Origin of the sequence: Devosia litorisediminis (assembly GCF_018334155.1) — a bacterium.
Classification (GTDB): domain Bacteria; phylum Pseudomonadota; class Alphaproteobacteria; order Rhizobiales; family Devosiaceae; genus Devosia; species Devosia litorisediminis.
Genome location: NZ_JAGXTP010000003.1, coordinates 1 through 56,158, shown reverse-complemented (window position 1 = coordinate 56,158; position 56,158 = coordinate 1). Strand labels below are relative to the sequence as shown.

56 protein-coding genes and 1 tRNA gene are annotated in these 56,158 nt (G+C 62.3%); 37 read left to right on the top strand and 20 right to left on the bottom strand.

What is annotated here, in order from left to right; all coding sequences use genetic code 11:
* The first annotated feature begins 205 nt into the window (after positions 1-205).
* The 4 genes from KD146_RS15320 (at position 206) to KD146_RS15305 (ending at position 3,855) form a co-directional block, all read left to right on the top strand.
* A complete protein-coding gene (locus KD146_RS15320) occupies positions 206-1,564 on the top strand; it encodes an MATE family efflux transporter (protein ID WP_212659712.1) in 1,359 nt (452 codons plus the stop codon).
* Positions 1,565-1,672: 108 nt separating this feature from the next.
* Positions 1,673-2,257: a TetR/AcrR family transcriptional regulator gene (locus tag KD146_RS15315; protein WP_212659711.1), complete on the top strand. Its 585-nt coding sequence runs from the start codon at positions 1,673-1,675 to the stop codon at positions 2,255-2,257.
* Entirely contained in the window at positions 2,250-3,263 is a 1,014-nt protein-coding gene (locus KD146_RS15310) for an NAD-dependent epimerase/dehydratase family protein (protein ID WP_212659710.1), read from the top strand. Before KD146_RS15315 ends, KD146_RS15310 begins: the two co-directional genes overlap by 8 nt.
* 28 nt (positions 3,264-3,291) lie before the next feature.
* Complete coding sequence (locus tag KD146_RS15305) at positions 3,292-3,855, top strand: peroxiredoxin family protein (RefSeq protein ID WP_212659709.1); 564 nt, start codon at positions 3,292-3,294, stop codon at positions 3,853-3,855.
* Positions 3,856-3,947: 92 nt separating this feature from the next.
* Here the strand turns inward: KD146_RS15305 and secA are convergent, their stop codons facing one another.
* Positions 3,948-6,692 carry a preprotein translocase subunit SecA gene (gene secA / locus KD146_RS15300; protein ID WP_212659708.1) on the bottom strand — a complete coding sequence of 915 codons (2,745 nt, stop codon included), beginning with the start codon at positions 6,690-6,692 and terminating at the stop codon, positions 3,948-3,950.
* Positions 6,693-7,070: 378 nt separating this feature from the next.
* Here secA and KD146_RS15295 point away from each other — a divergent pair, with 378 nt between their 5' ends.
* Positions 7,071-7,964, top strand: coding sequence for a peptidylprolyl isomerase (locus KD146_RS15295; protein ID WP_212659707.1), 894 nt, complete (start codon positions 7,071-7,073; stop codon positions 7,962-7,964).
* An 8-nt stretch (positions 7,965-7,972) separates the two neighbouring features.
* Here KD146_RS15295 and KD146_RS15290 read toward each other — a convergent pair whose 3' ends face one another.
* On the bottom strand, positions 7,973-8,584 hold the full coding sequence (locus tag KD146_RS15290; protein WP_212659706.1) for a TetR/AcrR family transcriptional regulator: 612 nt from the start codon (positions 8,582-8,584) through the stop codon (positions 7,973-7,975).
* A 101-nt stretch (positions 8,585-8,685) separates the two neighbouring features.
* Between KD146_RS15290 and KD146_RS15285 the strand changes: the two genes are divergently transcribed.
* From KD146_RS15285 to KD146_RS15265, 5 genes are all read left to right on the top strand, one after another.
* Positions 8,686-8,913, top strand: a complete 228-nt coding sequence (locus KD146_RS15285) for a putative antibiotic biosynthesis monooxygenase (protein ID WP_212659705.1) — start codon at positions 8,686-8,688, stop codon at positions 8,911-8,913.
* A gap of 130 nt (positions 8,914-9,043) precedes the next feature.
* The gene (argJ, locus tag KD146_RS15280; protein ID WP_212659704.1) at positions 9,044-10,276 is read left to right on the top strand and encodes a bifunctional glutamate N-acetyltransferase/amino-acid acetyltransferase ArgJ; all 1,233 of its coding nucleotides are present in this window, start codon (positions 9,044-9,046) and stop codon (positions 10,274-10,276) included.
* Positions 10,277-10,278: 2 nt separating this feature from the next.
* Positions 10,279-11,028, top strand: a complete 750-nt coding sequence (locus KD146_RS15275) for a GNAT family N-acetyltransferase (RefSeq protein WP_212659703.1) — start codon at positions 10,279-10,281, stop codon at positions 11,026-11,028.
* Positions 11,025-11,429 carry a (deoxy)nucleoside triphosphate pyrophosphohydrolase gene (locus KD146_RS15270; RefSeq protein WP_212659702.1) on the top strand — a complete coding sequence of 135 codons (405 nt, stop codon included), beginning with the start codon at positions 11,025-11,027 and terminating at the stop codon, positions 11,427-11,429. Before KD146_RS15275 ends, KD146_RS15270 begins: the two co-directional genes overlap by 4 nt.
* Before the next feature lie 34 nt (positions 11,430-11,463).
* Entirely contained in the window at positions 11,464-11,655 is a 192-nt protein-coding gene (locus tag KD146_RS15265; protein WP_212659701.1) for a Flp family type IVb pilin, read from the top strand.
* 16 nt (positions 11,656-11,671) lie between these two features.
* Here KD146_RS15265 and KD146_RS15260 read toward each other — a convergent pair whose 3' ends face one another.
* Positions 11,672-13,150 (bottom strand): M48 family metalloprotease, encoded by a 1,479-nt coding sequence (locus KD146_RS15260; RefSeq protein WP_212659700.1) that lies wholly within the window; start codon positions 13,148-13,150, stop codon positions 11,672-11,674.
* Complete coding sequence (locus tag KD146_RS15255; RefSeq protein WP_212659699.1) at positions 13,150-13,989, bottom strand: thermonuclease family protein; 840 nt, start codon at positions 13,987-13,989, stop codon at positions 13,150-13,152. The genes KD146_RS15260 and KD146_RS15255 overlap by 1 nt, the downstream gene beginning before the upstream one ends.
* Before the next feature lie 144 nt (positions 13,990-14,133).
* Between KD146_RS15255 and KD146_RS15250 the strand changes: the two genes are divergently transcribed.
* On the top strand, positions 14,134-15,288 hold the full coding sequence (locus KD146_RS15250) for a D-alanyl-D-alanine carboxypeptidase family protein (protein WP_212659698.1): 1,155 nt from the start codon (positions 14,134-14,136) through the stop codon (positions 15,286-15,288).
* 3 nt (positions 15,289-15,291) lie between these two features.
* Here the strand turns inward: KD146_RS15250 and KD146_RS15245 are convergent, their stop codons facing one another.
* The 6 genes from KD146_RS15245 to KD146_RS15220 all read right to left on the bottom strand — a co-directional run bounded on the left by KD146_RS15245 (position 15,292) and on the right by KD146_RS15220 (position 19,965).
* Positions 15,292-15,456, bottom strand: a complete 165-nt coding sequence (locus KD146_RS15245) for a sulfurtransferase TusA family protein (RefSeq protein ID WP_427857119.1) — start codon at positions 15,454-15,456, stop codon at positions 15,292-15,294.
* A gap of 46 nt (positions 15,457-15,502) precedes the next feature.
* Positions 15,503-15,997: a CAP domain-containing protein gene (locus KD146_RS15240; protein WP_212659696.1), complete on the bottom strand. Its 495-nt coding sequence runs from the start codon at positions 15,995-15,997 to the stop codon at positions 15,503-15,505.
* A 128-nt stretch (positions 15,998-16,125) separates the two neighbouring features.
* Positions 16,126-16,638 carry a GNAT family N-acetyltransferase gene (locus KD146_RS15235; protein WP_212659695.1) on the bottom strand — a complete coding sequence of 171 codons (513 nt, stop codon included), beginning with the start codon at positions 16,636-16,638 and terminating at the stop codon, positions 16,126-16,128.
* Positions 16,639-16,775: 137 nt separating this feature from the next.
* Positions 16,776-16,852 (bottom strand) — tRNA-Arg (locus KD146_RS15230).
* A gap of 143 nt (positions 16,853-16,995) precedes the next feature.
* Positions 16,996-19,452, bottom strand: coding sequence for a beta-glucosidase (locus KD146_RS15225; protein ID WP_212659694.1), 2,457 nt, complete (start codon positions 19,450-19,452; stop codon positions 16,996-16,998).
* A gap of 90 nt (positions 19,453-19,542) precedes the next feature.
* Complete coding sequence (locus KD146_RS15220) at positions 19,543-19,965, bottom strand: DoxX family protein (RefSeq protein ID WP_212659693.1); 423 nt, start codon at positions 19,963-19,965, stop codon at positions 19,543-19,545.
* A gap of 95 nt (positions 19,966-20,060) precedes the next feature.
* Between KD146_RS15220 and KD146_RS15215 the strand changes: the two genes are divergently transcribed.
* The 4 genes from KD146_RS15215 (at position 20,061) to KD146_RS15200 (ending at position 22,495) form a co-directional block, all read left to right on the top strand.
* Positions 20,061-20,498, top strand: a complete 438-nt coding sequence (locus tag KD146_RS15215; RefSeq protein WP_212659692.1) for a winged helix-turn-helix transcriptional regulator — start codon at positions 20,061-20,063, stop codon at positions 20,496-20,498.
* Positions 20,499-20,611: 113 nt separating this feature from the next.
* Positions 20,612-20,926, top strand: a complete 315-nt coding sequence (locus KD146_RS15210) for a YrhK family protein (RefSeq protein ID WP_212659691.1) — start codon at positions 20,612-20,614, stop codon at positions 20,924-20,926.
* The gene (aac(3), locus tag KD146_RS15205; RefSeq protein WP_212659690.1) at positions 20,926-21,705 is read left to right on the top strand and encodes an aminoglycoside 3-N-acetyltransferase; all 780 of its coding nucleotides are present in this window, start codon (positions 20,926-20,928) and stop codon (positions 21,703-21,705) included. The genes KD146_RS15210 and aac(3) overlap by 1 nt, the downstream gene beginning before the upstream one ends.
* Before the next feature lie 226 nt (positions 21,706-21,931).
* Positions 21,932-22,495 carry a hypothetical protein gene (locus tag KD146_RS15200; RefSeq protein ID WP_212659689.1) on the top strand — a complete coding sequence of 188 codons (564 nt, stop codon included), beginning with the start codon at positions 21,932-21,934 and terminating at the stop codon, positions 22,493-22,495.
* 10 nt (positions 22,496-22,505) lie between these two features.
* Here KD146_RS15200 and KD146_RS15195 read toward each other — a convergent pair whose 3' ends face one another.
* The 4 genes from KD146_RS15195 to KD146_RS18520 form a co-directional block, all read right to left on the bottom strand.
* Positions 22,506-23,528 carry a L,D-transpeptidase family protein gene (locus tag KD146_RS15195; RefSeq protein WP_212659688.1) on the bottom strand — a complete coding sequence of 341 codons (1,023 nt, stop codon included), beginning with the start codon at positions 23,526-23,528 and terminating at the stop codon, positions 22,506-22,508.
* A 184-nt stretch (positions 23,529-23,712) separates the two neighbouring features.
* Positions 23,713-24,666 carry an acetyl-CoA carboxylase carboxyltransferase subunit alpha gene (locus tag KD146_RS15190; protein ID WP_212659687.1) on the bottom strand — a complete coding sequence of 318 codons (954 nt, stop codon included), beginning with the start codon at positions 24,664-24,666 and terminating at the stop codon, positions 23,713-23,715.
* Between the two features lie 174 nt (positions 24,667-24,840).
* Complete coding sequence (gene xerD, locus KD146_RS15185; RefSeq protein WP_212659686.1) at positions 24,841-25,749, bottom strand: site-specific tyrosine recombinase XerD; 909 nt, start codon at positions 25,747-25,749, stop codon at positions 24,841-24,843.
* The gene (locus tag KD146_RS18520) at positions 25,746-25,964 is read right to left on the bottom strand and encodes a hypothetical protein (protein ID WP_331284421.1); all 219 of its coding nucleotides are present in this window, start codon (positions 25,962-25,964) and stop codon (positions 25,746-25,748) included. The genes xerD and KD146_RS18520 overlap by 4 nt, the downstream gene beginning before the upstream one ends.
* A gap of 138 nt (positions 25,965-26,102) precedes the next feature.
* Here KD146_RS18520 and KD146_RS15175 point away from each other — a divergent pair, with 138 nt between their 5' ends.
* Positions 26,103-26,690: a shikimate kinase gene (locus tag KD146_RS15175; RefSeq protein ID WP_212659685.1), complete on the top strand. Its 588-nt coding sequence runs from the start codon at positions 26,103-26,105 to the stop codon at positions 26,688-26,690.
* Positions 26,690-27,802 (top strand): 3-dehydroquinate synthase, encoded by a 1,113-nt coding sequence (gene aroB / locus KD146_RS15170; protein ID WP_212659684.1) that lies wholly within the window; start codon positions 26,690-26,692, stop codon positions 27,800-27,802. Before KD146_RS15175 ends, aroB begins: the two co-directional genes overlap by 1 nt.
* Here aroB and KD146_RS15165 read toward each other — a convergent pair.
* The gene (locus KD146_RS15165; RefSeq protein WP_212659683.1) at positions 27,799-28,089 is read right to left on the bottom strand and encodes a BolA family protein; all 291 of its coding nucleotides are present in this window, start codon (positions 28,087-28,089) and stop codon (positions 27,799-27,801) included. The genes aroB and KD146_RS15165 overlap by 4 nt on opposite strands.
* 45 nt (positions 28,090-28,134) lie before the next feature.
* On the opposite strand from KD146_RS15165, the gene KD146_RS15160 reads away from it, so the two are divergent.
* From KD146_RS15160 to KD146_RS15140, 5 genes are all read left to right on the top strand, one after another.
* Entirely contained in the window at positions 28,135-28,776 is a 642-nt protein-coding gene (locus KD146_RS15160) for a J domain-containing protein (protein ID WP_212659682.1), read from the top strand.
* A 98-nt stretch (positions 28,777-28,874) separates the two neighbouring features.
* Positions 28,875-29,858, top strand: a complete 984-nt coding sequence (gene cobS, locus KD146_RS15155) for a cobaltochelatase subunit CobS (RefSeq protein WP_212659681.1) — start codon at positions 28,875-28,877, stop codon at positions 29,856-29,858.
* 154 nt (positions 29,859-30,012) lie between these two features.
* Positions 30,013-31,899 (top strand): cobaltochelatase subunit CobT, encoded by a 1,887-nt coding sequence (gene cobT / locus KD146_RS15150; RefSeq protein ID WP_212659680.1) that lies wholly within the window; start codon positions 30,013-30,015, stop codon positions 31,897-31,899.
* Complete coding sequence (locus tag KD146_RS15145; protein ID WP_212659679.1) at positions 31,899-32,891, top strand: esterase-like activity of phytase family protein; 993 nt, start codon at positions 31,899-31,901, stop codon at positions 32,889-32,891. Before cobT ends, KD146_RS15145 begins: the two co-directional genes overlap by 1 nt.
* Before the next feature lie 319 nt (positions 32,892-33,210).
* Positions 33,211-33,780: a CarD family transcriptional regulator gene (locus KD146_RS15140; protein WP_427857115.1), complete on the top strand. Its 570-nt coding sequence runs from the start codon at positions 33,211-33,213 to the stop codon at positions 33,778-33,780.
* A 65-nt stretch (positions 33,781-33,845) separates the two neighbouring features.
* On the opposite strand, the gene KD146_RS15135 is transcribed toward KD146_RS15140, so the two are convergent.
* Positions 33,846-34,676, bottom strand: a complete 831-nt coding sequence (locus tag KD146_RS15135; RefSeq protein WP_212659678.1) for a class I SAM-dependent methyltransferase — start codon at positions 34,674-34,676, stop codon at positions 33,846-33,848.
* A gap of 31 nt (positions 34,677-34,707) precedes the next feature.
* Here KD146_RS15135 and KD146_RS15130 point away from each other — a divergent pair, with 31 nt between their 5' ends.
* Genes KD146_RS15130 through KD146_RS15110 form a run of 5 tightly spaced genes read left to right on the top strand, consistent with a single transcriptional unit; the run spans position 34,708 to position 38,043 of the window.
* Complete coding sequence (locus KD146_RS15130; protein ID WP_345790836.1) at positions 34,708-35,517, top strand: ComF family protein; 810 nt, start codon at positions 34,708-34,710, stop codon at positions 35,515-35,517.
* A 34-nt stretch (positions 35,518-35,551) separates the two neighbouring features.
* A complete protein-coding gene (gene grxC / locus KD146_RS15125; RefSeq protein WP_212659677.1) occupies positions 35,552-35,806 on the top strand; it encodes a glutaredoxin 3 in 255 nt (84 codons plus the stop codon).
* An 11-nt stretch (positions 35,807-35,817) separates the two neighbouring features.
* Entirely contained in the window at positions 35,818-36,648 is an 831-nt protein-coding gene (locus KD146_RS15120) for a carbon-nitrogen hydrolase family protein (RefSeq protein ID WP_345790835.1), read from the top strand.
* Between the two features lie 57 nt (positions 36,649-36,705).
* Positions 36,706-37,131 (top strand): DUF1178 family protein, encoded by a 426-nt coding sequence (locus KD146_RS15115; protein WP_212659676.1) that lies wholly within the window; start codon positions 36,706-36,708, stop codon positions 37,129-37,131.
* Between the two features lie 42 nt (positions 37,132-37,173).
* A complete protein-coding gene (locus tag KD146_RS15110; protein ID WP_212659675.1) occupies positions 37,174-38,043 on the top strand; it encodes an aldo/keto reductase in 870 nt (289 codons plus the stop codon).
* A gap of 167 nt (positions 38,044-38,210) precedes the next feature.
* Here KD146_RS15110 and ilvD read toward each other — a convergent pair whose 3' ends face one another.
* On the bottom strand, positions 38,211-40,055 hold the full coding sequence (gene ilvD, locus KD146_RS15105) for a dihydroxy-acid dehydratase (protein ID WP_212659674.1): 1,845 nt from the start codon (positions 40,053-40,055) through the stop codon (positions 38,211-38,213).
* A 245-nt stretch (positions 40,056-40,300) separates the two neighbouring features.
* On the opposite strand from ilvD, the gene KD146_RS15100 reads away from it, so the two are divergent.
* Positions 40,301-40,684: a hypothetical protein gene (locus tag KD146_RS15100; RefSeq protein ID WP_212659673.1), complete on the top strand. Its 384-nt coding sequence runs from the start codon at positions 40,301-40,303 to the stop codon at positions 40,682-40,684.
* Here the strand turns inward: KD146_RS15100 and KD146_RS15095 are convergent.
* Both KD146_RS15095 and ubiG read right to left on the bottom strand, forming a co-directional pair.
* Entirely contained in the window at positions 40,681-41,124 is a 444-nt protein-coding gene (locus KD146_RS15095; protein WP_212659672.1) for a hypothetical protein, read from the bottom strand. The genes KD146_RS15100 and KD146_RS15095 overlap by 4 nt on opposite strands.
* 74 nt (positions 41,125-41,198) lie before the next feature.
* Positions 41,199-41,939, bottom strand: coding sequence for a bifunctional 2-polyprenyl-6-hydroxyphenol methylase/3-demethylubiquinol 3-O-methyltransferase UbiG (gene ubiG, locus KD146_RS15090; RefSeq protein WP_212659671.1), 741 nt, complete (start codon positions 41,937-41,939; stop codon positions 41,199-41,201).
* Between the two features lie 164 nt (positions 41,940-42,103).
* Here ubiG and KD146_RS15085 point away from each other — a divergent pair, with 164 nt between their 5' ends.
* From KD146_RS15085 to KD146_RS15050, 8 genes are all read left to right on the top strand, one after another.
* Positions 42,104-43,369: an aspartate kinase gene (locus tag KD146_RS15085; protein ID WP_212659670.1), complete on the top strand. Its 1,266-nt coding sequence runs from the start codon at positions 42,104-42,106 to the stop codon at positions 43,367-43,369.
* 66 nt (positions 43,370-43,435) lie between these two features.
* Positions 43,436-45,703 carry a phosphoenolpyruvate--protein phosphotransferase gene (gene ptsP / locus KD146_RS15080; protein ID WP_212659669.1) on the top strand — a complete coding sequence of 756 codons (2,268 nt, stop codon included), beginning with the start codon at positions 43,436-43,438 and terminating at the stop codon, positions 45,701-45,703.
* Positions 45,704-45,813: 110 nt separating this feature from the next.
* Complete coding sequence (prfA, locus tag KD146_RS15075) at positions 45,814-46,890, top strand: peptide chain release factor 1 (RefSeq protein ID WP_212659668.1); 1,077 nt, start codon at positions 45,814-45,816, stop codon at positions 46,888-46,890.
* Positions 46,887-47,738 carry a peptide chain release factor N(5)-glutamine methyltransferase gene (prmC, locus tag KD146_RS15070; protein ID WP_345790847.1) on the top strand — a complete coding sequence of 284 codons (852 nt, stop codon included), beginning with the start codon at positions 46,887-46,889 and terminating at the stop codon, positions 47,736-47,738. The genes prfA and prmC overlap by 4 nt, the downstream gene beginning before the upstream one ends.
* Before the next feature lie 340 nt (positions 47,739-48,078).
* Positions 48,079-48,807, top strand: coding sequence for a DUF4167 domain-containing protein (locus tag KD146_RS15065; RefSeq protein WP_212659666.1), 729 nt, complete (start codon positions 48,079-48,081; stop codon positions 48,805-48,807).
* Between the two features lie 181 nt (positions 48,808-48,988).
* Positions 48,989-51,598, top strand: coding sequence for an ATP-dependent chaperone ClpB (gene clpB / locus KD146_RS15060; protein ID WP_212659665.1), 2,610 nt, complete (start codon positions 48,989-48,991; stop codon positions 51,596-51,598).
* A gap of 85 nt (positions 51,599-51,683) precedes the next feature.
* Positions 51,684-52,022, top strand: a complete 339-nt coding sequence (locus tag KD146_RS15055; protein WP_212659664.1) for a VOC family protein — start codon at positions 51,684-51,686, stop codon at positions 52,020-52,022.
* Between the two features lie 29 nt (positions 52,023-52,051).
* Positions 52,052-53,545, top strand: coding sequence for a DHA2 family efflux MFS transporter permease subunit (locus KD146_RS15050; RefSeq protein ID WP_212659663.1), 1,494 nt, complete (start codon positions 52,052-52,054; stop codon positions 53,543-53,545).
* Here the strand turns inward: KD146_RS15050 and KD146_RS15045 are convergent.
* Positions 53,542-55,512, bottom strand: coding sequence for a M23 family metallopeptidase (locus KD146_RS15045; protein WP_212659662.1), 1,971 nt, complete (start codon positions 55,510-55,512; stop codon positions 53,542-53,544). The genes KD146_RS15050 and KD146_RS15045 overlap by 4 nt on opposite strands.
* Before the next feature lie 209 nt (positions 55,513-55,721).
* Between KD146_RS15045 and KD146_RS15040 the strand changes: the two genes are divergently transcribed.
* Positions 55,722-56,158: hypothetical protein (locus KD146_RS15040; RefSeq protein WP_212659661.1), on the top strand; the 437-nt coding region annotated here is incomplete at its 3' end.

Genomic DNA, 56,158 nt, shown 5'->3' with positions numbered 1-56,158 from the left:
ACAAGTGGTGATGGCCCCCATTGGCCAGCGTGATAGCGACATGGCGATTGACGCCTTGTGGTGGCGGGCCTAGTGACGAGGCCGGTCGGACCAGATTGACTGTTGCTGGCCGTGGTCCAAGAGCGGTTTGAAACGTATTGAGTTGGCGCCGGCCATCAGCATTGTGCCTGATGGCGTTGCAGCGTCAGGTTCCCGGAGCTTTTTCATGACAGTGCAATCTCGCCCTCTCTGGCAGCGATTTGCCGTCTTCCTTGTGCCGCTGATGGCGGCCAATATCCTGCAGGCGCTTTCGGGCACGGTGAACGCGATCTATGTCGGGCAGCTGGTGGGTGTTGATGCGCTGGCCGCGGTAGCGGTGTTTTTCCCGATCCTGTTCTTCCTGCTCAGCTTTATCATCGGGCTGTCTTCGGGCTCGACCGTATTGATTGGTCAGGCCTGGGGCGCGCGCAATCTGGTCAAGGTCAAGCAGGTGGCCGGCACGACACTGTCGGCAGCCATTGCGCTGGGGCTGGTGGTCTCGCTTGTCGGCGGGCTGTTTACCGAGCAGATCATGGCGGTGCTGGGCGCACCGGAAAACATCCGGACCCTGGCGGTGGGCTATGCGCGCATCATGCTGATCAGCATGCCGGGCTTTTTCGTTTTCATCGTGGTCACCTCGGTGCTGCGCGGGGTGGGCGATACCATCACGCCGCTGTTCTCGCTGATCCTGTCGCTGATGGTCACCATGGTGGTGACCCCGGCGCTGATCCTGGGCTGGGTGGGGCTGCCACAGCTGGGGGTCAATGCGGCCGCGGTGGCGTTTGTCTGCGGCTTCCTGACGGTGCTGAGCTTTCTGCTGATCTATATGCGCGCCCGCAAGATGCCGCTGGCGCCTGATGCGGTGCTGCTGGGCGCCATGCTCAAGCCGGACTTCAAGCTGCTCGGCCTGATCTTGCGGCTTGGCGTGCCGGCCGGGCTGCAAATGGTGGTCTCGGCGGTTTCGGGCATTGTCATTGTCGGGCTGGTCAACCGCTTCGGCTCGGAGGCCACTGCGGCCTATGGCGCGCTGGGGCAGGTGATGAGCTATGTGCAGTTTCCCGCCATGTCGATCGGCATTGCTGCATCGATTTTCGGGGCGCAGGCGATCGGGGCGGGTCAGATCGACCAGCTGGACCGGATCACCCGCACCGGCTTCGTGCTCAACCTGATCATTACCGGTACGCTGGTGCTGATGGCCTATCTGTTCAGCGAACGGCTGGTGGCGCTGTTCATCACCGATCCATCGGTGATCGCGGTCACCGAAACGCTGCTGCATGTGGTGCTGTGGAGCATTGTCGCCTTTGGGGGCAGCGTGGTGTTTTCGGGCGTGATGCGCTCGAGCGGCACGGTGCTGGCGCCCATGGCGCTGTCGATGGCCTGCATCCTGCTGATCGAGCTGCCCGGTGCGGTCTGGCTGAGCCAGACGAGTTTGGGGCTGACCGGTATCTGGGTCGCCTATGCCGCCAGTTTCCTGATGATGCTGGTGCTGCAGGCTGGCTGGTACTTCTTTGTCTGGAAGAAAAAGACCATTACTGCATTGGTTTAGACCCTTTCGCAGCACGTTCAAAAGGCCCGGCATTATCCGGGCCTTTTTTTGTGGACTTGACTCCACTGGAACCAAGTAAGATAACTTACTTAGTATTGGAGGCATGGCATGGCAGCACGGGCAAACAAGAGTGAGGCACTTTGGAAAGCGGCGTCGCAGGTTGCCTATGAGCGCGGCCTGGCTGGGCTGACGCTGGCCAATGTGGCCGAAGCGGCCAAGATGCCGCTGGGCAGCCTCTACTATTATTTCAAATCACGCGACGACATGGTCGACGCCGCGGTGGGGAGGATCCACCGACGCTTTGAGCAGTTGCGCACGGAGTGGGACGGGCTGGGCGATTCCCGGCTGGCACTGCGCGCCTTTGCCAATATGACCGCCGAGCAGACCGATAGTCTGGCGCGCCATGGCTGTCCCATCGGCACGCTGGTGGCACAACTGGGCAAGAAGCAGCAGGCCGGTACGGGCGATGTCGGGCAAGTGTTTTCCCAATTGTGCGACTGGGCCGCGGGGCATTTTGTCAATCTGGGGCTGGCGCCCGAGGCGGCCCGTTTGGCCGGGCGCAAAATGGTGCGTGATCTTGAAGGCGCCGCCATGCTCGCCCACGCCACTGGCGACACCGATCACATCAGTGAGGTGGTGTCCGAAATTTTGCTGCAGATCGATCAACACGCAGGAGGAACCAGTCATGACTGAGATCAACACGGTGCTGGTCACCGGTGCCACGGGCTTCCTGGGTGCCCATATTCTGGCGGCCCTGCGTGACAGGGGCATCACCACCATTGCGGCCTGCCGCTCCCCGGAAAAACTGCCAGACTGGTTCGATGGAGCGGTTCGCCAGGGCGATCTGACCGATCCGGGCTATCGCAAAAGTCTGGTCGAGGGTGTCGATGCCATCTGCCATGCGGGCACCTGGGGAGCCTTCTGGGGCCATGAAGATGAGGAGCGCCGGCTGTTCCTTGAACCCACCATGGATCTGATCGATCTGGCAGCGGAAGCGGGGGTGGGGCGGTTCCTGCTGGCCTCGACGCTGGTGGTGGGCCAATTGCCAGGCAAGGGGGGCGAAGTCGATGATTTCAGTCCCATGCGCAAAACCGGATTCTGGCCGCACCTGGATATGCTGATCGATATTGATCACCACATGCGGGCGCTGGCCAGCCCTGTCAGCGGCATGGTCAATATGCGGCTGGGCCATTTCATCGGACCGGGCAATCGGGTGGGCTTTGTGCCCGCAGTCATTCCGCGGCTCAAGACACGGCTGGTGCCGTGGCTGGGCAATGGTAAGGCGCGCATGGCGCTGGTGACCGGCGAGGATATGGGGCAGGCCTTTGCCCTGGCCGCAACCACGCCGGGTCTGGCGCCCTATGAGAGCTTCAATATTCATAGCGGCGCGTTGCCCAGCCTGCGCGAGGTGTTTAGCCATATCGCGGCTGTGGCCGGGGTGCCCAAGCCGCTTTATGCGGTGCCTTACTGGGCGGGCTATCTGTTCGGGGCGCTGATGGAGACGCTGCCTACCCGCACCCCGTTTCTGACCCGCTCGCTGGTGCATGTCAGCGAAGACTGGAACACCCCCATAGAGCATGCCTGCTCGGCACTGGGCTACCGGCCCAGCGGGGATTGGCGACAAGCCATCACCAGGGCGGTTGAAGAGCGTCGCAAGACTGGATTTGCCTGGCCGGCACTGACGCAGGCACTGGCCTAAGTGTGCCGCTTGGGCACGGGAGAATATTATGACGAGACTGGTTGAGGGCGCGCGCGCGCCGCATTTCGACACTGTGGACAGCTTTGGCGAGCCGATTTCGCTGGCGGCTTTGCGAGGGCGCAAGGTGATGCTGTCGTTCTATCGCTACGCGGCCTGTCCGCTCTGCAATATGCGGGTCAATGCCATGACCCGACGCCATGCCGAATGGGCTGCGCAGGGGCTTGAGGTACTGGCGGTGTTTCAGTCTTCGGCCGAGGAAATCGGGCGCTATGTCGGGCGGCAGGATGCGCCGTTCCCCATCATTCCAGATGCGCCCATGACCCATTACCGCCGTTTTGGGGTGGAGAAGAGCTGGGGTGGGTTTTTCATGGCCAGCCTCAAGCTGGACGTGGTGATCAAGGCCATCATGCGCGGTTATTTCCCGACCAGTTTTTCTGGCCCGCTTAACCGGCTGCCAGCCGATTTCCTGATCGACGAGAATGGTCGGCTGGTGCGGTGCTATTACGGCACCGATGCCGCTGATCACCTGCCATTTGAAGAGGTCGATGCCTTTGCGGCCAGACAGAGCGCCAGCAGGCTGATCGCGGTCTAGCTGACTTCAGCGTTTCCGAAAACATATGGGCACCAACCGCGTGGTTGGTGCCCATATTGCATTTTGACGCCGGCTTGTGCCCTAGGCCTGGCCTAGAACTGGCCGTGGCAGTGCTTGAACTTCTTGCCCGAGCCACAGGGGCAGGGCGCGTTGCGCGACACGCCGACCAGCAGGGCTGGATCGATGGGCTTGAGCGACGGATCGCCGCCAGTGGCACCCAGCGAATCGGCGACGGTATCGCCACCATCGGCGTCGTTTTCACCGGTCAGCGGATCGATATGGGTTTCGCGCAGGGCGCTCAGATCAGCTGTCGGCGGCGCAACCGGGCGGGGCTGCAGTTCGACATGGCTGAGCTGCGTGGTCACCAGCTCGCGCAGGTTCTCCAGCAGGCTCTGGAACAGCTCATAGGCTTCCTGCTTGTATTCGCTGAGCGGATCGCGCTGGGCGATGCCGCGCCAGCCCACCACCTTGGACAGGTGATCAAGCGTGACCAGATGCTCGCGCCACAACCCGTCAATGGACTGCAGGACGATGGATTTTTCCACCTGACGCATCACGGTTGGGTTGGACGAGCCAGCCGCTTCCATGGCGGTGATGGTGCGGGCTTCCTTGGCGGCAGCGTGTTCGTCGGCGGCAGCGAGCAGGCGCTCGGTGACGATTTCGGCGTCGATGCCTTCCTCGGCCGCCCACTCAATGACGGGTACGTCGATATTGAGATAGGTCTTGGCGGCTGCCTGCAGCTGCTCGGCCTTCCACTGCTCGGGATAGGAGCGGGCGGGGATGGCCTTGGACACGATATTGGCGACCACGTCGTGGCGCATATCGATGACGATTTCGCTGATATCTTCGGCGTCCATCATTTCGAGGCGCTGTTCGAAGATCACCTTGCGCTGATCGTTCATCACGTCGTCGTATTTCAGGATGTTCTTGCGGATATCGAAGTTGCGCGCCTCGACCTTGCCCTGGGCGCGTTCGATGGCCTTGGACACCCATGGGTGGGTGATCGATTCGCCCTGTTCCAGACCCAGCTTGCCGAGCATGGAATCCATGCTGTCGACCGGGAAGATGCGCATCAGGTCATCCTGCAGGCTCAGGAAGAAGGCGGAATGACCCGGATCGCCCTGACGGCCGGAACGGCCACGCAGCTGGTTATCGATACGGCGGCTTTCATGGCGCTCGGTGCCAATCACCATCAGACCGCCAGCGGCTAGCGCCTTGGCTTTTTCCTCGGCAATGGTGCGCTTGATCTCTTCGATCTTGGCCTCGCGTTCGGCGCCTTCAAGATCAGCGGCTTCCTTTTCGATGCGCATTTCGAGATTGCCGCCGAGCTGGATGTCGGTGCCGCGACCAGCCATGTTGGTGGCAATGGTGATGGCGCCGGGCAGACCGGCATCGGCCACGATGTGGGCTTCCTGCTCATGGTGACGCGCATTGAGCACGTTCATGGTGCCGACATTCTTCTGGCGGAGCAGTTCGGCCAGCATTTCGGACTTTTCGATCGAGGTGGTGCCTACCAGCACGGGCTGGCCGCGGTCCTGACATTCCTTGATCAGATTGGCGATGGCCTCGAATTTTTCCTCCGCGGTGCGGAAGATGGCGTCTTCGTCATCGATACGCTGCACCGGCACGTTGGTGGGGATGGTCACCACGTCGAGCTTGTAGATATCGGCGAATTCCTCGGCCTCGGTGGCGGCGGTACCGGTCATGCCGGCCAGCTTGTCATAGAGGCGGAAATAGTTCTGGAAGGTGATCGAGGCCAGGGTCTGGTTTTCTGGCTGGATCTTGACGTGTTCCTTGGCTTCAAGCGCCTGATGCAGGCCCTCGGAGTAGCGGCGGCCCGGCATCATGCGGCCGGAGAACTCGTCGATGATCACGACTTCGTCGTTGCGGACGATATAGTCCTTGTCCTTGCGGAACAGCTTGTGGGCCCGCAGCGCCGAATTGGCGTGGTGCACCAGGGCGACGTTTTCCACGTCGTACATGGAATCGGACTTCAGCAGCCCATCCTCGGCCAGCTTGGCCTCGAGCTTTTCAATGCCGGCATCGGTGAAGGTCGCCGAGCGCTGCTTTTCATCGAGCTCGAAATCGCCCTCTTCGATGATGGGCATCAGCGCGTCGATAGTGGTGTAAAGCGTAGAGCGATCCTCGGACGGACCCGAAATGATCAACGGCGTGCGCGCCTCGTCGATCAGGATGGAGTCGACCTCGTCGACGATGGCAAAGGCGTGGCCGCGCTGCACCATCTGATCGCGGGTATATTTCATGTTGTCGCGCAGATAGTCGAAGCCGAGCTCATTGTTGGTGCCGTAGGTGATGTCGGCAGCGTAAGCCTGCTTGCGCTCCATATCGGTCATGCCGTGCACAATGGTGCCGGTGGTCAGACCGAGGAAATTGTAGATCTGGCCCATCCAGGCGGCGTCGCGCTTGACCAGATAGTCGTTGACGGTGACCAGGTGAGTGCCCTTGCCGGTCAGGGCATTGAGATACATGGGCAGGGTTGCCACCAGCGTCTTGCCTTCACCGGTGCGCATTTCGGCAATGCCGCGCTCATTCATCACCATGCCGCCGATCAGCTGCACGTCGAAGTGGCGCAGGCCAAGCACGCGCTTGGAGGCTTCACGCACCGTGGCAAAAGCGGGGACGATCAAATCGTCGAGATCAGCGCCCTTTTCGAGCTGCGCCTTGAACTCGGCAGTGCGGGCCTGCAGCTGCTCGTCGCTGAGTTTTTCAAGCTCGGCTTCGAGTGCATTGATGGCAGTGACTTTGCCCTGATAGCGTTTGACGTGCCGATCCGATGTAGACCCGAAAATCCGCCGGGCGAGCGCAGCTAGTGCCATGTGTCAGGTCCTTCGATTTACTCATCGGGGGCGCGGTCGGGGGTGCGGATGGGCCCCGCCAGGCCATCGTCAGCGCGATGAGAAAGCCTTTCCGGCTTTGAATTTATGTATCCCCGCCGGGCGGCGGAAAAGCGCGTGAGATGTAAGAGCGGGCCCTTGTCTTGTCAACGTCGCCGAAATCAGCGACACCTGCCTTGGCCTGCCGGAATCCGGGCAGAAACGGGGCTCGGAGCCCTTTGGTTGCTGACGAAATGGGGCGTGGCACAATTTGGCCGCCTTAGGGTGTCAGCCAGCCAAGCAAATATTCAATGGCACAATCTGCCAGTCACCAACGCGCCGGGACGCGCTGCAACAGCGCCGGCCAAGGAGATCGACCCCATGAAATTTTCCCCCATGCGCCTCGCCTGCACCGCTGGCGTGATTGCCGCAATGATGGCTGGCACCGCGCTGACGCCGTCCATGGCGCAGGACGCGCCGGCCGCTGTCATGCCCGAAACCGTGGTGGCCACGGTTGACGGTTCGCCCATCACCGAGGCCGATCTGGGGTTTGCCGCCGAAGATCTGGCGCAGGAGTTGCAGCAAATGCCTCCAGAGCAGCGCAAGCCGTTTCTGGTGCGGGTGCTGATCGACATGAAGGTGATGGCCAAGGCTGGCGAAGCGGCGGGCATGGCTGACACCCCCCTGTTCAAGCAGCGCCTGCAATATCTGCAGGACCGTTCGCTGCGCCGCGCCTATTTCGCCGAGACCATTGCCCAGGGCGTGACCGAAGAAGCCGTGCGCGCTGAATATGACAAGCTGGTTGCCGACTTCCAGCCGAGCCCGGAAATCCGCGCCAGCCACATTCTGGTGCCGACCGAGGAAGAAGCCCAGGCCGTCAAGGCCGAGCTGGATGGCGGCGCTGACTTCGCCACGCTGGCCAAGGAAAAGTCGATTGATCCGGGCGCGGCCAATGGCGGCGATCTGGGCTTTTTCGGCAAGGGCATGATGGTCGCGCCGTTCGAGACGGCCGCATATGGACTGACCGAGATCGGTCAGGTGTCCGAGCCCGTGCAGAGCCAGTTCGGCTGGCACGTCATTCGTCTGGAAGAAAAGCGCGATTCCGCGCCGCCAGCGTTCGAGCAGGTGGCCCCGCAGCTGCAGCAGCAATTGCTGATGACCACATTTGACGACACGGTTGCCAAGCTGATGGAAGGCGTGGCGATCGATATTCCGGATGCCGAGCTGTCCGCAGCGGTGGACGCACAGACCGAAACCGAAGCACCAGCGCAGTAAAACCTGGTTCAGGTCCCGGGGGCGCTGAGCCCCCGGACCATCTGCCGGGCCACCTGCCGCAGTCTTGCCGGGTCCCGTTCGAGCCGCTCGGTGAGCAGGCGCTGCCAGATAAAGCCCGCCACCATATCGGCGGCCAGTCCCACATCAATATCGTCGGCCAGTTCGCCCCGCTCCACGCCCCGCGCGAAGATCGTGCCGGTCTGCTTGCGCCGTTCGCGGGCATATTCGGCCAGTGCCGCTGCAGCGGTGGCGTCGCGCTGGGCCTCGGCAATGACGTAGCGAAAGATCTGGCCAGCGCCGCTATCGCCCCAATGGGCAAAAATTCCGGTCAGGAAAACCAGCAGGTCCTCTTCAACTGACCCGGTGTCGCTGTGCACATTGGCGGGCTTTTGCCGATGATAGACATCAAGCAGCAGGGCTGTCTTGTTGGGCCACCACTTATAGATGGTGGGCTTGCCGGCGCGGGCGCGCTTGGCCACCGCCTCGATGGAAAACCCGGCAATGCCGGCTTCGGTCACGATGGCTTCGGCCGCCATCAGAATGGCGGCCTCGGTCTCGGGACTGCGGCGGGCGCCGATGGAACGGCGGCGGTCTTCGGGTTCGGGCTCTGGCGTGCTCATGGACACAATATCGGGCAATTCGGTACCGAAGAAAAGGACTTGAACGAAACGTGTCGTTCCGTTACATAACGAAACGTACCGTTTCAATTGGGAGATGACAGATGTCTCTTGCTGCCCGCCTTCGCCTGACCCTGATGATGACCCTGGCCGTCTATCCTGTGGTGACGCTCTATCTTTACGTTCTGATGCCTCTGACGACTGGCTGGACCATCTGGCAGCGCAGTCTGATCCTGGTGCCCATGATGTCGGCGACAATCGTGCTGGCCGTGGTGCCGTTCATCAATCGCCGCTTTGGCGCCTTCATCGCGGGGCGTCAGCCAGCCGCCTGACGACGCAGCCCTGGGCGTCAGGGCAGACGTCCCCTTCAGCTTCCGGCGCGGTGTATCTCGCGCCGTCTTGCGAATGGCGCATGTTTGGGGCACACCAAAAGCCTGTCTGCTCGCAACAAGGTTCCGCCCGATGGCCCATCCGGTTTCTCCGCTCGCTCCAAAATCCTATCCGGAACTGCCCGCCATTGATGGCGTGCGCTTTGCCACTGCCGAGGCGGGCATCAAGTACAAGAACCGCACTGATGTGCTGCTGATGGCGTTTGACGCGGGCACCACGGCGGCCGGGGTGGTCACCAAATCGAAATGCTCGTCAGCGGCGGTGGATTGGTGCAAGGCCAATCTGCCCGGCGGCCTGGCGCGCGGCCTGGTGGTCAATTCGGGCAATGCCAATGCCTTTACCGGCGCCAAGGGCGCGCAGAGCGTGGCGCTGACGGCCGAACTGGCCGCCAAGGCGCTGGGCTGCAGCACCGCTGAGATCTTCCTGGCCTCGACCGGAGTGATCGGCGAGCCGCTTGATGCCAACAAGTTCGAAGGTGTGCTCGATACCATGGCGACCCGGCTGGGCGATGGTCCGTGGATGGACCCGGCCAAGGCCATCATGACAACCGATACCTTCCCCAAGCTTTATGGCGCGATCCTTGAGATCGACGGCGTCGAGGTCAAGATCAACGGCATCGCCAAGGGCAGCGGCATGATCGCGCCCGATATGGCGACCATGCTCAGCTTTGTGGTCACCGACATGCCAATTGCCGCGCCCGTGCTGCAGGCCCTGCTGAGCCGTCACGTAGCCACCAGCTTCAATGCGGTCACCGTTGATAGCGACACCTCCACTTCCGATACGCTGCTGGCCTTTGCCACCGGCAAGGCGGCGGTCGAGCCGATCGAGAGCCTGGATGATCCGCGCGCCGAGACCTTTGGCGAAGCGCTGCGTGATGTGCTGTTTGATCTGGCCATTCAGGTGGTGCGCGACGGCGAAGGCGCCACCAAGCAGGTCTCTGTGCATGTCGAGGGAGCGGTCGACGATGCCAGCGCCTTCCGCATCGCCAAGTCGATTGCAGATTCCCCGCTGGTCAAAACTGCCATTGCCGGCGAGGACGCCAATTGGGGTCGTGTGGTGATGGCTGTGGGCAAGGCGGGTGAGCCCGCTGATCGCGACAAGCTCTCGATCCGCTTCGGTGATCTGCTGGTCGCCAAGAATGGCGAGCGCGCCCCGATCTATGACGAGGCTGCCACCAGCGCCTATATGAAGGGCGAGGATCTCGAGCTCACCGTCAGTCTGGCGCTCGGCGAGGGGCGGGCCACGGTCTATACCTGTGATCTGACCCATGGCTATATCACCATTAATGGCGACTACCGGAGCTAGGCATGGCATTGCCCAGTGCTGCGGTGTTCGAGCAGGCCGGGCTGAAGGCGTGGCCGGGGATCGAGGTTGAGTGGGATGGCGCCTGGGTGCGCCGGGCCACCAATGGCTACACCAAGCGCGCCAATTCGGTGCAGAGCCTCGACATTGCTGATGACGCCAATGCACCCGCCCGGCTGGCGGCCGCGATCGACTGGTTCGGCGCCCGTGGCCTGCCGCCGGTATTTCGCATCACGCCATTGGCGGGGCCCGGCATAATCGCGGCGCTGGATGCCCAGGGCTGGGGCAGTCTTGACGCCAGCTATCAGTACGCCATGACGCTGACCCCGGGCGCGCCCGAGCCGGGTGGCCAGACCTATGATGTGTTTGATCCGGACTATCTGGCGATCCACCAGCGGCTGGCAGGTTATTCCGAGGCCCGGCAGGCCGGTCTGAAGGGGTTGCTGGCGGTGCTGACCGTGCCGGCGCGTGGCATTGTGCTGCGCAATGATGCCGGTGTGCCGGTGGCCTCAGGGCTGATGGCGATTGCCGATGATATTGTGGTCACCGGCAATGTGGTGACCGATCCCGGCCAGCGCCGCAAAGGCCACGCCGCCGCGATGATGCGGACGGGTCATGCCTGGGCCTATGGGGCGGGCGCGCGGATTGCCGCGCTCAATGTGCAGGCCGACAATGTCGGGGCGCAGGCGCTCTATCAGGGCCTGGGCTACGCCTATCAATATGATTATCACTATCGTCTTCCGGGGGGCTTATGAGCCAGTCCATTCTGCTCGTGGTCGCCTGTGTGCTGGTTGATGCGGACCGGCGCGTACTGATTGCCCAACGCCCGCCGGGCGGCTCCATGGGCGGGCTGTGGGAGTTTCCCGGCGGCAAGGTCGAGCCGGGCGAGACGCCCGAAGCCGCGTTGATCCGCGAGCTTGAAGAAGAGTTGGGCGTGTCCACCAAGACCGCCTGTCTGGCACCGCTATCCTTCGCCAGCCACTCTTACGAGAAATTTCACCTGTTGATGCCAGTTTACGTCTGCCGAAAATGGCAGGGTACACCGGAGCCCAGGGAGCATACCGCACTTAAATGGGTGCGGCCGCAGGCCCTGCGGGACTATCCAATGCCGCCGGCCGACGAGCCGCTGATCGCCGCCCTGTGTGATCTGCTCTAGCCCGTTGTGGGGGTCACGCTTCTGGAGAGCGAGCATGCTGAAGGCGAGTATTACGGCGTTCATCGATGACGAATCGGGCGCAACGGCAATGGAATATGCCTTGCTGGCAGCGCTGATCGGGATCGCCATCGTTGGCACATTCGCCACGCTCGGCAACGGGCTGCAGGGCCTGTTCAACAATGGCGCGGCCAATTCAATCAGCAGCGGCGCCAATTCCCTGAACTAACAGTCGAGCAGACGCATTATTGCAGCGTCACGACCTTGTACTGCTCGCCGACCGTAACGGGATCGCCGGGGTAGAGGTCGTTGATGATGTAGAACAGATCGCTGCCCCGACTGAGCGCGCTCATCTGGCGGGCCAGTGAATCGGCGGTGTCGCCAGCCTTGGCCGTGACGATGCGGATTGCCACCTTGCGAATGCCCGAAATGTCGCTGGCCGTGGTGCGGCGGAAGCTTTCGAGCGTGGAGGCGGCACCCTGGGCAAAGCGGGTGCTGTCGGCCTTGGCGGCAAAGATGAAGCGATAGACCTGGCCATCCAGGCGCATTACCGAGACGCGGAAGAACCACTGATCGGTCTGGGCCAGACCGGTCGCCATCTCGATGCCGTTATGGGTCTGGCTGGAGACGCTGTCGGTCTTGAGGCCGGCGATCCAGCCCGATTTGAGATAGTCGGTCAGCGCCACGTTGGGCTGCACATCGGCGCTGTCAAAGCGCACGGCCTCGCCATCGCCCGCCACGCCGACAACCGCGCTCTGGGAGTTCTGCAGCGTATAGCCCTGCGGCACGGTGAAGGTGAATTTGGATGCCGGATGTACGAATTGGCGGCCAATGATCGAGCCCTGGGCGGGGCTGTCACCAAAGGTCAGGCCCGCGATCGAGGCCAGATAGCCGGCGCGGTCGACCTCACCCAGGCCCGGCTTGCCGAACATGGAGCGGGCGGTGTCGATGGCCTTCTGAATGCGGGCAGGGGTGGAGGGATGGGAGGACAAGAAGCCCTCATTGTCCTTGCCAGCGCCGGCCGAGAAAGTGGCAAAGCGGCTCATCACGCCCAGGAAGCGGGCGGCGGCCTGCGGGTCATAGCCGGCCTTGCCGGAAAACTTGATGCCTTCGCGATCGGCCTCGAGCTCCTGGCTCTGGCCGAAGGCGGCCAGCGACTCGCGGGTGCGGCTGGCGGTAGCGTCGGTAGAGGTGTCGCCACCGAACACGCTGGTAATGACGCGGTCGACAATGGCGGTGGTGCGGGTACGGTCGGTGCGGGCCCGGGCATGGCGCAGGGTGACGTGGGCGATTTCATGGGCCAGCACGGCTGCCAGTTCGCTGGTGTCGGAGGCCAGCGCCAGGATGCCGCGCGTTACATAGATATAGCCACCGGGCAGCGCGAAGGCATTGACCTCGGAGCTGTCCAGAATGGTCACCTGGAACTGGGCATTGGGCTGGTCGGCAGCATCGAGAAGGCGGCCGACAATGCGGGCCACCATGATTTCGGCGGGCCGGTCGGAATAGACCCCGCCATAGGCGGCGATGATGCGCGGGTGTTCGCGTCGGCCGATCACCGCGTCATCGGGATCGGTGCCTTCGGGCACCACGGTGGGCGCAGGGCGGTCGCCGGTCTGGCTGACCGCAATGTTGGAGCTGGTCAGGGTCGTGCAGGCGGCAAGCGCCAGCAGCGACACGGCCATCAGCCCGTTGCGCAAACCCTTCGCGATATGCCCCTTGCCCATCATCGTGTCGCCAGAACCTCAAGCTGTTCGGGATGGGTGATCTCGATGCGTGGACCATCCCGGTCATCCACCCATCCTCGTATGCGCACGAACGCCCCTTCGAGCACCAGCGGATCAACGCCGGCCGCCTTGAACAGTTTCAACCCGGGCGCTTCAATCACGGCGGTGAAGTCTTGCTTCCAGATCCGGCCAAAATTGAGGTAAGCCCGCCCGCCGCGATGCTCGGCGTGCAGAATTCTGCCTTCGACAAGTTCGTAATGGCCCGCCTTGGTGAGCAGGTCACCAGGCGCGTCCGCCGCACGCACGCTGTAATAGGGATCGCGCCAGATGCCAAGGCCAGACAGACGGGCGCGGCCCTCGGCAGCGAACAACAAATCGAGACATTGACGGTTGTCTGGGAAGGAATAGACGCGGGCCAGTCCCATGGCGACCATGGCGTGCTGGGCCCAGGTGGGCCCGTCCGGCGTGTCGACGAAGACATGGGCCAGCTGGCGGTCATAGCGGTCGATCTTTTCACCGCCATAACCCAGCTGCACCGTCTTGTTGAGCACCATGACCTCGAGGGCGGCCTTGGCCTCGGGACCCATTGGCCAGGTGTCAAAGCCATCGCGGCCCAGTGGCAGTTTTGGTGCCTGGGTGCCGATCATGCGCACCACCCGGCCGTCATTGAGCACGATGGTGTCGCCATCGGTCACTTCCACGACGGTGCCGCCCGCCACCATGTCCAGTGCGGGACAGGCGATGGTTGCAGTGGACACCGATGAGAGCGCCGCGAGCGTGGCAAGCTGGACAAGACTGGTATTGAGCAAATCGGGCCCCGGAAAGATTTCGTTCACCATGCACCCAAATACGGCAAAAAATCATTACCATGCGTTCATGGCTTCAAAAGCCTGTCAGCAGCGCCCCGGCTCGGTTGAGCCAGAGCGGTGGCGCTGGTAAGAGGGGCGGGTTTTCAATACCGCATTTTTCGGAGCCGTTCCGCTTTGTCGATTGTCCGCCGACTTGCCCTTGTGGCGCTGCTTGCCCTGCTCAGCCTGGGTCGTGCACACGCCAATCCGATGCTGCTGGTCGATATGGACACGCTCGAAGTGCTCTATGCGCAGGAGGCTGGCCAGCCCTGGCATCCGGCCTCGCTGACCAAGATGATGAGCGCCTATGTCACCTTCGAGGAAATTGCCAAGGGCAATATGACGCTTGATACCCCGGTGGTGCTGTCCAAAAAGGCAGCCGGTCAGGCGCCCTCCAAGACCAGCCTGCCCGCGGGCAGCGGTCTGACCCTGAAAGACGCGCTCTACATCATGGTGGTCAAATCGGCCAATGACGTTTCCATGGCGATCGCGGAAACCGTGGGTGGCAGCGAAGCGGGGTTTGTTGCCAAGATGAATGACGCGGCGGCACGCATGGGGCTGACGGCGACCCATTTCACCAATCCCAACGGGTTGCACGATCCCGACCAGTACACCTCGGCGCGTGATCTGGCGGTGCTGGCGCTCTATATCCGGCAGAGCTTTCCGCAATATCTGCCGCTGTTCGGCACCGATGTTGTGCGGCTGGGCAAGGCCAATCTGGAATCCAATAACAGCCTGCTGACCAGCTTTGCGGGCACGACGGGCATGAAGACCGGCTTTGTCTGTGCCTCGGGGCTGAACATGGTGGCCACGGTCGAGCGCAATGGCCGCAATCTGATGGCCATCGTGCTGGGCGGCTCATCTGCGCGCGAGCGCAATGAACGGGCGGCTGAACTGATCCTGCGCGGTTTTTCCGGCGCGGTGCGGTCGACCGGCCAGCAGGTGCTGACCCTGGCCAATAATCCGGGCGTGCCACCGGTCGATATGCGGGCCCAGATCTGCGGCAAGGAAGCCAAGGCCTATGTCGCGGCGCAGGAAGCGGCCTTTCCGATGGGACTGACGGGCCAGCCCAGCTATCTCAATGATGTGGTGCCGCCGCGCTCTTATGTGGCAACCGATCTGGGGCGTATCGCGGTTGGCGTCAGCCTGCCGCGCCCACGCCCGGCGCATCTGCCGCAGTTCGCTGCGCCGGTCAGCGCTGAGGCCGTTGCAGGCGATTTGCGGCCCAGCTTGGCGGCTGCCGCGACCAATGCAGCGCCGTTCCCGAGGCCGCGTCCAAACAACCTCTAGGGCTCAGCCCTTGATGATGCTGAAATTGATGGCGTCGTCCTGGGTGACGAGGCTGCACTGATGGCCGTTCTGACGGCAAAACAGCGGGATATCGATCTTCGCCATCGGGTCGGTGGCCAGAACGTTCAGCGTGGCGCCCGAGGCCATGGCCTCAAGGCGCTTTTCCATTTTCAGCACGGGCAGGGGGCATTTGAGCCCCCGTGCATCAATGATCTCAGCGGGCAATGACCAGCACCCAATGCGTGCCATAGGTCGAACTGCCGTTGAAGCTGACAGCGATACCGGCCCGCGATGCAGTGCCGGTCAGGCCTGCGGCATCAGCGGGATTATTGCGCCAGCCTGAAAAGGTCTCGGCAAAGGTGGCGTAACCCGCGCTCAGCTTCATGCCGGCCAGATCCTGCGGGGTCTGGGGCGGGGTGCCGGTGCGGGCATATTGATCGGCCAGGGCCTGCGCGGTGCCGTCCAGCCCGGTATCATGGCTGAGGGCCGCCAGGCCCTTGGTGGCGCGATAGGCGTTGATCATGTCGATGGCCTGGGCGCGGTCGAGGCTGGCGCCGGGCTGGTCCATGCGGGCCGACAGGCCCGGTGCCAGCGCGGTGGCTGAGCCGCCGCCCGCCATGCCGCCCATGGAGCAGGCCGAAATGATCAGCGCGGCAAGAAGCGCCGCAAGCGGCAAGACGGCTGGTTTGAAATTACGCAGAGCGGGCATGAAACTGTCCTGAAAGGCAAAAGTGGCTGGCAGGCCGATATAGCCGCACCAAGGCCAAATCATGGTGTGCAGCGGTGATACACCACCGCGATTGCTGAGGAATGAATGCACGACCGCAGCCAACGGTCCTAGGGCGTATGCGGCTCATCGAGCCGGGCCATCAGAATGATGTCCTCGAAACGTTCGTCGATATATCGCGCCCTGCGTTTGCGGCCTTCCTCGATAAAGCCCAGTCGGCGATAGAGGCTGATGGCTCTGGCATTGCTGGCGTGAACCTCCAGTTCAATGCGGCTCAGCCCGATCTGGCGGGCACGCGCCAGCGTCGCCAGCAGCAATTGGCCGCCATGCCCCTGACCGCGCCAGGCGGGCAGAAGACCCATCCCCATGCTGCCGACATGGCTCTCGTAGTCGCCATCACTGCGCACGATATCGCACCAGCCGATCAGCGTGTCATCGCACATTGCCACAAACTGGGGGTGGCCATGGGCAATATTGCTGCGCACAAAATGGGCGGCACCATCGGGGCTGGGGCCTGCCATGCGGCTGAGATAGCGCCGCTCTCTGGCCACCAGATCCACCGCAGCGCGAAAACCTTCAATGTCACCTTCGGTGATGGGCCGTATACTGACCTCGTGCGCCATCCTTGCTGTCTCCCCTCCTGCTGGCTGAGCACTATGCCCCAGACGCTGGCGCGGTCGAGCGCAAAAATGCAGGCGGGTGTCTGGGAGGGGTGACCGGATCGACGCCAGGCGTGACACCGCAGCAGCAGTCAGGTCAGTGGTGATCTCGGCGGGATTCGAACCCACGACCCCAGGATTAGGAATCCTGTGCTCTATCCGACTGAGCTACGAGACCACGCCTTTCCGATAGCAAATGTGCGGAAATAGCGAAACCCGTATGGTGCTGGCATCGGCAAACAAAAAGCAGCCCCGGTGGGGGCACAGTGGGTTCGGGCATGCCGCGCGAACCCACCATGGCGTCGTTGCGCCTTTCTTGCCCTAGACCGGCAGCATCAGCGTGGTGGCGCGGGTCACGCTGGCGCTCAGCGGCAGATCATCGGAAGACTGGCCCAACCGCAGGGTGAAACTGCCATTCTCGAGCAACCAGTGTTTGGACTGGGGACGGAAAAAGGCAAAGGCGCGGGCGTCCAGTCTGAGGGTGAGCTGGGTGCTCTGGCCCGCCTTGAGCCAGGCCTTGGCAAAGGCCTTGAGTTCCTTTTCCGGGCGCGGGTCGGACGCCTCATCGTCGCATACATAGAGCTGGACCACGCTGGCGCCATCGCGGGCCCCGCTATTGGTCAGGGTGACGGTCACTGTCACGGCGCCATCGGCTTCAAAGGCGGTATCGTCCACCTGCAGATCGCTCAGGGTGAAATCGGTATAGCCCAGGCCAAAGCCGAAAGGGAAAAGCGGCTTGATGCCGTGCCTGTCATAGTGGCGATAGCCGACAAAGATGCCCTCTTCATAGCGCACCTTGCCGTCGAGGCCGGGATAGATTTCGGCATCCTGGCTCTGGGTGGGGTTATCGCTCCAGCGGGCGGGGAATGTCTGGGGCAGGCGGCCGGTGGGTTCGGCCGCGCCCGTGAGCACATCGGCAATGGCATTGCCCGCTTCCTGGCCGGGATACCAGGCCTGCAGCAGGGCGGCGACCGAGCCGATCCAGTCCATTTCCACCGGGCCGCCAGTCTGCAGCACGACGATTGTGTTGGGATTGGCCCTGGCAATGGCGGCCACCAGCTCGTTCTGGCGACCGGGCAGGGTGATCGAGGGCAGGTCGCTGCCTTCGGTGTCCCACTCGCCGCTGCGGCCAATGCAGACGATGGCGGTCTCGGCGGTGGCGGCCAGCGCGGCAGCCTCGGCAATGGCCTGGTCGCCCAGCGGCAGCCCGATACCGGCGGCAAAGGCGGCCAGCCCCAGCGTGGCAAAATCCTTGGTGGCAAATTCGATCACCACCTGATGGGCGCGCCCGGCTTGCAGCTCGACTGTCCCCACCACCTCGTCGCAGCCCTCTTCAAAGAAGGTGCGGCCCTTGGTCCAGTTGGTCCAGGCATCGGCGATCAGTTCGCCATCAACAAACACCTTGGCAAAGCCCGCAGCATAGATGCCGACGCGGTGTGTACCGCTGACTTCGGGGGTGAAGCTGCCGGTGATGCGGGCAGAAAAATGCATCGGATCGACCTTGCCCTCGGCAACATGGCCAATCCAGAAAGCCTGCGCCTCTTCCTGGGTGCCGATATGGACCGGGGCGCCCTCAAGCCGCTCATTGTCGAAATACGCCACCTGCAGATCGCCGCGCAGCAATGGCTCAAAGCGGTGATTGGTGCAGCCGGGGGCGTAGCGCAGGCGCTCCTGGCCCAGTGCGTTGATCAGCCCCTGCCAGGGCGAGATGCGATAATGGGCGTTGAGCTGGGCGCTGCCGCCCCCCATGATCTGGGCGGTCTTGGCATTGGGGCCGATCACCGCAATGGTGCCATCGCCCTTGAGCGGCAGAATGCCGTTATTCTTGAGCAGCACGGCCGCCTCGGCGCCGGCACGGCGGATCAGGGCACGGTGCTCGGGTCGGTCATTGGCGTGCTCGACAAAATCACGGTGGTCATCGAGCGAGCCGACGCGCTGCATCAGGGTGAGCATATCGACGACGCGGCGGCGCAGGGTTGCCCTGCTGACCGTACCGGCATTGACCGCGTCGATCAGCTTGTTGCCACGATCGCGGGTCGGGCCGGGCATTTCCAGATCAAGGCCGGCATTGACCGTTTCGGCGGTCGAGTGCGAGCCGAACCAGTCGGACATGACGATGCCGTCATAGCCCCATTCGTCCCGCAGGACGGTGGTCAGCAACCAGTTGTGCTCGGAAGTGAAGGTGCCGTTGAGCTTGTTGTAGGAGCTCATCACGCCCCAGGTGCCCGCCTTCTTGACCGCCCATTCAAAGGGCACCAGATAGATTTCGCGCAGGCTGCGCTCATCGATCTCGCTGGAAATCGTGGTGCGCTCGATTTCCGATTCATTGCCGGCAAAATGCTTGATGGTGGCGCCGATGCCCTGGCTCTGCAGCCCGGCAATATAGGCGCTGGCCAGTTCGGCGGTCAGGATCGGGTCTTCCGAATAGCATTCGAAATTGCGGCCATTGGTGACAGAGCGGTGGATATTGACCGTGGGGGCAAGCAGCATGTGGGCGCCCTTGGACTTGACCTCATCGGCCAGCGCCACGCCGACCTGTTTGAGCAGATCGATATTCCAGGTCGCGCCCAGCGCGATGCCCACCGGGAAGCTGGCCGATTTGACGCCGCCGATCAGCGAGCCGCCGCCGCGCGCGCCATTGGGGCCGTCGGTGACGCGCAATTTGCCGATGCCGAGACGATCAATGGCGGGCACCGACCAGAAATCTTCGCCCGAGAGGATGGCGACCTGTTCGTCCAGCGTCATCTGGTCGGCTAGCTGTTCGATGCGGTCAGTCATGGCAGGCCCCTATGTGTCTGTGGTGGCCTCCACAGATCGCACTGTCCGGGGTCGTGTCAATTCGCCCGGACAGGCAGATCAGTCGAAAAGTCAGCGGGGGCTGATTGGCGCCTTTTTGGTGCGGCCCCAGACGATAAAGAGCGAAAGGGCCAGCAGGACCAGATTCATGGGCAGTACGCTGAACTCTGCACGGCTGATATGGACGCCCATGGCGAGGACCTGAATGACCGAGAAACCAACAGCGGCCAGCGGCGTCAGACGCGGCAGGATGCGGGTCAGCGCGGGCAGGATGAGGCCGATGGCGCCGAGCACTTCCACGGTACCGATAAAGCGGGTCAGCATTTCGGGGTAGTCCAGTGCGTAGCTCATGCCCATGGCGCCGAGGGCTTCCATGGACTGGGTGAGCTTGTTGAAGCCGGCAAAGCCGTACATCAGGGCCAGAAGCGCCTGGGCGACCCAGAGGCCGATATTCCATCCATTGCGGCCGGTGGCGCCGTTGGTCGTGTCCGTCATGTTGTATCCTTATGGCAGGTGCGACAACTGCGCCCTAGGCACAGAAGAGAACCATGACTATATTTGTGCCTAAGGAACGACAAGAAGGCACATTCATGTCACTGCAAGATGACGAGTTCAAATCGCTGCAAGACACCTCCAAATCATCTAACTGCACGGCCATGTCCGATGTGCTCAACCGGATTGGTGACAAGTGGAGCGTGATGGTTGTGGGCATTCTGGGTCATAACGGCACGCTGCGCTTTAACGAGCTCAAGCGCATGATCAATGGCGTCAGCCAGCGCATGCTCACCCTGACCCTGCGCAATCTGGAGCGCGATGGTCTGGTGACCCGCACCATCTATCCCGAGGTGCCGCCGCGCGTGGAATACAAGCTGACCGAACTGGGCAAGACGCTGCAGCAGCCAATCAACGCGCTGTGGAACTGGTCCTCGGAAAATCATGGCTCGATCATGGATGCCCGGGCCATCTATGATGCGCGTGAGACAGCTGTGGCCGCCGAGCCGCGCAAGGTCGCCTACGTCCGCAGCTGATCGGGCACGCCTGATCGCCACGGATTTGCCAATGCCGGACCAATGCGATCTGCTGGGTCGGTATTGGCAACGCGCCATCCTCGCCTCGGCGACCACACCAGTTGGAGACGGCGATGAAGCTGTTCGATCACCGCCTGCGCACGGCCTCTGCGCAACACGCCGCCGCCGTGCGGCATTATGAGTTGGCCCGCACGCTGGTCGAGTTTCTGGCGGCTATCGCCTTCATCGTCGGCAGCGTGCTGTTTTTCTATTCCAGCCTGCTGTTCGCCGGCACCTGGCTGTTTCTGATCGGCTCGATCCTGTTTGCGGTGCGCCCCAGCATTCGCCTGATGCTCGAACTGCATCTGATGCGCCTGCCCGTACCGGCAGAATTTCAGCCTCTGGGCATGACGCAGCAGAGCGCATCAGACAGCGCATCTGCCCGATAATGATCACGCGCCAGGCGCTGGCTGAACAACTGGCCGGGTTCGGCCTTGTGTCTGGTGATGCTGTGCTGGTGCATGCGGGGCTGCGATCCATTGGCCCCATTCTGGGCGGACCGGATAGCTTGATCGGTGCGCTGGCTGACGTCGTGGGACCGTCCGGCACAATTTTGGGCTATTGCGACTGGCAGTTCGATGATGGCGTGATCGATCGGGCCGAATTGCGCGCCCATATTGCGCCCTTTGATCCGGCCGCCTCCCGGTCGATCCGCGACAATGGCGCCTTTCCTGAACTGCTGCGCACCACGCCGGGGGCTCTTCGGAGCGCCAGCCCGGGCGCCTCATGCGCGGCGCTGGGTGGCCGTGCCGCCTGGTTCGTGGCCGATCACGCGCTCGACTATGGCTATGGGCCGCAATCGCCATTCGGCAAACTTGTTGCCGCCGGTGGCAAGACATTGCTGCTGGGGGCGCCGCTCGACACCATGACCTTGCTGCACCATGCCGAGCATCTTGCCGACATTCCCGGCAAGCGGATACGTCGCTATCAGACGCCGATCCTGGTCGATGGGCAAATAGTCTGGCGCTGGTTTGAGGAGTTCGATACCGGCATTCCGATTGTCGACGGGCTGGCCGATGACTATTTCGCGGATGTCGTGGAGGATTTCCTCGCCACCGGACAGGGCCGGCGCGGGCTTATCGGGTATGCGCCATCGGTACTGGTGGAGGCTGCCCCAATGGTGGAGTTTGCCGTTAGCTGGCTTGAACGGCGCTTCGGGCGTTCCTGAGGCCGGGATTGGGCAATGGCTGGTTTTTGACCATATCAGGGCCGCATTGTCAGGCGATCCCCGGGCTGGATCATGCTAGGGGTCTGGGACAACGGAGAGTGTTGCTGTGGCAGACGATTGGGCCGTCAAAGGCGTTTCACGAGATGACGAGCGGCTCGTGCCGGGCGACAGTGGCGCTAAACCGGCCCCGGAACCTGTGGCCGCACACCGGTCAACGGGTCTGCCCTTGAGCAATCTTGTCAGTATGGCGGTGGGCGTGATCGGTCTGGCGGCGCTGGGCGCCTCGGCCTGGGTCTATGCCGAAACCCAGCGCGACATCAGACGTGTCTCCACCGATATCGCGCAGATCCGGGTGAGCCTGGAGCTGTTCGGGCGCCAGCAGGGCGCGGGCAGCAGTGCAGCCAGCGATGATGGCGCCTTGCTTGATCTATCCAACCGGCTGGCGGTGCTTGAAGCCGAGCAGCGCATGGGCGGGGCGGCCACAGCCCTTTCGAGCTTGCCGGGCCTGCCCAGCGCTACCGCCGAGACCCCGACCATTGCAACGGGCGGCGACTGTCTGCCAGTGGGCATGCGGTTCATGGTGTCGGCAGGGGATGTCTATCCGGTATGCGGCACCAGCGGCACGGTGGGCATTGCCGCGGTCGATGATGGCTATATCACGCTGTCGGATGGCACCATTATTGCGCGCGGCGGCACGGTGGGCCTGCCCAATACCCAATGCATGCTGGGCGTTGTGCCCAGCGATGGTGGTGGGGTGAGCGACTACGCAGAAATCCGCGTCGTCTGCTGATCGATAAAACCTAGCGGGCGAGCCGGGGACGGGGCACGGGTGCGGTCTTGCCGCTCATGACCGGGGTTACCTCTTCGCCGCCAAACAGGCCGCCCAGACCACCGAACAGATTGGTGACGGCGCCATTGACTGCGCCGTTGACGGCCTCGCTGCGCTCCTTGAGCGCGGCTTCCTCGGCGATGCGCCGTTCAGTTGCCGCCAGTTCGTCGGCCACAGCTTTTTCGTCGGCCAGCAATTTTGCCTGCAGCGCAGCGCTGCGGGTCACGGCAGGGCAGGGGCCGGCCGCATTGAGCGCACCGCCACCACTGGCGTTGAAGATGTACTGGCGTTCGCACACATCCCAGGCGGGCGGCTGCTTGTTGAGCTCGAACAGGTCGTAGCCTTCCTTGATGTCCTTCCAGAAATTGAGGTGCTGGCTCTTGGCCTGCTTTGCCAGGTTGGTCGAGGTCATCTTGAAGGGGAAGATCTGCAGCTGGAAGCTGGAATTGCCGCCCTTGAAGCTCTCGCGGGCCAGCGCATAGATTTCGGCAATGCCGTGATCGGTCATGGCGTAGCAGCCGCGCGAAGAGCAGTCGCCATGCACCATCAGATCCGAGCCCGTGCGGCCATGGACGCGGTCGAACTTGTTGGGAAAGCCGGTATTGAAGGCCAGATAATAGTTGGACTTGGGATTCATCAGGCCCGGCGTGATCGTATAGAACCCCTCAGGGCTCTGCCGGTCGCCTTCCTTGATCTTGGGGCCCAGATCGCCCGAGAAGGCGCAAATCTCATAAGTGCGGAACAGCTTGAACTGGCCGGCGCTGGTGCGCTTCCAGACTTCGAGCGACTGCTCCTGCTTGAAGATGCGGATCATCATGGCTTCGCCGGGTGACGAGCCCATGGATTTGAGCGCCGAGACGACGCTCGACTGCAGCGGCTGGTTGTGCCGGTTGCTCGATGATTTGGGCAGGAAGCCACCACAGGCAGCCAGGCCGAAGACGACCCAGAGCAGAATGATCGCAGAGCAGATTTTACGAAGAACGGTGGCGGTCACGATGGCGCGGCCCAATTGCGAGAACAGTCGCTGACCTTTAGGGGCCAGTGGTTACCCAAGCATGAGAATTGCTGGTGAATGAAGTCTTACCATGGGCCAAAATCCCCAGCTAGTCGGGGCTGTTCACACAGATGTGTGGGCAGGGCCCTCGCCCGCATGGGCAAAGGCCAGCGTGCAGACAGGCTTAAAGCGCGGTGCCGATGGCCATGAATTTCTCGCGGCGGTGCTCGCGCACTTCGAGCCGGCTCTTGCCCGAAAAGTCGGCCAGGAACTTGGCAAGCGCTTCGCGGGTCGAGGCCATGACCGCCTCGGGATGACGATGGGCGCCGCCGGTGGGCTCGGGAATGATGCCGTCGATTACGCCAAAGCCGAGCAGGTCGGCCGAGGTGATCTTCATATTGGTGGCCGCATCCTGGGCCCGGGCCGCGTCACGCCACAGAATGGTGGCGCCGCCTTCGGGCGAAATGACCGAATAGATGGCGTGTTCGAGCATCAGCACGCGGCTGGCCGTGGCAATGGCAATCGCGCCGCCAGAGCCGCCTTCGCCGATGACGATGGCGATATTGGGCACGCCCAGTTCGAGCGATTTTTCGGTGGAGCGGGCAATGGCTTCGGCCTGACCGCGCTCTTCAGCGCCGATGCCGGGATAGGCGCCAGCGGTGTCGACGAACGAGATCACCGGAATATTGAACCGGTCGGCCATTTCCATGATGCGGACGGCCTTGCGATAGCCTTCAGGCCGGGCCATGCCGAAATTGTGCTTGAGGCGGCTCTCGGTGGAGTTGCCTTTTTCCTGACCCAGAACGGCGACAGGCTGACCATTGAAGCGGCCAAAGCCGGCCTGAATGGCAGAGTCTTCGGCAAACTTGCGATCGCCAGCCATGGGCTGCCATTCGGTGATCAGCGTCTTGATGTAATCGGAGAAGTGCGGCCGCTGCGGATGACGCGCGACCTGGGTCTTCTGCCAGGGCGTGAGTTTTTTGTAGATTTCCACCAGCGCCTCGTCGGCGCGGCTCGACAGGCGGTTGACCTCCTCGTCGATGCTGACGGCCTGATCGGTCGCTGCAAGAGACTTGAGCTCGGCGATCTTGCCTTCAAGATCGGCTACCGGCTTTTCGAAATCGAGATAAGACTGCATTCCACCTGCCCGTTAGGGGTCACATTTCTGGACCCATGCATCAGGGCCGCTGCTGTCGCGCCCTAAAGTGGCCGGAAAGTGACGATGGCGCAATGGCAAGTCAAGCGGAGTCACAGCGATAGGCGCTTTGTGGGGCTCGATGCTAACAGTCTGTTACCCGATTACCCCCAGATGTCATGACTGGTTGAGGGGGTGGTGGGTCTCCACCAGAGTGCGCAGCTTCTCGTCCAGAACATGGGTATAAATCTGGGTGGTCGAGATATCGGCATGGCCGAGCAGCATCTGTACCACGCGCAGATCGGCGCCGCCGGCCAGCAAATGGCTGGCAAAGGCATGGCGCAGCACATGAGGGGCGACACGGGCCGCGCTGATCCCGGCCAGCCCGGCCAATCCCTTGAGATCGCGGGCAAAAACCTGGCGCGACAGATAGCCGTCGGCACCCTTGGCGGGGAACAGGAAAGGGCCCGGCTCCAGCGTTGCCAGATAAGTCTTGATGGCATCGCGGGCGCGATCGTTGAGCGGCACGATGCGCTCCTTATTGCCCTTGCCGGTGACGGTGATGAAGCTGGTGTCGCGCATTACCGCGGCGCGGCGCAGGCTTACCAGCTCGGAAACGCGCATGCCGGTGGCATAGAGCAGTTCGAGCAGCACATAGAGCCGCAATGCCCCCGCCTGCTCAGCGGGTGAAGCCTCTGCATTGGCTTGGCTTTCTGCGGTGGTGAGCAGTTTATCCACCTCGGCCACCGAGAGCACCTTGGGCAGGGCCCGGCGGCTCTTGGGGCTGGCGACAATGCGGGTGGGGTCATCGCCGCGCAGATTATCGGCGCACAGGAACTGGTGGAACTGGCGGATGGCAGACAGGCGGCGGGCACTCGAAGAGGCCGACAAACCCTGACTATCGAGCCCGGCGAGATAGGCCATGACCGCCTCGCGGTCGCTCTTGAGCGCCGTTTGTCCCCGCCCGGCCAGAAAGGCTGCATAATCATCGAGGTCGCGGCGATAGGCATCGATGGTGTTCTTGGCCGCACCCCGTTCGGCGCTCATCATTTCAAGAAATGATGCGACCAGATGGGTGCCGCTCATTGGCCGGTGGTCTGCGGGGTAGCGGTGTCTGCGCTGGCCGGTTCGGTGCTGCCGGGCAGGGCCGGCGCGCCGCCATTGAGCAGGTCGCGGGTGGGGATGCGAATGGTCACCTGTTTGGGCTCGGGCTCGACAAAGGCCACCAGGGCGAACATGCCCACATAGACAAGGCCTGCCAGAAACAACAGCGTGATGATGAGGCGGATCAGGGTCGGCATGAGGGTCCACTAAACTGCATTTGCCGAAAATATGGCAGTAAATGGTTTCATTTCCGTAGGGATAAGGCAATGGCGCGCTAGTTCTTGACAGCGACGGCGCAGGCGGGTTGATAGCGGCCATATCAGGAGTGCCACTGCTTGACCCGACCCGATCCGGCATTGCGACAGGCCCGCGCCGAGGAGCTTGCCGAACTATTGGACGGCCGGCCGCTGGTGCTGGTCGGCATGATGGGCGCCGGCAAAACCACTGTCGGCCGCCGGCTTGCCGCGCGCCTCAACCGTCAGTTTCTCGACAGCGACGAAGAGATCGAAAAGGCCGCGCAGATGAGCGTGCCCGAGATTTTCGAACAGCGCGGCGAGCCCGAATTTAGGGCCGGCGAAACCCGGGTGATTGCCCGGGTGCTCAAGACCCGGGGCGTTGTTCTGGCGACGGGCGGCGGGGCTTTTGTCAATCAGGAGACCCGCGCGCTGGTCAAGGCGGAAGCCATTTCGGTCTGGCTCAAGGCCGAGATCGGTATCCTGTTCGATCGGGTGTCGCGGCGCTCCAACCGCCCCCTGCTCAAGACGGCCAATCCGCGTGCGACGCTGGAAAAGCTGATCGAGGAACGCTACCCCATTTATGCCGAGGCCGATGTTACCGTGACCAGCCGCGACGTGCCGCAGGAAGCGGTCGCCAGCGATGTGGTGCAGGCGGTGCTGGCCTATCTCAAACAACAGGACACCTGATGGCCAATATTGCGCACACCGTTCATGTCGGCCTGGGCGATCGGGCCTATGACATTCTGATCGGCGACCGGCTGCTCGATGATGCGGGTGCGCTGCTGGCCGAACGGTTTCCGGGGCGCCGCTATGGCATCATCACCGATGACAATGTCGCCAAGGCGCAATTGCCACGGCTGCTGGCCTCGCTCGATGCTGCAGGGTTGCAGCACAGCGAAATCGTGCTGCCAGCGGGCGAAAGCACCAAGTCATGGGATCTGCTGGGGCAGGCTGTCGAGGGCATTCTGGCCGCCCGTCTGGAGCGCGGCGATCTGATCATCGCGCTGGGGGGCGGGGTGATCGGTGATCTGGCCGGCTTTGCATCGGCGATTGCCCGGCGCGGCATGGGGTTTGTGCAGATGCCGACCTCGCTACTGGCGCAGGTCGACAGCTCGGTGGGGGGTAAGACCGGCATCAACTCTCCGCATGGCAAGAACCTGATCGGAGCGTTTCATCAGCCAAAACTGGTGCTGGCGGACCTGTCCACGCTCGACACGCTGTCGCCGCGACAGTTCGCGTCGGGCTATGCTGAAGTGGTCAAATACGGCCTGATCGACGATGAAGCGTTCTTTTTCTGGCTCGAAGAGAATCAGGCGGAAATCTTTGCTGGTGGTCCCGCGCGCGGCGAAGCCATTGCGCGCTGCTGCGCCCACAAGGCGCGCGTGGTGCTCGAGGACGAGACCGAGCTGGGCGTGCGCGCACTGCTCAATCTTGGGCACACCTTCGGCCATGCGCTGGAAAAGGACACCGGCTATTCAGATCGCTTGTTGCATGGCGAGGGCGTGGCCGTCGGCATGGTGCTGGCGCACGGCTTTTCGGCCCGGCAGGGTCTGGCACCGAGCCAGGACACCGGCCGCATCGTGGCGCATTTGAAAAAGGCGGGTCTGCCCACCACATTGGCTGAGGTGCCCGGCACGCTGGGCAGTACAGAAGCGCTCATGGCCGCGATTGCCCAGGACAAGAAAGTCAGCCGCGGCGCGCTGACCTTCATCCTGACGCGCGGCATCGGTCGGGCGTTCATCGAAAAAAATGTCGACCCCAAAGCGGTCTCGAGCTTTCTTGACGATATGCGCGGCTAGTCTTTGTCTGCTACAGGGTATGGCCCTGCCGATGGCAGGACTTCGATGGCGAGAGCGTGGACGCGTTCCTTGAGTTCGTCATCAAGCGTTTCCATGATCGCGCGGTGTTGCGCGACGCGGCTGAGCCCGTCAAAATGGGCGGTCGCGATTCTGACACGAAAGTGGGTTTCACCCCCTTCACGCCAGCCGGCATGACCATGATGGAGCATCGACTCGTCGATCACATCGAGGAAGGCAGGAGTAAACCTGCTGGAGAGCTTGGCGGTAATGGTGTCTTTAGCGGACATCGGGCGGGCACTTTCTAACTGATCCAAGGCAAGTAACTAGGCGCAATGAAATCCCAATCCAAGCTCTTCGATAACATTCGCATCCGTCCGCGCCGGGAAGAAAAGCCCGCGCCCATTGAACATGTGTGTGAATGGGAAGGTTGTGAAAAGGCCGGCGAGTACAAGGCCCCCAAGGGCAATCGTACCGAAGGCAAGCGCAGCGAAGCCGAGTATCACCGGTTCTGCCTTGAGCATGTGCGCCACTACAATACGGCGTTCAACTTCTTTGCCGGCATGGAAAAGGACGAGCTCAACGAGGCGCTGACCAAGCCGCCCAAGGCCGAAAGTCGCTCCAGCTTTGCCACCGGCAATCCCAGCGTGCGGCCTCGCGCCGCTGCCACGGCCGGCATGCGGCCGGGCGATCGCTATGGCGATCCGTTCGGCGTGTTCGCCAAGTATCGTCACCGTCAGGCGCAAAAGCCTGCCGAAGAACGGGTCAAGGCGCTCAATGAAAACGATCGTCGTGCGCTTGAAACGCTTGGCATTCTGGGCCAGGCCAAGGCTGATGAGATCAAGAGCGCCTACAAGACCCTGGTCAAGATTCATCACCCCGACGCCAATGGCGGCGACAAATCGTCCGAGGAACGTCTTCGGACTATCATCGCGGCCTATAGCCATTTGAAAAAAATGGGCTTTGTCGGCAACTAGGCCTGCCGGTTCGGTGGCTACCGTCCCTGCGACATTGCTGCTATAGAGCGCCCAAGTTTTTCTGTCCCTCCTGTCTCGATTTCGCCAAGAGCTTTGCCATGACTGACTACACCAATCTGCCCGACACCGAATACTCGGCTCGGGAGCTGTTCGGCATCGACACCGACATGAAGGTGATGGGTTACAAGGAAGCCAATAGCCATGTGCCGCCGATCGATCCGGACTATCTGTTCGATCGCAACACCACATTGGCAATTCTGGCCGGCTTTGCCTTCAATCGCCGCGTCATGGTGCAAGGCTATCACGGCACCGGCAAATCGACCCATATCGAGCAGGTTGCCGCGCGGCTGAACTGGCCGCTGGTCCGCGTCAATCTCGATAGCCATGTCAGCCGTATCGACCTGGTCGGCAAGGACGCGATCGTGCTCAAGGACGGCAAGCAGATCACCGAATTCCGTGACGGTATCCTGCCATGGGCCGTGCAGAACAATGTTGCGCTGGTGTTTGACGAATATGATGCGGGTCGCCCCGATGTGATGTTCGTGATCCAGCGTGTGCTCGAAGTGGCGGGTCGTCTGACCCTGCTCGACCAGAACCGCGTGATCGTACCGCATCCCGCGTTCCGTCTGTTCTCCACCACCAATACGATTGGTCTGGGCGATACATCGGGCCTCTATCACGGCACCCAGCAGATCAACCAGGGCCAGATGGACCGCTGGAGCCTGGTCACCACGCTGAACTACCTGCCCCATGACAAGGAAGTCGGCATCGTTCTGGCCAAGAACAAGGCCTATGCGGCGACCGAAGCGGGCAAGAAGCTGGTGGGCAATATGGTGCGCCTGGCGGACCTGACGCGCTCGGCCTTTATGAATGGCGATCTGTCCACCGTGATGAGCCCGCGCGCTGTCATCACCTGGGCCGAAAATACCGAGATTTTTGGTGGCGATGTCGGCTTTGCCTTCCGCCTGACGTTCCTGAACAAATGCGACGAACTTGAACGCCCTGTCGTGGCCGAGTTCTACCAGCGCGTCTTCGGCGAAGATCTGCCTGAATCATCAGCCAATCTGGCTGTGACGGTCTAAGACAAGAAGGCCCCCTCACCCGGCCCGCTCGGGCCGACCTCTCCCCCAAGGGGGAGGTGCAGGGGGTCCGGCATTTCTCACTTCTCCCTTGGGGGAGCGGTCGCCGCATTCGTGGCGGGTGAGGGGGCCTTCCCCCAACCGACGAGCATTTTTCATGGCCAACCCACCGCGCAACAAAGCCAACAAGCCCGACCAGACGCAGATTTTCAAATCGGCGATGGGGGCAACAGTGCGCGCCATCGGCGCCAAGCCTGATCTGGAGGTGACATTCACCTCGGATCGGCCCCTGCTGACCTCGGACAAGGCACGTCTGGCCAATCTGCCCCGGCTGCCGACCCGGCGCGATATCGCCATTGCCCGCGGGCAGGGCGACGCCATGGCGATGCGGCTGGCCAGCCACGACCCCGAATCACATCGCAAGCGCTCGCCGATGGATCCCACGGCCCGTGCGGCGTTTGATGCGCTCGAGCAGGCCCGCGTCGAGGCGCTGGGCTGCGTGCGCATGCCCGGCATGGCCGGCAATATTGCCGAAATGCTGGAAGACCGCCTGTTCCGCGGCAATTTCGCCGAAGTCGACGACAAGGGCGATGCGCCCATTGCCGAGGCGCTGGGCCTGCTGCTGCGTGAAAAGCTTGCAGGTGTGCCGGTGCCGCCATCGGGCCATGCGCTGGTTGATCTGTGGCGCAAGGAGATCGAAGACAAGGGCGGCAAGTCGCTCGATGATCTGCTGACGCGCTACGAAAATCAGGAAGAGTTCTCCAAGGTGGCCAAGATGCTGCTGCGTGATCTCAATCTGGTGCCCGAAAGCGAACTCGAGGATCCCGCCGATTCCGACGAGAACGATGGGGATGATCAGGAGCCTGATCAGGGCGAGAATTCCGAGCAGGCGCCCGAGCAGGGCGAAGGCGAGAACGACAGCCAGGATAGCGATCAGGACGAACAGACCGGCGACAGCGAAGAAGCTGGCGATGTGGACGGTATTGAATCGGATATGGCCGATACCGATGAGGACGCGGCTGCCGATGCCGGCGAAGACGCCCCCATGCCGCCCCCCGGCAAGGAGGGCAGCAATGAGCTCTCCAACCAGTTCAACTACAAGGTGTTCACCAACAAGTTCGACGAGATCGTCAAGGCGGCCGAGCTGTGTCCACCCGATGAGCTCGATCAGTTGCGCGCCTTGCTCGAGAAGCAGCTGGAGAGCCTAGCCGGCGCTGTTGCGCGGCTGGCCAACAAGCTGCAGCGCCGGCTGATGGCCAAGCAGAACCGCAGCTGGCAGTTCGATCTTGAAGAAGGCCTGCTTGATACGGCGCGCCTGACCCGTGTGGTCACCGATCCGATGCAGGCACTCAGCTTTAAGGTCGAGAACGATACCGATTTCCGCGACACCGTGGTGACGTTGCTGATCGACAATTCGGGGTCGATGCGCGGTCGGCCGATCACCATTGCGGCGATCTGCGGTGATATTCTGGCGCGCACGCTGGAGCGCTGCGGCGTCAAGGTCGAGATTTTGGGCTTTACCACCCGTGCCTGGAAGGGCGGCAAGAGCCGTGAGGCCTGGCTTGAAGCAGGGCGTCCGGCCAATCCGGGGCGCGTCAATGATGTGCGCCACATCATCTACAAGGCTGCCGATGAGCCATGGCGCCATGCCCGGCGCAATCTGGGCCTGATGATGCGTGAGGGCCTGCTCAAGGAAAACATCGATGGCGAGGCGCTCGAATGGGCGCGCAAGCGCCTGATGGCGCGCCCCGAAGCGCGGCGGATCATGATGGTGATTTCCGATGGTGCGCCGGTCGATGACAGCACCCAGTCGGTCAATGCCGGCAATTATCTCGAGGCCCATCTGCGTCAGGTGATCGAAGACATCGAGACCCGTTCGCCCATTCAGCTGGTGGCTGTTGGTATTGGCCATGACGTGACGCGCTATTATCGCCGCGCCGTGACCCTGCTTGATGCCGAAGAGCTTGCTGGGGCGCTGACCGACGAGCTGGCAGCGCTGTTCGATGAAGAATTGCCGCCACAGTCACGTCGCCGCGGACGGTGATGCAACGGACCCTGGCCACCATCGCTGTCGCGCTGCTGGCGGGGTTGTCGCCCCTTGAGGCAGCGGAGGTTGCGGTCAGCGCGACCCAGATCACCAGCTTTGGTGACACCGGGCTGGATGGTCGTGTGGGCCGTCTGGCGTTTCGCGGTGGTCTGGCGCTGGTGGCGCAGGATGATACGTTTGGCGGGCTATCCGGCCTGACCACTACCGGTCCTGACCAGCATGTCAGCTTCGTTACTGACCGGGGCAGCTTTGTGGCTGGACAGCTGGCCTATGACGATACCGATCGCCTGTTCGGGCTGATCGGGGTCACGGTCGAGCCGATCCGCAATTCCAAGGGCGATCCGCTGCCGCGGCAATATGCCAAGGACGCCGAGAGTATCGACACCATCTATCGCAGCGGCATTCCGGTAGGGGTGCGGGTGGGGTTTGAGCATTTGACGCGGGTAGCAGATTTTGCGCTGACCGACGGGGTGCCGGGTGGCGCGGCGCGCGAAGTGGAATTGCCCGGCTGGCTCGATGATCTACGCACCAATGGTTCGCTGGAATCGGTGTGCATTGCCCCCCCAAGCTCCCCCATCGCCGGCTCGACCCTGCTGCTGACCGAAGATCATGAAGACGGCGCGGGCAATCATGCCGGCTGGCTGCTGGGGCAGAACGACAAGGGGCCGATCAGCTATGCGGTCAGCCCGGTGGTGTTTCCGACCGATTGCGCCTTTTTGCCCAATGGCGATCTGCTGGTGCTGGAGCGGGGCGTGTCGATGCTGACGTTTTCGATGGCGCTGCGGCGCGTCGCGGCGGCCGATGTGCGCCCGGGCAGTGTCATGACAGGCGAGCTTTTACTGGCTGTCAGCGGCAGTGCCATCGACAATATGGAAGCGCTGGCGGTGCATCAGGCACCCGATGGCGAGACGCGGATTCTGATCGGCTCGGATAATAATTTCAATGACTGGCAGCGCAGCCTGCTGCTGGAATTTGCGCTGCTCGACTAGTGTGTTTTGGCGGTCGGCCAGAGTGCGGTTCTGGCGAAACACGACTGCCATAGTGGCGAATAGGCCACTGATTCGTAGTTTTTGATTTTGCTGATTTTTTGTGCTATGGTGAGCCCATATGCAGTTCAGCTCGTCACCCAACCCGTGCCTTCAGGCACGATTTTTTTGACAACATCGTAGGATGCGTGCGCTCCGGAACAAGCGGGTCCGGTGTGCGTGGGGTTGTGCTGCGCGCGGCGTTCCGTTTGGACGCCAATAAGTAATGATGGACGGTCCTTTCCGCGAGGAACTGTCCGTTGGGGCGTCAACAAGGAGTTCCATGAATATGGTAGCCAAGAAGTCACAGCAGCGACTTGGGTTCAAGACGGGCGAGTTTGTCGTCTATCCGGCGCATGGCGTCGGCGTCATCGTCTCCATCGAGGAACAGGAAGTCGCCGGTTTGGTTCTCGAGCTGTTCGTGATCAGCTTTGAACAGGACAAGCTCACCCTGCGCGTCCCCGTCGCCAAGATCAAGTCCGTTGGCATGCGCAAGCTGGCCGACGAGGATATGGTCGCTCAGGCGCTGACCACCGTGACCGGCCGTGCCCGCGTCAAGCGCACCATGTGGTCGCGTCGGGCCCAGGAATATGAAGCCAAGATCAATTCGGGCGATCTGATCGCCATCTCCGAGGTCGTGCGCGATCTGTATCGCTCCGAAGAGCAGCCAGAGCAGTCCTATTCGGAACGCCAGCTGTTTGAACAGGCGATGGATCGGATGAGCCGCGAAATCGGTTCGGTCAACAAGTTGACGCTGACCGAAGCTGTGCAGCTGATCGAAAAGAACCTCGCCAAGTCACCTAAGCGGACCAAGGACGCTGCGGCTGAAGGCGACGAGGAAGCTGCCGCCTAAGCGCGCAGATATCGACTGAAATAATCAGAAGGCCGGTGGAAACACCGGCCTTTTTTGGTGGTCTGTCAGACCTTGCCCAGTACATCGCCCAGGCGCGACGTGGCGCTGCCGGGCTTGAGCGGTTGCTGCTGGCTTTCATGCGGCGCCCAGCCCGAGAGCCAGACGATTTCGAGCGTGGCACGGATACGGCCATCGGGGTCGGCATCGCGCTCGGCATAGGCCTGGGCGGCTGCGGCCAGCAGGGCCGGGCTGGCCAGCCGGCGTGAGCGATCCACCAGTGGATTGGCCGCACCGAGCGCCTTGAGTTCGGCCATCAGCGCGAAGGGGGTGGGGTAGCGCACGACATGGGTTTCCACATCGGCCACAGGCAGCGCCAGTCCGGCGCGCTGCAACAGCCCGCCACCATCGCGCACCTGCAGCATGGGGGCGACACGCGCCGAGGCGCCGCCAAATATCTGGGCATCGGCGGCCAGAAAGGCCTCGCGCAATTCGGTCAGGGTTTCCCCGCCCAGTGCGGCGATCATGATCAGGCCATCGGGGGCAAGCCTGGCCCGCAGGCGCGCCAGATAGCCGGGCACATCATTGACCGCCTGCAGGTGCAGGATCGAGACGATCAGATTGAAATCCTCGCCCTCAAGCACCGGCACGTCGTCCTGGCCGCCAAAGGCGGCGTGACGCTGATAGCTGAACCGGGCGCTGGCGGTCTGGCCAAAGGCGGGGAGCTTGTCGACGTCGGGTCCAATAATGGCGGCCTTGGGGAAGTCGCGGATCAGCGCCACCAGCCGGTCTTCAAGATCGGCCAGCACCAGATCGGTGACGAAATCGCCCGGTGCGCTGCGGCGCGCCAGATGCTGGGCAATCAGGGCTGAATCGAAAATCGCGGGGGTCTGAATCATGTGACTTGCGGCCGTTTCAGGACATGGCACTATGGAAAGCGTTATGGAGAGCGCCGACGAGCTTGTCAAAAGCGGGGCATGGCGCCGTCACCTGAGGCAGGGTGTGCGGTGGCTGGGCCGTGGTCTGCTTGATCTGGTCTATCCCCCGGCATGTCTGAATTGCGAGGCGCCCATGGCGTCGCCAGATACGTTGTGCCCACAGTGTTTTGCCCGGTTGCGCCCGATCACGGCGCCACTCTGCCCGCGGCTCGGGCTGCCCTTTGAGGTCTCGCTGGGCCCCGATGCCCTGTCGGCCGAGGCCCTGGCTGATCCGCCACCCTTTGGGCGGGCACGCGCTGCGGTGATCTATGATGACATCGCTGGAACGATCGTGTCGCGGCTAAAATACGGTGATCGACCCGAGCTGGCGCGGTTCTGTGCGCGGCTGATGGCAGGTGCCGGGCGTGAGCTGTGGCAATCAGATCCCGTTTTGGTGCCGGTGCCATTGCATCGCGCCCGACACCTGTCGCGGCGCTATAACCAGTCGGCGGAATTGGCGCTGCATCTTGGACAACTCACCGGACTGCGTGTCGATACCGCTCTGGTGCGGCGCACGCGCAAGACCCGGCAGCAGGTTGGGTTGAGCGGAGACGGACGACAGCGGAACGTTGCCGGCGCCTTTGCCGTTGATCCCGAGGCGATGGTGCGGGCCACCGACCGGTCTATTGTGCTGGTCGATGATGTCTATACCACCGGCGCCACCACCAAGGCGGTTACCCGCGCTTTGTTCAAGGGCGGTGCCGGCTCTGTCGATGTCGTGACTTTCGCTCGCGTTGTCATTGGTGCGGAGTTACCCATATAAGAGCAAGCACCCGTATTCATGGGAGAATTTTGAATTGGCTACCATCGAAATCTATACGACGCCGACCTGCCCGTTTTGCCATGCAGCCAAATCGCTGCTGGCTGAAAAAGGCGCAGACTATACAGAGATCAACGTGCTGGACCCGTCCCTGCGCGAAGCCATGATGCAGCGCGCCCATGGTCGCCGCACGGTGCCACAGATCTTTATCGATGATGCCCATATCGGCGGCTATGACGATATGGCGGCGCTTGATCGGCGCGGTGGCCTTGATCCGCTGCTGACTCGCTAGGGATTGCCCGGGTGAAGATAGCGGCGATTCAGATGCGCTCGGGTGCGGACCCGTCGGCCAATATGGCGGCGCTTGAGCCCCTGCTGGCCGAGGCCACGCAGGCGGGCGCGCGCTATGTGTTGACGCCCGAAGTGACGATGGCCTTCGGGGAAAACCGCGCTGGCCTTGCTGCCGTGGCATCGCCTTTTGAAGATGACCCGCAATTGGCGCGTGTGGGGGAACTGGCCCGGCACCATGGTATCCACATTCATATCGGTTCGCTGGCCGTGCCGCTCGATGATGGCCGGTTCGCGAACCGGTCGGTGCTGTTCGGGCCCGATGGTCAAATCGCGGCGCAGTATGACAAGATCCACCTGTTCGATGCCACCATTGCCGGGCTCAATGCCTATCGTGAAAGCGATACCTATCGTGGCGGCGAGACGGCGGTAACGGCGCCAGTGGGCGATTTTACGCTCGGCATGGCGATCTGCTACGACATGCGTTTTCCCAAGCTGTTCAATGCCCTGGCCAATGCGGGCGCCTCGCTGATGGCGGTGCCAGCGGCGTTTACGGTGCCAACCGGGCAGGCGCACTGGCATGTGCTGCTGCGCGCCCGGGCGATCGAGACAGGCTCTTATGTGATTGCTGCGGCGCAGGGCGGACAGCACGCCAATGGCCGGGCTACTTATGGCCATTCCATCATTATCGACCCCTGGGGTCGGGTTGTGGGCGAGCTTGATCATGACCAGCCCGGCGTGCTGGTGGCCGAGATTACGCCGGAGTTGGTCGCGGATGCGCGAGGGCGGATTCCCGCTCTTGCCAATGAAAAAACCTTCGCCACGCCGGCCGCGTTGCCGCGCTAGGTCAAAACCAGCTATTCTGCTACAGCCGCGCCATAGAGGCGCTCGAGAAGTTTTGCCGTGATCCAGTATTCCCTCCAATGCTCACAAGGCCACCAGTTCGACGTCTGGTTCAGGAACGCTGCAGCGTTTGATGAGCAGAAGACGCGCGGTCTGGTGACCTGCGCGGTGTGCGGCGATGGCGATGTTGAGAAGGCGCTGATGGCGCCCGCCGTGGCCCGTAGTGACGGCGACAAGGTTGTGGTCAGCGCCGGTCACCCCGAGGCCGCCAAGATCCGCGAAATGCTGCGGGCCTATCGCGACAAGGTCACCAGCGAAGCCGATTATGTCGGTGACAAATTTGCCGAAGAGGCGCGCAAGATCCATTTCGAAGAGGTCGAGGCGCGCGGCATTTATGGCGAGGCGACGCATGACGAGGTCGCCGGGCTGGCAGAGGACGGCATCGAGTTTCTGCCGCTGCCGGACCTGCCTGACGAACACAACTAGTTCCGAGCGCCATTCCTGGCGCGACCATGCGGAGAATTCAATATGACAGTTCTGGACGCAGCCCTTGCGGGCACGTTTTCCATTGGCGGTGATCTGACGATCAATCGCCTCGGCTTTGGCGCGATGCGGATCACCGGCCCGGGTATCTGGGGGCCTCCGGACGATGTCGAGGGCGCCAAGGCGGTGCTGCGGCGACTGCCGGAACTCAATGTCAATTTTGTTGATACCGCCGAGAGCTATGGCCCTTTCGTTAGCGAAGAGCTGATTGCGCAGGCACTGGCACCCTATGGCAAGGGGACGATCGTGGGCACCAAGGGTGGACTGACCCGCACCGGGCCCGGCGAATGGCACCATGTGGGGCGCCCTGAATTTCTGCGACAGGGCGCGGTGCTGAGCCGCCAACGGCTCAAGGTGGATGTGATTGATCTGTGGCAATTGCACCGGATCGACAAGCAGACGCCACGCCAGGCGCAGTTCGAGGCGGTCGCGCAGCTCAAGATGGACGGGATTATCCGCCATGCCGGCCTGAGCAATGTCAGTGTGGACGACATCAAGGAAGCGCAAAAATACTTCGACGTCACCACCGTGCAGAACCTCTACAACTTTGCCAATCGCGACAGTGAAGATGTGCTGGAATACTGCGCCGCCAATGGCATTGGCTTCATTCCGTGGTTTCCGCTGGCCGGTGGTGAACTGGTTGAAGGCCATGCGGATGCGCGCGCCATCACCGAAAAGCACAAGGCCTCGCCAAGCCAGATTGCCCTGGCCTGGTTGCTCAAGCGCTCGCCGGTCATTCTGCCCATTCCGGGTACCAGCAAGGTGAAGCACCTTGAGGACAATGTGGCGGCAGCCGGCATCGAACTCAGCGACGCGGATTTCGCGACACTGGATCAGATCGGCAAGAAAGGTTGAGGGGTTTTAGGTCGGTCCGATAGGGAGGGTGGAATCCCCGCTATCGAACCTAACCAGCCGGCAATCTTGGCAGACCGCCTTCGGCTGAGCGTGCCTCTAGCACGCGATAACAGGTGTGTCACGAAAATGTAGCAGGGGCCCGCGGATTGATCCGCGGGCCCCTAGTTTTACTTGTCCAGATCACCGAGATCGCGCACGGCGCCGCGCGCGGCAGAGGTGGCAAAGGCCGCATAGGCCCGCAGTGCCTGAGTCACATTGCGCTTGCGCGGCTGGGCGGGCTTCCAGCCCAGCTGATCCTGATCGTGACGGCGCTGGGCCAGCTCATCTTCGCCAACCAGCAGGGTGATGGAGCGATTGGGGATATCGATCTCGATGGTGTCGCCTTCACGCACCAGACCGATGGTGCCGCCTTCGGCCGCTTCTGGCGAAACGTGACCGATGGACAGACCCGAGGTGCCGCCCGAGAACCGGCCATCGGTGAGCAGGGCGCAGGCCTTGCCCATGCCCTTGGACTTCAGATAGCTCGTTGGGTAGAGCATTTCCTGCATGCCGGGGCCGCCGCGCGGGCCTTCATAGCGGATGACGAGCACGTCGCCTGCTTTGATCTGGTTGGTCAGGATGGCCTTGACGGTATCGTCCTGGCTCTCGAAGACGCGGGCTGGTCCGGTGAATTTGAGGATCGATTCATCAACGCCAGCGGTCTTGACGATGCAACCATCGATGGCGATGTTGCCCTTGAGCACGGCGAGGCCGCCATCCTTGGAATAGGCGGCATCGGCCGAGCGAATGACGCCGCCCTGGCGATCCAGATCCAGCTCGGCCCACCGGTTGGACTGGCTGAAGGCCTGGGTGGTGCGCACGCCGCCAGGGGCGGCCATGAAGAAATTGCGCACGCTTTCGGAATTGGTGCGGGAGATGTCCCACTTGTCGAGCGCATCGCCAATGGTCGGCATGTGAATGGTGGGCTCGTTGCGGTTGATCAGGCCGGCGCGGTCGAGCTGGCCCAGAATCGCCATGATGCCGCCGGCACGGTGCACGTCTTCCATATGGATGTCGGCGATGGCGGGCGCGACCTTGGCCAGCACGGGGACACGGCGGCTGAGCGCATCGATATCGTCCATGGTGAAATCGACACCGCCCTCATGGGCGGCCGCTAGAATGTGCAGCACGGTATTGGTCGAGCCGCCCATGGCGATGTCGAGCGTCATGGCATTTTCAAACGCAGCCTTGGTCGCAATCGAGCGCGGCAGCACCGACGCGTCGTCCTGCTCGTACCAACGCTTGGCAATGTCCACGATCACGCGCCCGGCTTCTTCAAACAGGTGCTTGCGATCGGAATGGGTGGCCAGCGTCGAGCCATTGCCCGGCAGGCTGAGGCCGAGTGCCTCGGTCAGGCAGTTCATCGAATTGGCGGTGAACATGCCCGAGCATGACCCGCAGGTGGGGCAGGCCGCTTCTTCGACAGCCTGGACCTCTTCGTCGCTATAGGCGTCGTCGGCGGCCATCACCATGGCGTCGACCAGATCGAGCGACTGCAGCTTGCCCTTGAGCATGGCCTTGCCGGCTTCCATCGGGCCACCCGACACGAACACCACGGGGATGTTGATGCGCATGGCGGCATTGAGCATGCCGGGAGTGATCTTGTCGCAATTGGAGATGCAGACCATGGCGTCGGCGCAGTGCGCGTTGACCATGTATTCCACCGAATCCGCGATCAGGTCGCGGCTGGGCAGGGAATACAGCATGCCGTCATGACCCATGGCGATGCCGTCATCGACCGCAATGGTGTTGAATTCCTTGGCGACGCCGCCAGCCGCCTCAATCTCGCGGGCCACCAATTGACCCAAATCCTTGAGATGGACATGGCCGGGCACGAACTGGGTGAAGGAATTGACCACGGCGATGATGGGCTTGCCGAAATCGCCATCCTTCATCCCGGTGGCGCGCCAGAGGCCACGCGCGCCAGCCATATTGCGGCCATGGGTGGTGGTACGGGAACGATATGCGGGCATTGCGGGGTCCTCGAAATTCAGTGCACCCAAAACGGGCTAAGGCGCGGTTGATGCTGTTTAAACCCATTCCAGCATTGGATCAATCGAAAACCGTACCGTACCGTACGGTACGGCTGACATTGCCGTGATGATCGCGACGTGATCAGGTGGGGCGCTGACATGGCCCTTTTGGCGCTCATATAGGCCCTCACTGCATCGAAATCGCGGTCCGGGCGTTAGTCAGCCAAACACACAGGAGAGCTCTGATGAACGACGCGCATAGGAGTTTCCGGCAGGTGCCCGTTGGCGCCACAGTGCCGCAGGCGGTTACCGTGGGGATTGAGAGCGATGGCGGTGCTGGCCACAAGGCTGCGGTCTGGTGGGATGCGGTGGCCGATGTGGACGCCGATGAAGCCGAGTTTATCGATGTCGCTGCTGCACTGGACGCTGCCGAGGGTGCACGGGCGCTGCACGGATTTTCCGAAGTTGTTGTTACCCTGCAGGACGGCGTGAAATGGCAGGCCGGCTGGGGCGAACTGCGCCCCCTGCACACGGGCAATGAACCGGTTGGCGATATCAGCGGTGTTGGCCTGAGCGAGGAAGAGAGCTTCGAATTGGCCGCCGATATCGAGGCTGAGTGCGACGCCTAGTTATTGATGGAGAGGATGCCCCATTGCGTCTGGGTGCAGCTGTCGTCGAGACAGACAAGGGTCATCCACAGGGCGCCATTGCCAAAGCCGACGCCTTCGCTGGTCACGATCAGGTCGGCATAGTCCTGCGCTGACAGCGCCTCGATGGTTTGAGGGGTCAGCAGGCTATCGAAATTGTCGACCAGATCCTGCGCCTCAAGCACATCATAGACCTCGCCATTGGCGCGAACCGTGAGCGGATAGAGACCCAGATCGGCAATGGTTGTGGGGTCCCCGAACAGAAAAGCGTCCTGCAGCAGGCCAAAGGCCTCGCCAAACGCTGTCGCCTCGCCGTGCAAATCCTCGATCCGCGCCATCACCTCTTCTTCGCTTTGCGCGAAGACGGGGGTGATCAACGCGACGCTGATGATCAGGGCAGTGACAAGGAGTGTGTGGCGCATCATGGCTCCGGGCAAAGTTGCACCGCCATCATAGCGCATCAGCGGCTGGAATATAGCGTCCAAATCTTGCCGGATCAGGCGGCGGGGCGCTGGGCCATCACCATGTAATTGATCGCCATGTCGCGCGATTTGCGCCACTCATCGGCCAGCGGGTGAAATACGACACCGGTTTCCGCGGTGACCTCAAGCCCGTTACGGGTGATCAGCGCCTTGACCTCGTCGGGGGTGAGGAACTTGTTCCAGTCATGGGTGCCCACGGGCAACCAGCGCAGCACGCGTTCAGCGCCAATAATGGCCAGCGCATAGGCGCGGGCGGTGCGGTTGAGCGTGGCTGTCAGCATCAACCCGCCGGGTTTGACCAGATCGGCGCAGCTCTTCATGTAGAGCGGCACATTGTCGACATGCTCGACCACTTCCATGTTGAGCACCATGTCAAAGGTCTTGCCTTGGGCGGCCAGGGCTTCGCTGGTGGTGGCCTGATAATCGATATCGAGGCCCGACTTTTCGGCATGCAGCCTGGCGATGACGATATTGCGTTCGGCGGCATCAATGCCGGTAGCGGTGGCGCCGAGCCGGGCCAGCGGTTCACAGAGCAGGCCGCCACCACATCCGACATCAAGAATGCTCAGTCCCTCAAAGGGCCGCATGGCGGCGCCATCGAGCTTGAAGTGGTTCAGCAGGTGCTCGCGAATATAGCTCATGCGCACGGGATTGAACTTGTGCAGCGGCTTGAACTTGCCCTTGGGGTCCCACCATTCCTCGGCCATCGCGGTGAATTTGGCGATTTCGGCGTCATTGATGGTGGTGGCGGTCATGGCAGGCTCCTTGATGGGGCCATATGACCCGCTCAGTATGGCTCAGGCAAGGTACGTGGCGTCGCGGGCAACGGATCATAGTTGATCGCGCCCCGCCTTTGTGGCATTGCAGCGCCCAACAATGAGCGTACCGGCGGGTTCGGCCGGAGGAACGGGGTAGGGTCGTGGCCCGGATAGTCGTCAAGTTCGGTGGCACGTCAGTAGCCACTGTCGAGCGTATTCGTCAGGCTGCGCTGCATGTGAAGCGCGAAGTCGATGCGGGCAATGAAGTTGCCGTGGTTGTCTCGGCCATGTCCGGCAAGACCAATGAACTGGTCGGCTGGGTCAATGAAGCCAGCCCACTGCATGATGCGCGCGAATATGATGCCGTGGTGGCGTCGGGCGAGCAGGTGACAGCCGGACTGATGGCCATCGTGCTGAGCGAAATGGGTATTCAGTCGCGCTCGTTTGCCGGCTGGCAGGTGCCCATCCATACCGATGATGCGCATGGCGCGGCCCGCATAACCGAAATTGACCCGAGCGAACTCGACAAGCGTCTGAGCGATGGCTGGGTGCCAGTGATCACCGGTTTCCAGGGGGTCTCGCCGCATGGCCGGGTGACCACGCTGGGTCGCGGTGGTTCGGATACCTCGGCGGTTGCCGTGGCTGCGGCGGTCAAGGCAGATCGCTGCGATATCTACACCGATGTTGACGGCGTTTACACAACGGATCCGCGCATCGTGCCCAAGGCGCAGCGGCTGACCAAGATTTCCTTTGAGGAAATGCTCGAAATGGCCTCGCTTGGCGCCAAGGTGCTGATGATCCGCTCGGTCGAAATGGCCATGGCCTACAAGGTGCGGCTGTTGGTGCGATCCAGTTTTGATGACCCCAATGCGCTCCAGGTGGCGCCGGATGGTTCGCCGGGCGTTCCCGGCACGCTCGTATGCGATGAGGATGAGATCATGGAAAAGCAGATCGTTTCGGGCGTGACGCTCGCCAAGGCCGAGGCCAAGATCACCCTGCGCGACGTCAAGGACAATCCTGGCGTGGCCGCGGCAGTGTTTGGCACACTGGCCGATCAGGGCATCATTGTGGATATGATTGTGCAGAACGTTGCCGATGACGGGGCCACTACCGACATCACCTTCACTGTCCCCGACAGTGAATATGACAAGGCAATCAAGACCATCAAGGATGCCAGCGACCGCATCGAATATGCCCGCATTTCGGGCTCCAAGGGCGGGGCTAAGGTGTCGGTGGTGGGTGTTGGCATGCGCAGTCATGCCGGTGTTGCATCCTCGATGTTCAAGGCTCTGGCGGACAAGGGCATCAACATCCAGCTGATCACCACTTCGGAAATCAAGACCTCGGTATTGATCGATGAACAATATGCCGAGCTTGCGGTTCGCGCCCTGCATACTTATTACGGGTTGGACAAGAAGGACGCATAAGCTCCGTCGAGGGGGTTGAGCCGCGTCCGTTATAGGGGGGCGGCTTTGCGGGTCGCCTAAGGGTAGATGGTCACGAGTACTGGCGGCCCTCGCGTGCTGCTTCGGCAGCTGCGCGAGACGATGGCGGAGCAGCTGGCTTCGCAAGAGCGGCTCGACAAGATCGTTGGCTTGATCGCCGACAACATGCACGCCGATGTCTGTTCGTTTTACGTGCTGCGTGATGACGGTGCGCTGGAGCTGTTTGCCTCCAAGGGCCTGGCAGCTGAAGCGGTGCATATGACCACGCTGCGGCTGGGGGAGGGTCTGGTCGGTCTGATCGCGGCCGAAGCCGAACCGCTCAATCTGGACGACGCCACCAGCCACCCCTCCTTTGCCTATCGCCCGGAAACCGGGGAAGAGCGCTATAACGCCTTTTTGGGCGTGCCGGTGCTGCGCGCGGGCCAGACGCTGGGCGTTCTGGTGGTGCAGAATGTCGAGCGCCGCCGCTATGGCGAAGACGAATCCGAGGCGATGCTGACTACGGCCACAATTCTGGCCGAGATGATTGCGACCTCCGATTTTGACAATCTGATCAAGCCGGGGTCCGATATCGATCTCAGGCGGCCTCGCATGTATACCGGCGTCAGCTTTACCGACGGCATCGCGCTGGGCACTGTCGTGCTGCATGACCCGCGTGTGGTGGTCACCAATTTCATCGCCGAAGATACCGACGCCGAAAAGCTGCGACTCGAAGCGGCGCTGGAAAAAATGCGCGTATCGATCGATGCCATGCTCGATCATGGCGATATGGCCGGCGCCACCGATCACCGCGAAATTCTTGAAACCTATCGCATGTTCGCCAACGACCGGGGCTGGGTGCACCGGCTGGCCGAGGCGATCGATAACGGCTTGTCGGCCGAGGCGGCGGTGGAGCGGGTGCAGAACGACACCCGCGCCCGCATGCTGCGCCAGACGGACCCCTATATTCGCGACCGGCTGCATGATCTGGACGATCTGGCCAACCGGCTGTTGCGCGTGCTGACGGGCGATGGTCAGGCGCTGGCGCGCAAGGCGCTGCCCGATAATGCCATTCTGGTGGCCCGCAATATGGGCCCCGCTGAACTGCTTGAGTATGACCGCACCAAACTGCGCGGCATCGTCCTCGAAGAGGGCGGCACCACGGCCCATGTGGCTATCGTTGCCCGGTCGCTCGGCATGGTGGCGGTGGGGCAGGCGCAGTCGATTGTCTCGATGTGCGAAACCGGCGATGACATCATTCTTGATGGCGGCGCGGGCATTGTGCATTTGCGGCCCACGCCCGATATCGAGCAGGCCTATATCGACAAGGTAAAGGTCACGGCCAAGCGCCGGGCCCACTATGCCGCGCTCAAGGACAAGCCATCGATAACCAAGGATGGTGTGGCGATTACGCTGCTGCACAATTCGGGTCTGGTGGCCGATCTGCCCATGCTCGACGATACCGGCGCGGCCGGGGTCGGGCTGTTCCGCACTGAACTGCAGTTCATGATTGCCAGCAAGCTGCCGCGGCTGAGCGAGCAGACCGAGCTTTATGCCGAAGCCATGGCGATTGCCGGGGAGCGCCCGGTGGTGTTCCGCCTGCTCGATATTGGTGGCGACAAGGTGCTGCCCTATCAGCGCTCGATGGCCGAGGAAAACCCGGCCATGGGTTTCCGCTCGATCCGGCTGGGACTGCAGCGTCCGGGCCTGCTGCGCACGCAGATACGCGCCCTGCTGCTGGCCGCCAATGGTCGTCCGCTCAAGATCCTAGTGCCCATGGTCACCGAGACCTTTGAGTTCGTGCAGACCCGCCTGGTGGTGGACAAGGAAGTGGATCGCCTGCGCCGCGCCGGCAAGCCGGTCCCCAGCCGTCTGGAACTGGGCGTGATGGTGGAAGTGCCGTCGCTCCTGTTCGAACTCGATCAATTGCTGCCACAGGCCGATTTCGTCTCGATCGGTTCAAACGATCTGGTGCAGTTTTTGACTGCGTCCGATCGCGCCAATCCACGTGTGGCCAAGCATTACGACCCCATCGGCATGCCGCGCCTGCGCGCCATCCGTCTGGTGGTCGATGCCGCCCGTCGCTACAATATTCCCATCACCATGTGTGGTGAGCTTGCGGGAAAGCCGCTTGAGGCACTCGCGCTGATGGCGGTGGGCATGACCCGGCTGTCGATGGGCCCCGCCTCGATCGGACCGATCAAGGAACTGGTGCTCAATCTTGATCTGGAGCCGATCCGGCAATCGGTCGGCGCGGCGCTCAGCGATGGCGCGGATGGGGTGACCATTCGCCAATTGCTGCAGGAATGGATCGAGAAGCAGAACCTGCCCGTTTGACGTCGGCGCAAGAGCCTTCTACACGCTCTGGATTACCCCGGCCGGTGCGCTTGGGGTGATGACAGGATTTGCGTGACGCGGGGTTGTTGCCCGCACAGGATGAACGATTCATGGCCTCTCTTCCTCAGGACAAGCTCGACGCTCTCGAGACCCGGTTTCAGTATATTGAAGCGGCGCTGTCAGGCGGGGCCGGGCCCGATGAATTTGTCAAGTTCAGCAAGGAACATGCCGAGCTGGCGCCCATCGTCGAGCAGATCCGCGCCTATTCCAAGGCGCTGAAGGACCGCAAGGAAGCCGAAGCGCTGCTCAAGAGTGGCGACAAGGAAATGGCCGAAATGGCCGAGGCCGAGATTGAAGAGCTCGACGAAAAGATCGAAGAGCTGTTCCAGTCGGTTCGCGTGCTGCTGCTGCCCAAGGATGAGGCCGACGAAAAATCGGTCATTCTGGAAATCCGGGGGGGCACGGGTGGTGACGAAGCGGCGCTGTTCGCCGGTGATCTGTTCCGCATGTACGAGCGCTACGCGTCCAGTCATGGCTGGAAGGTCACGGTCATGGAAGAGAGCCCCGGCGAAATGGGCGGCTTCCGCGAAATCATCGCCAATATCTCGGGTAAGGGCGTTTACGCCCGCATGAAGTTCGAAAGCGGCGTGCACCGCGTGCAGCGTGTGCCGGCAACCGAAGCATCGGGGCGCATTCACACTTCGGCGGCAACTGTGGCTGTGCTGCCCGAGGTCGAAGACATCGACATCGAAATTCGCAGCGAAGACATTCGCATCGACACCATGCGCGCTTCGGGCGCTGGTGGTCAGCACGTCAACACCACCGACTCGGCGGTGCGCATCACCCATATCCCAACGGGGCTGGTGGTGACCTCGGCGATGAAGAGCCAGCATCAGAACCGCGCGCAGGCCATGGTTGTGCTGCGCTCGCGGCTCTATGAAATGCAGCGCGAAGAGCGCGACAGCGCCCGCTCGGCCGAGCGCAAGGGGCAGGTCGGTTCCGGCGATCGTTCCGAACGTATCCGCACCTATAATTTCCCGCAGGGGCGTGTCACCGATCACCGCATCAATCTGACGCTGTACAAGCTCGACAAGGTGATCACCGGTGAAGCGCTGGACGAGCTGATCGAAGCGCTGATCACCGAAAATCAGGCTGCGCAGCTGGCCGATATGGAGCATTCCAACTGAGTCAGGCGCCCACCATTGGTGCGCTGTGGCGCGGCTGGCGCGATGTATTGAGCCGGCTGGGTTTTACCACTGCAGCGCTCGATGCAAAGCTCTTGGCCCAGCATGGGCTGGGTCTGAACGCGCTGGAGCTGGCAACCCGCGAGAACGATGTGGCTGACGAGGCGTCCGCCGCCCAGCTCGCGACATTGATGCAGCGCCGCATGACCGGGGAATCGGTGGCGCGGATCATCGGTGAACGCGAGTTTTACGGGCTGGCATTCGGCCTGAACGCGGCGACGCTGGAGCCGCGCCCCGATACCGAATTGCTGGTCGATCTGGCGCTGGGCGCCATGCCGGCCGAGGGGCGTGTGCTCGATCTGGGCACGGGCACGGGCTGCATCCCGATTGCCATGCTGGCCAATATGGCTGGCATTTCGGGCGTTGCAGTCGATCTGAGCGCCTTGGCGCTGCAGGCGGCCCAGGCCAATGCGGCGCGGCACGATGTGGCCGGGCGGCTGAGCCTTCATGCGGGCAGCTGGTTTGAGCCGGTGCCAGCGCAGCGCTTTGACCTGATCGTGTCCAACCCGCCCTATATCGCCACCGATGTGGTGGAAACCCTGGCGGGTGAAGTACGCGATTTCGATCCTCGCCTGGCACTGGATGGCGGGCCTGACGGGCTGGCGCCGTACCGCATCATTGCCCGTCAGGCGGATGGTTGGCTGGTCGAAAAAGGTCATGTTCTGGTCGAGATCGGGCATGATCAGGCGGCTTCGGTGAGTGCCCTGTTTCTCGAAGCCGGCTTTGAAAATGTCAGCGTGCACAAGGATCTGGCGGGGCTTGATCGGGTGGTGTGGGCACACCACCTGTAGTGTGCCGTTAAGCCTGACGGGGATAAGCCCGCAATTAGGGCTGGCAAATCAAGTGCGAACACTATAGTTTGGCCTTGCTGTCAACGGTGCTTCATGAGCGCCACGGCGACATGCCACCCGACACTTCCGGATGCTGCAAGCGGCAGCGCGGTTCCAGCAGAGCCTGGAATGACGCAGGACAGGTTCGGAGCGCCGGCAGACGGTTTCGGTCTTCATGAAGCCAATTTAGAGCCCTACGACACAAGACTTCGGTCTTTGCGGGGAAGCTGCCCGATCAGGCATGATGCCGATCCGCCAGCAGTGTGACGCTTATTTTTCTAGAGTTAGATAAAGCGACCAGATGAGACCCAATAATCAGAATAAAAACCGGCAGCGCGGTCGGAACGGCGGACGCAAGCACGTTAATCCGCTGTCCCGCAATTTCGAGAGCAATGGTCCGGATGTGAAGGTGCGCGGCAACGCGGCCCATATCGCCGAGAAATATTTGCAACTCGCCCGCGACGCCCAGTCGAGCGGTGACTCGGTGATGGCGGAGAATTATCTCCAGCATGCCGAGCATTATTTCCGTATCGTTTCGAGCGCCCAGCAGGCCCAGAGTGGCGTGCGGCCCGAGGGCCAGGACGATAGCGATTTCGATGATGATATGCCCGAGATGAACTCGCGCTTCTCTTCGCCCCAGCCGCAGCAGGCGCCGCAGCAGAATGAGGGTGACGAACAGAACGAGGGCGGCGAGCAACGCGCTCAGCAGGGCGAACAGCGTCCGCCGCGCAATGAGCGCAGCCGTCAGCGTCCCGATCGGGAACGGCCTGATCGTGAGCGTCCTGCCGCAGCTGCAGCCAATGAAGGCGAAACGTCCAGCGACGAGCAGCCCGCAGTGGCCAACGAAGCTGCACCGGCCGCAGACGCCGCCGCTGATGCAGGCGAGACCCGCAAGCCCCGTGAGCGTCGGCCCCGTCGGCGTCGCCCTGCCGGTGGTGACGCTGGCGCAGATCCCGCCAGTTCCGAGCAGCCAGAAGTTGGTGAATTGCCAGCGTTTCTGACAGCAGGCTCGGGTACAGCCGCCGAATAGGCAAAAAAGCGAATTCGAAAGGGCCGGGCAGTGATGTCCGGCCTTTTTGTTTGTGAAAACGCTCCCATATAAGCTGTGAGGATGGAGCAGCGCTGCCTGGCAGGCGTTCCATCAATCGACGCTTCCGCCGTGTGTTCAGGTGCCTTCGGGGCCGGGCGACGGGCGAGATCAGGAGAGTTGTATGAATATCGAAAAATATACCGAACGGGCCCGTGGGTTCATTCAGAGCGCCCAGACCATCGCGTTGGGCAAGGGCCACCAGCAATTCGCGCCCATCCATCTGCTCAAGGTGCTGCTCGACGACGATCAGGGCATGGCCAATGGGTTGATCGAGCGCGCCGGTGGCGATCCCAAGGCGGCCCGCGCTGCCGTGGAAGCCGAAACGGCGAAGATCCCCAGCGTCTCCGGTGATGGTTCTCAGCTCTATCTGAGCCGTGAGCTGGCCCGGGTGTTCGACACCGCCGAAAGCGCCGCGCAAAAGGCCGGCGACAGCTTTGTCACGGTTGAGCGCCTGCTGCTGGCACTGGTGGTCGAAAAAGATACCGATGCGGGCAAGATTCTGGCGTCTGCCGGGGTCAACCCGCAGGGGCTCAATACCGCCATCGAAGAGATCCGCAAGGGCCGCACGGCTGACTCCGCCTCGGCCGAGAACAGCTATGATGCGCTCAAGAAATATGCGCGCGATCTGACTGCCGATGTGCGCGAGGGCAAGCTTGATCCGGTTATCGGCCGGGACGAGGAAATTCGCCGTACCATTCAGGTGCTGAGCCGTCGTACCAAGAATAATCCGGTGCTGATCGGTGAACCCGGCGTGGGCAAGACGGCGATCGCCGAAGGTCTGGCGATCCGTATCGTCAATGGCGACGTACCCGAATCGCTGAAGAACAAGTCACTGCTCTCGCTGGACATGGGCGCGCTGATCGCCGGCGCGAAATATCGCGGTGAGTTCGAGGAACGCCTCAAGGCAGTGCTGAGCGAGGTCACCTCGTCGGATGGCCAGATCATTCTGTTCATCGACGAAATGCACACGCTGGTTGGCGCGGGCAAGAGCGATGGCGCCATGGATGCGTCCAATCTGCTCAAGCCTGCCCTGGCGCGCGGCGAACTGCATTGCGTGGGCGCCACGACGCTGGATGAATACCGCAAGCATGTCGAAAAGGACCCGGCGCTGGCGCGACGTTTCCAGCCGGTGTTTGTCGACGAGCCCACGGTGGAAGACACCATCTCGATCCTGCGTGGCCTGAAGGAAAAATACGAGCTGCACCACGGCATTCGGATTTCGGATTCGGCGCTGGTGAGTGCGGCCACGCTGTCGAACCGCTACATCACCGACCGCTTCCTGCCCGACAAGGCCATCGATCTGATGGACGAGGCAGCGGCGCGTTTGCGCATGGCCGTGGACAGCAAGCCCGAGGCGCTGGACGAACTTGATCGCCGCATCATGCAGCTCAAGATCGAGCGAGAGGCGCTGCGCAAGGAAGATGATGACGGCTCGCGCATTCGGCTTGAGCGGCTGGAAAGCGAACTGGCGGGTCTGGAAGAACAGGCCCAGGGCCTGTCGGCCAAGTGGCTGGCGGAAAAAGAACGTCTGCAGGGGAGCCAGAAGCTCAAGGAAGAGCTCGATGCGGCCCGCAGCCAGCTCGAGATCGCGCAGCGTCAGGGTGACCTGGCAAAAGCCGGTGAGCTGGCCTATGGCGTCATTCCCGATCTCGAAAAGCGCATTGCCAATGCCGAGGATGCCGATGGTGACGGCAAGGCCGATCCGCAGATGGCGGCTGAGGTGGTGACACCCACCGACATTGCCCAGGTGGTGAGCCGCTGGACCGGTATTCCGGTTGACCGGATGCTTGAAGCCGAGCGTGAAAAGCTGCTGCATATGGAAGATTCGATTGGCGCCCGCGTCATCGGTCAGTCCGAAGCGGTAACCGCTGTCGCCAAGGCCGTGCGCCGTTCGCGCGCCGGGCTGCAGGATCCGAACCGGCCGATCGGCTCGTTCATGTTCCTGGGGCCAACCGGGGTGGGCAAGACCGAGCTGACCAAGAGCCTGGCGCAGTTCCTGTTCGATGACGAGACCGCCATGGTGCGGCTCGACATGAGCGAGTTCATGGAGAAGCACTCGGTGGCCCGGCTGATCGGGGCTCCTCCGGGCTATGTCGGCTACGAAGAGGGCGGTGTGCTGACCGAAGCGGTCCGGCGTCGGCCCTATCAGGTCGTGCTGTTCGACGAGATCGAAAAGGCGCATCCGGACGTGTTCAACGTTCTGCTGCAGGTGCTCGATGACGGCCGGCTGACCGACGGGCAGGGGCGTACGGTTGATTTCCGCAATACGGTGATCATCCTGACCTCCAATCTGGGCTCGGAATATCTGGTCGATCTCAAGGATGGGGAATCGGTGGAACTGGTGCGCGGCAAGGTGCTCGACATGGTCAAGGCATCTTTCCGGCCCGAATTCCTCAACCGGATCGACGAGATCCTGCTGTTCCATCGCCTGGGTCGCGAGCATATGGGCGCCATTGTCGATGTGCAGTTCGGCCGGTTGCAGAACCTGCTCAAGGAGCGTGACATCACGCTTGATCTCACCCCGGCAGCCCGCGACTGGCTGGCCAATGAGGGCTATGATCCCGCCTATGGGGCACGGCCGCTCAAGCGCGCAATCCAGCGCGCCGTGCAGGATGGTCTGGCCGACGAGATCCTGGCCGGTCGGGTCAGCGATGGCAGTACGGTTGTGGTCGATGCCAATGATGAGGGCATCGTGCTGCATCCCGATGATCTGGCGGACGCTGCCGCATAACTTTGAAAAGGCCGGTCAACTGACCGGCCTTTTTGTCTTTGGTGGGAATCGGTTTAAGAACAAAAACGGAACGACGGAGGGGCTGATGACAGACAAGATCGACTATGTGGAGTTTCCATCGCGGGACCGTGCGGCGACCAGCGCATTCTTTAACGCGGCCTTTGGCTGGGGGATAACCAGCTATGGGCCGGACTATGATGGGCTGGAGGGTGCCGGGATCGATGGTGGCATTGATCAGGGGGCGGGCAGGGTGGCCGCAACCATGGCCATTGTGCGCACCCAGGATCTGGATGACGCAGAGCGCCGGGTGATCGCAGCGGGCGGGGTTATTACCCAGGCGCAGTTCGATTTTCCGGGTGGGCGCCGGTTCCATTTTCGCGAACCGGGCGGCAATGAGTTGGCGATCTGGGTCGCACGCGACTAGTCTGTCGCCGATCTTTGGGGGATTGGGACATGGCAGAGGCCGGGGCGCAGACAGTTGAGCCAACATTTTGCCCGCAATCGCGGCGGATCTATGTGCTGGTGGCTGCTATTCTGGCCTCGAGCATGGCGTTTATCGATGGCTCTGTGCTGTCGATTGCCATTCCATCGCTGCGCGCCGATCTGGGGGCCACGCTGGCCGATGCCCAATGGGTCTCCAATGGCTATCTGCTGTTTCTGGGCTCACTGCTGCTACTGGGTGGCGCAGCCGGTGACCGGTTCGGGTTGCGGCTGGTGTTCGGCCTGGGGATCGGGGTGTTCGTCGCCGCCTCGATGGTTTGCGCGCTGGCGCCACAGGTAGGGGTGCTGATCGTGGCGCGTGCCGTTCAGGGGATTGGGGCGGCGCTGATGATCCCGGGCAGTCTGGCGATCATCGCCAAGGCCTATCCCAAAGCGGAACGCGGCCGCGCCATCGGTACCTGGGCGGCGGCGTCATCGCTGACCACCATTATGGGGCCGGTGCTGGGCGGGTTCGTGCTGACGGCGCTGGGCGACTGGAGCTGGCGGCTGGTGTTTGCCATCAATCTGCCGCTGGGCGGCATCGCGCTGGCCCTGCTGATTCTGCGCGTGCCCGTCGATGGGGCCCGCGCGCGGCGCAAGCTCGATATTGTCGGGGCGGTGCTGGCCAGCCTGGGGCTGATGCTGCTGGCTTTCGGGCTGACGGGCAGTGGCAGCGAGAGCGTGCCGCCGCTATCCCATATCGTGATCTACTGCTGTGCGGGTCTGTTGTCGCTGGCCTGGTTCGTGTGGTGGGAATTGTGGACCGAGCATCCCATGCTGCCGCTGCGGCTGTTCACCATCCGGCAGTTCTCGGGTGCCAATGCGCTGACCTTCATCCTGTATTTTGCCCTGACCGGGACCACGTTCTATCTGCCCATGACGCTGATCGGTGGCTGGGGCGCTTCGCCGGCCGAAGTGTCCATGGTCATGCTGCCCTTTGGCGTCGCCATAGCGCTGCTGTCTGGGCTCAGCGGGCGGTGGGCAGACCGGTTCGGCGCCGGGCCGCCGATCACCGTTGGAGCAGTCTGGGTCGGGCTGGCTTTTGCCGGGCTGGCAGTCACCGCGCCGCTGCAGCAGATCTGGCAGGCTGTGTTGCCATTGATGTGCATGGCTGGGGTGGGCATGGCGCTGGTGGTCTCACCGCTTTCGACGGCAGTGATGACCGCGGTTGATGACGACGATACCGGCATCGCCTCGGGCACCAATAATGCGGTGTCCCGGGTAGCCGGGCTGGTGGCGGTGGCGGCGATGGGCATGCTGGCCGCGCTGGTGTTCGAGCGGGCTTTGGGCGGTGCAGCAGAGCTGCCGGTCTATTTTGGCCTGGCGGCAGACGGGCTGAGCCCGCAGGATGAGGCGATGCGCCAACTGGCCACCAACGCCGCCTTTTCCACTATTGCCTATTTCAATGCCGGGCTGTGCCTGGCCTCGGCGGTGGTGGCGTGGCTGACGCTGGAGCGTAAAGGCTAGTTGGCCTGCGCGACGCTGACTGGGGCTGGCTGACGCTCCATCAGATCATCGATCTGGGCCATGGTCCGGGCAAATTCGCTCTGGTATTGCTGGGCCAGAACATTGTCCTTGGGCAGCTTGACGCTGAGCGGATCGACCAGATTGCCGTTGATCTTGATCTCGAAATGCAGATGCGGACCGGTCGACTGACCGGTGGAGCCGACATAGCCGATGATCTGTCCCTGGCGGACGCGACTGCCGACGGAAAGCCCGTCTGCATAGCGCGACATGTGGCCATAGGCGGTCTCATAGCCGTTAACGTGCTGCAGCTCGACCTTGTTGCCGTAGCCCGACTGCCATTTGTAATACTTGATCACGCCATCGCCGGCGGCATAGATCGGGGTGCCCGAGCGGGCTGCCAGATCCACGCCGGTATGCAACCGCCGCGTCTTGAAGATGGGGTGGATGCGATAGCCAAAGCGCGAGCGCAGCGTGCCGCCACCCTCGAGCGGCCGGCGGGTCAGGAAGCGCTTGCCGGTCTCCCCGTCCGGATCATAGAAATCCACCACGCCATCATCGGTGCCGAAGCGGTAGAGCTTGCGGGTGGTTGAGCCCAGGGTCAGCGCCACATAGAGCAGTTCGCCACGACCTTCGGCATCCGGCACGGTTTCGAGAATCTCGATACCGTCACCGGCGCTGATCTTTTTGGTCATGTCCACGTCATAGGCATACATGCCGATGATGCGCTCAATGGTGGCGTCATCCAGATCGTGCTTGCGACCGGTTTCCCAGATCGAGCGATAAACGCTTGGCAGGTTGGCGACGTTGATTTCTTCGGTGTCTTCTTCGGGGAATTCAACGAAGTCCGGCTCGATGCCGAGCACATACTGGCCCGTATCGGTCAGGGCCACGGTCGCCTGATAGGCATAGCTGCCGTCAGCCAGCGGCTCATACAGGCTCAGACGGTAGGGCACCAGGCTGGTCGCTTCGCGGCTGAGCGGGCCATAAAGAATACGCAGCCGGGTGGATGCGGGCAGGTTGGTGTCGCGCAGCACATTGCGCAGGGCGTCGATCACCAGGGCGGACTGGTTGGCCGAAAAGCCGTTCTTGCCCAGTACGTCGGGCAGGGCGGCGGCTTCGCGCAGTGTCAGGAAGCGTTCGGAACGACCCAGCCCGGCTTCGGCTGCGATGGTGGTCTTGGGCACGACCGTGACGTTCTCGGCAATGCCGCCAATGGTGCTGCCATCGCCGATACGACCCAGATCGCGCACGCTGGGGCCCAACGCGGCATAGGCCAGCGTGGCCGCGCCACCGACAATCGACGTATTGGATTCGATCAGGCCCCGCACAAAGGCGGCGGCGGACTGATCGGAAATGGCGCGAGGCGGCACAAAGGTCATGGGCATGTCGGCCAGACGGACGGCGACCTCGCCTTCAACTTCGGCGCCATAGACATCGGTATTCACGTCAATGCCGTCAGCGGCGACTTCAATGGGCTGGGTGGCGTTGAGGATGGCCACCGGGTCGTATTCGGGAATGCCGTCGGACAAAGATGTCGCCGCGGTAGCCAGCGTGGCGCGAATGCGCATGAAGGGCTGGTTGCGGATCATGTCGCGGCCATCGACATTGGCGCGGATCGAGGCTTCGATGATTTCAAGATCAGAGCGGGTCGCGGAGACCGGTCGCACGCGCGAGGATTTGGCCGACATGTCGGTGACGGCCTGGGTCTCGACCTTGGGGCGCGCGATTTGCAGCGCTTCATAGGCGGTCGAGAAAGTGTCCTGGCCCTGGAACGACACGTAGAGCGCGGCACCCATCAGCATCACGCTGGTCAGGCCCGTCATCACAGTACCGGTCAACCAGGCAAAGCTGAGCTCGCGGCCGTGGGGGATTTCGCCATCGGTGGACTGGACGGTCAGGGCGGGGCTGTCTTCAAAGCCCGTCGCCTTGAGCAAGGCGGCGTGGCGATTTCTCTGCGCTGCGTTCAACGCCCAATCCTTTGGTCTGTCATGGCAGATCCCCTACCGGTCTTGTGCCGGCTCATTAGCCCTCTGGCGCCTCGTGCGCTCACGTGTGTGCGCGGAGTCTATATCAATCACCGCGTTCATATCTAAGGAAAATGCGGCGAAACTGCGTGTGTGGCCTGCCAGAGGGGGGATTGGCGCCGCTTCGAGCGCTGCGCAGGGAGGGCGCAGCCTTGCCATTGCATGTGATGGAAAAAATCCCATATGTGCCGTGTAACAGGCAAAAACGCCGTATTCCCTCGTGGTTCAGTCGTGTTTTCCACATGGTCAGACGGCCAGTGAATCAGAAAATGACGGTTTTGTCGTTTTGGGGGGTTTACAGCCAAAAGGGTCCCCCCTATAACCCGCCCATCGCTGAAGAGCGCGGCGCCAAACGGCGGCGGGCACGGAAGCAAGCCTCTGAAATCACTAAGAAATTAGCGATCACGAGGTTTCAGAATTCAGACCGATCTGAGGCAACTCAAACTGGTAAGAAAACTGAAAAGGGTGTTGACAGTCTTACGAGACGTGCTTACAACCCGCCGCACTGGACGACGTTGAACCCTGGTGGTTCCCACTGTTTGGTGTTTCTGGCAGAGACGATCTGGGTTCCGGGCAACCGGCGATGGAT

Coding starts and splice junctions, on each gene's coding strand:
- KD146_RS15320 (WP_212659712.1), top strand. CDS start 206: ATGACAGTGCAATCTCGCCCTCTCTGGCAGCGATTTGCCGTCTTCCTT.
- KD146_RS15315 (WP_212659711.1), top strand. CDS start 1,673: ATGGCAGCACGGGCAAACAAGAGTGAGGCACTTTGGAAAGCGGCGTCG.
- KD146_RS15310 (WP_212659710.1), top strand. CDS start 2,250: ATGACTGAGATCAACACGGTGCTGGTCACCGGTGCCACGGGCTTCCTG.
- KD146_RS15305 (WP_212659709.1), top strand. CDS start 3,292: ATGACGAGACTGGTTGAGGGCGCGCGCGCGCCGCATTTCGACACTGTG.
- secA (WP_212659708.1), bottom strand. CDS start 6,692: ATGGCACTAGCTGCGCTCGCCCGGCGGATTTTCGGGTCTACATCGGAT.
- KD146_RS15295 (WP_212659707.1), top strand. CDS start 7,071: ATGAAATTTTCCCCCATGCGCCTCGCCTGCACCGCTGGCGTGATTGCC.
- KD146_RS15290 (WP_212659706.1), bottom strand. CDS start 8,584: ATGAGCACGCCAGAGCCCGAACCCGAAGACCGCCGCCGTTCCATCGGC.
- KD146_RS15285 (WP_212659705.1), top strand. CDS start 8,686: ATGTCTCTTGCTGCCCGCCTTCGCCTGACCCTGATGATGACCCTGGCC.
- argJ (WP_212659704.1), top strand. CDS start 9,044: ATGGCCCATCCGGTTTCTCCGCTCGCTCCAAAATCCTATCCGGAACTG.
- KD146_RS15275 (WP_212659703.1), top strand. CDS start 10,279: ATGGCATTGCCCAGTGCTGCGGTGTTCGAGCAGGCCGGGCTGAAGGCG.
- KD146_RS15270 (WP_212659702.1), top strand. CDS start 11,025: ATGAGCCAGTCCATTCTGCTCGTGGTCGCCTGTGTGCTGGTTGATGCG.
- KD146_RS15265 (WP_212659701.1), top strand. CDS start 11,464: ATGCTGAAGGCGAGTATTACGGCGTTCATCGATGACGAATCGGGCGCA.
- KD146_RS15260 (WP_212659700.1), bottom strand. CDS start 13,150: ATGGGCAAGGGGCATATCGCGAAGGGTTTGCGCAACGGGCTGATGGCC.
- KD146_RS15255 (WP_212659699.1), bottom strand. CDS start 13,989: ATGGTGAACGAAATCTTTCCGGGGCCCGATTTGCTCAATACCAGTCTT.
- KD146_RS15245 (WP_427857119.1), bottom strand. CDS start 15,456: ATGGAAAAGCGCCTTGAGGCCATGGCCTCGGGCGCCACGCTGAACGTT.
- KD146_RS15240 (WP_212659696.1), bottom strand. CDS start 15,997: ATGCCCGCTCTGCGTAATTTCAAACCAGCCGTCTTGCCGCTTGCGGCG.
- KD146_RS15235 (WP_212659695.1), bottom strand. CDS start 16,638: ATGGCGCACGAGGTCAGTATACGGCCCATCACCGAAGGTGACATTGAA.
- KD146_RS15225 (WP_212659694.1), bottom strand. CDS start 19,452: ATGACTGACCGCATCGAACAGCTAGCCGACCAGATGACGCTGGACGAA.
- KD146_RS15220 (WP_212659693.1), bottom strand. CDS start 19,965: ATGACGGACACGACCAACGGCGCCACCGGCCGCAATGGATGGAATATC.
- KD146_RS15215 (WP_212659692.1), top strand. CDS start 20,061: ATGTCACTGCAAGATGACGAGTTCAAATCGCTGCAAGACACCTCCAAA.
- KD146_RS15210 (WP_212659691.1), top strand. CDS start 20,612: ATGAAGCTGTTCGATCACCGCCTGCGCACGGCCTCTGCGCAACACGCC.
- KD146_RS15190 (WP_212659687.1), bottom strand. CDS start 24,666: ATGCAGTCTTATCTCGATTTCGAAAAGCCGGTAGCCGATCTTGAAGGC.
- xerD (WP_212659686.1), bottom strand. CDS start 25,749: ATGAGCGGCACCCATCTGGTCGCATCATTTCTTGAAATGATGAGCGCC.
- KD146_RS18520 (WP_331284421.1), bottom strand. CDS start 25,964: ATGCCGACCCTGATCCGCCTCATCATCACGCTGTTGTTTCTGGCAGGC.
- aroB (WP_212659684.1), top strand. CDS start 26,690: ATGGCCAATATTGCGCACACCGTTCATGTCGGCCTGGGCGATCGGGCC.
- KD146_RS15165 (WP_212659683.1), bottom strand. CDS start 28,089: ATGTCCGCTAAAGACACCATTACCGCCAAGCTCTCCAGCAGGTTTACT.
- KD146_RS15160 (WP_212659682.1), top strand. CDS start 28,135: ATGAAATCCCAATCCAAGCTCTTCGATAACATTCGCATCCGTCCGCGC.
- cobS (WP_212659681.1), top strand. CDS start 28,875: ATGACTGACTACACCAATCTGCCCGACACCGAATACTCGGCTCGGGAG.
- cobT (WP_212659680.1), top strand. CDS start 30,013: ATGGCCAACCCACCGCGCAACAAAGCCAACAAGCCCGACCAGACGCAG.
- KD146_RS15145 (WP_212659679.1), top strand. CDS start 31,899: ATGCAACGGACCCTGGCCACCATCGCTGTCGCGCTGCTGGCGGGGTTG.
- KD146_RS15140 (WP_427857115.1), top strand. CDS start 33,211: ATGAATATGGTAGCCAAGAAGTCACAGCAGCGACTTGGGTTCAAGACG.
- KD146_RS15135 (WP_212659678.1), bottom strand. CDS start 34,676: ATGATTCAGACCCCCGCGATTTTCGATTCAGCCCTGATTGCCCAGCAT.
- KD146_RS15130 (WP_345790836.1), top strand. CDS start 34,708: ATGGAAAGCGTTATGGAGAGCGCCGACGAGCTTGTCAAAAGCGGGGCA.
- KD146_RS15110 (WP_212659675.1), top strand. CDS start 37,174: ATGACAGTTCTGGACGCAGCCCTTGCGGGCACGTTTTCCATTGGCGGT.
- ilvD (WP_212659674.1), bottom strand. CDS start 40,055: ATGCCCGCATATCGTTCCCGTACCACCACCCATGGCCGCAATATGGCT.
- KD146_RS15100 (WP_212659673.1), top strand. CDS start 40,301: ATGAACGACGCGCATAGGAGTTTCCGGCAGGTGCCCGTTGGCGCCACA.
- KD146_RS15095 (WP_212659672.1), bottom strand. CDS start 41,124: ATGCGCCACACACTCCTTGTCACTGCCCTGATCATCAGCGTCGCGTTG.
- ubiG (WP_212659671.1), bottom strand. CDS start 41,939: ATGACCGCCACCACCATCAATGACGCCGAAATCGCCAAATTCACCGCG.
- ptsP (WP_212659669.1), top strand. CDS start 43,436: ATGGTCACGAGTACTGGCGGCCCTCGCGTGCTGCTTCGGCAGCTGCGC.
- prfA (WP_212659668.1), top strand. CDS start 45,814: ATGGCCTCTCTTCCTCAGGACAAGCTCGACGCTCTCGAGACCCGGTTT.
- KD146_RS15065 (WP_212659666.1), top strand. CDS start 48,079: ATGAGACCCAATAATCAGAATAAAAACCGGCAGCGCGGTCGGAACGGC.
- clpB (WP_212659665.1), top strand. CDS start 48,989: ATGAATATCGAAAAATATACCGAACGGGCCCGTGGGTTCATTCAGAGC.
- KD146_RS15055 (WP_212659664.1), top strand. CDS start 51,684: ATGACAGACAAGATCGACTATGTGGAGTTTCCATCGCGGGACCGTGCG.
- KD146_RS15050 (WP_212659663.1), top strand. CDS start 52,052: ATGGCAGAGGCCGGGGCGCAGACAGTTGAGCCAACATTTTGCCCGCAA.